General features: G+C 67.8%; 48 protein-coding genes and 1 pseudogene. 29 read left to right on the top strand and 20 right to left on the bottom strand.

The genetic code is table 11. The features are described from left to right. On the bottom strand, window positions 1-838 hold an 838-nt coding region (locus WA944_RS08950), incomplete at its 3' end, for an alanine racemase (RefSeq protein ID WP_526610934.1). Window positions 839-861: 23 nt separating this feature from the next. On the opposite strand from WA944_RS08950, the gene lysS reads away from it, so the two are divergent. The 6 genes from lysS (at window position 862) to WA944_RS08920 (ending at window position 7,534) form a co-directional block, all read left to right on the top strand. Next, entirely contained in the window at window positions 862-2,388 is a 1,527-nt protein-coding gene (lysS, locus tag WA944_RS08945) for a lysine--tRNA ligase (RefSeq protein WP_526371936.1), read from the top strand. A 109-nt stretch (window positions 2,389-2,497) separates the two neighbouring features. Further along, complete coding sequence (gene lsr2, locus WA944_RS08940; protein WP_526371934.1) at window positions 2,498-2,839, top strand: histone-like nucleoid-structuring protein Lsr2; 342 nt, start codon at window positions 2,498-2,500, stop codon at window positions 2,837-2,839. Between the two features lie 292 nt (window positions 2,840-3,131). Then, a complete protein-coding gene (gene clpC1, locus WA944_RS08935; RefSeq protein ID WP_526610930.1) occupies window positions 3,132-5,681 on the top strand; it encodes an ATP-dependent protease ATP-binding subunit ClpC in 2,550 nt (849 codons plus the stop codon). 228 nt (window positions 5,682-5,909) lie between these two features. Continuing rightward, window positions 5,910-6,122 (top strand): CbtB domain-containing protein, encoded by a 213-nt coding sequence (locus WA944_RS08930; protein ID WP_163895203.1) that lies wholly within the window; start codon window positions 5,910-5,912, stop codon window positions 6,120-6,122. Window positions 6,123-6,150: 28 nt separating this feature from the next. Continuing rightward, window positions 6,151-6,960, top strand: a complete 810-nt coding sequence (locus WA944_RS08925) for a CbtA family protein (RefSeq protein ID WP_526368863.1) — start codon at window positions 6,151-6,153, stop codon at window positions 6,958-6,960. A 22-nt stretch (window positions 6,961-6,982) separates the two neighbouring features. Next, window positions 6,983-7,534, top strand: a complete 552-nt coding sequence (locus WA944_RS08920; RefSeq protein ID WP_526368861.1) for a histidine phosphatase family protein — start codon at window positions 6,983-6,985, stop codon at window positions 7,532-7,534. A 1-nt stretch (window position 7,535) separates the two neighbouring features. Here the strand turns inward: WA944_RS08920 and WA944_RS08915 are convergent, their stop codons facing one another. Beyond that, window positions 7,536-8,900, bottom strand: a complete 1,365-nt coding sequence (locus tag WA944_RS08915; RefSeq protein WP_526368876.1) for a serine hydrolase — start codon at window positions 8,898-8,900, stop codon at window positions 7,536-7,538. After that, a complete protein-coding gene (mhuD, locus tag WA944_RS08910) occupies window positions 8,875-9,204 on the bottom strand; it encodes a mycobilin-forming heme oxygenase MhuD (RefSeq protein ID WP_526368859.1) in 330 nt (109 codons plus the stop codon). Before mhuD ends, WA944_RS08915 begins: the two co-directional genes overlap by 26 nt. 38 nt (window positions 9,205-9,242) lie before the next feature. On the opposite strand from mhuD, the gene WA944_RS08905 reads away from it, so the two are divergent. Beyond that, window positions 9,243-10,013 (top strand): alpha/beta fold hydrolase, encoded by a 771-nt coding sequence (locus tag WA944_RS08905; protein WP_526368857.1) that lies wholly within the window; start codon window positions 9,243-9,245, stop codon window positions 10,011-10,013. Here the strand turns inward: WA944_RS08905 and WA944_RS08900 are convergent. Continuing rightward, window positions 9,987-10,232 (bottom strand): hypothetical protein, encoded by a 246-nt coding sequence (locus tag WA944_RS08900; RefSeq protein WP_526368855.1) that lies wholly within the window; start codon window positions 10,230-10,232, stop codon window positions 9,987-9,989. The two genes, WA944_RS08905 and WA944_RS08900, sit on opposite strands and share 27 nt — an antisense overlap. Window positions 10,233-10,304: 72 nt before the next feature. Between WA944_RS08900 and WA944_RS08895 the strand changes: the two genes are divergently transcribed. Then, complete coding sequence (locus WA944_RS08895; protein ID WP_526368853.1) at window positions 10,305-11,279, top strand: GlxA family transcriptional regulator; 975 nt, start codon at window positions 10,305-10,307, stop codon at window positions 11,277-11,279. An 18-nt stretch (window positions 11,280-11,297) separates the two neighbouring features. On the opposite strand, the gene WA944_RS08890 is transcribed toward WA944_RS08895, so the two are convergent. Further along, window positions 11,298-12,197, bottom strand: coding sequence for an iron-sulfur binding domain-containing protein (locus WA944_RS08890; RefSeq protein ID WP_526368851.1), 900 nt, complete (start codon window positions 12,195-12,197; stop codon window positions 11,298-11,300). On the opposite strand from WA944_RS08890, the gene WA944_RS08885 reads away from it, so the two are divergent. Together WA944_RS08885 and WA944_RS08880 are read left to right on the top strand one after the other, a co-directional pair. Further along, window positions 12,196-12,816, top strand: a complete 621-nt coding sequence (locus tag WA944_RS08885) for a carbonic anhydrase (RefSeq protein ID WP_526368849.1) — start codon at window positions 12,196-12,198, stop codon at window positions 12,814-12,816. The genes WA944_RS08890 and WA944_RS08885 overlap by 2 nt on opposite strands. Before the next feature lie 79 nt (window positions 12,817-12,895). Continuing rightward, window positions 12,896-13,672: a hypothetical protein gene (locus tag WA944_RS08880; RefSeq protein WP_526368847.1), complete on the top strand. Its 777-nt coding sequence runs from the start codon at window positions 12,896-12,898 to the stop codon at window positions 13,670-13,672. 10 nt (window positions 13,673-13,682) lie between these two features. Here WA944_RS08880 and disA read toward each other — a convergent pair whose 3' ends face one another. The 3 genes from disA to WA944_RS08865 form a co-directional block, all read right to left on the bottom strand. After that, complete coding sequence (disA, locus tag WA944_RS08875) at window positions 13,683-14,801, bottom strand: DNA integrity scanning diadenylate cyclase DisA (RefSeq protein ID WP_526368845.1); 1,119 nt, start codon at window positions 14,799-14,801, stop codon at window positions 13,683-13,685. 43 nt (window positions 14,802-14,844) lie between these two features. Further along, entirely contained in the window at window positions 14,845-16,233 is a 1,389-nt protein-coding gene (radA, locus tag WA944_RS08870) for a DNA repair protein RadA (protein ID WP_526646748.1), read from the bottom strand. 86 nt (window positions 16,234-16,319) lie between these two features. Next, complete coding sequence (locus WA944_RS08865) at window positions 16,320-16,916, bottom strand: copper chaperone PCu(A)C domain-containing protein (protein WP_526368841.1); 597 nt, start codon at window positions 16,914-16,916, stop codon at window positions 16,320-16,322. Window positions 16,917-17,234: 318 nt separating this feature from the next. Here WA944_RS08865 and carD point away from each other — a divergent pair, with 318 nt between their 5' ends. The 4 genes from carD to rlmB are packed head-to-tail and all read left to right on the top strand — an operon-like array spanning window position 17,235 to window position 20,621. Next, window positions 17,235-17,723, top strand: a complete 489-nt coding sequence (gene carD / locus WA944_RS08860) for an RNA polymerase-binding transcription factor CarD (protein ID WP_043412998.1) — start codon at window positions 17,235-17,237, stop codon at window positions 17,721-17,723. 5 nt (window positions 17,724-17,728) lie between these two features. Next, window positions 17,729-18,241 carry a 2-C-methyl-D-erythritol 2,4-cyclodiphosphate synthase gene (ispF, locus tag WA944_RS08855; RefSeq protein ID WP_526368874.1) on the top strand — a complete coding sequence of 171 codons (513 nt, stop codon included), beginning with the start codon at window positions 17,729-17,731 and terminating at the stop codon, window positions 18,239-18,241. A gap of 35 nt (window positions 18,242-18,276) precedes the next feature. After that, window positions 18,277-19,668, top strand: a complete 1,392-nt coding sequence (cysS, locus tag WA944_RS08850; protein ID WP_526368872.1) for a cysteine--tRNA ligase — start codon at window positions 18,277-18,279, stop codon at window positions 19,666-19,668. Then, entirely contained in the window at window positions 19,668-20,621 is a 954-nt protein-coding gene (gene rlmB / locus WA944_RS08845) for a 23S rRNA (guanosine(2251)-2'-O)-methyltransferase RlmB (protein WP_370332888.1), read from the top strand. The genes cysS and rlmB overlap by 1 nt, the downstream gene beginning before the upstream one ends. Before the next feature lie 22 nt (window positions 20,622-20,643). Here the strand turns inward: rlmB and WA944_RS08840 are convergent, their stop codons facing one another. Further along, a complete protein-coding gene (locus tag WA944_RS08840) occupies window positions 20,644-23,388 on the bottom strand; it encodes a helix-turn-helix transcriptional regulator (RefSeq protein ID WP_526368839.1) in 2,745 nt (914 codons plus the stop codon). 351 nt (window positions 23,389-23,739) lie between these two features. Between WA944_RS08840 and WA944_RS08835 the strand changes: the two genes are divergently transcribed. Continuing rightward, window positions 23,740-24,054 (top strand): hypothetical protein, encoded by a 315-nt coding sequence (locus WA944_RS08835; RefSeq protein ID WP_526610921.1) that lies wholly within the window; start codon window positions 23,740-23,742, stop codon window positions 24,052-24,054. Between the two features lie 7 nt (window positions 24,055-24,061). Here WA944_RS08835 and WA944_RS08830 read toward each other — a convergent pair whose 3' ends face one another. From WA944_RS08830 to WA944_RS08820, 3 genes are read right to left on the bottom strand one after another with little or no spacing between them, the layout of a single operon-like run. After that, window positions 24,062-25,300 (bottom strand): SLC13 family permease, encoded by a 1,239-nt coding sequence (locus tag WA944_RS08830; protein WP_526368835.1) that lies wholly within the window; start codon window positions 25,298-25,300, stop codon window positions 24,062-24,064. Beyond that, window positions 25,291-26,205 carry an MBL fold metallo-hydrolase gene (locus WA944_RS08825; RefSeq protein ID WP_526646745.1) on the bottom strand — a complete coding sequence of 305 codons (915 nt, stop codon included), beginning with the start codon at window positions 26,203-26,205 and terminating at the stop codon, window positions 25,291-25,293. The genes WA944_RS08830 and WA944_RS08825 overlap by 10 nt, the downstream gene beginning before the upstream one ends. A 31-nt stretch (window positions 26,206-26,236) precedes the next feature. Continuing rightward, window positions 26,237-27,001, bottom strand: coding sequence for a LamB/YcsF family protein (locus tag WA944_RS08820; protein ID WP_526368831.1), 765 nt, complete (start codon window positions 26,999-27,001; stop codon window positions 26,237-26,239). A gap of 51 nt (window positions 27,002-27,052) precedes the next feature. Here WA944_RS08820 and WA944_RS08815 point away from each other — a divergent pair, with 51 nt between their 5' ends. The 5 genes from WA944_RS08815 to WA944_RS08795 all read left to right on the top strand — a co-directional run bounded on the left by WA944_RS08815 (window position 27,053) and on the right by WA944_RS08795 (window position 31,089). Next, on the top strand, window positions 27,053-27,268 hold the full coding sequence (locus WA944_RS08815) for a hypothetical protein (RefSeq protein WP_526368829.1): 216 nt from the start codon (window positions 27,053-27,055) through the stop codon (window positions 27,266-27,268). 106 nt (window positions 27,269-27,374) lie between these two features. Then, complete coding sequence (locus tag WA944_RS08810; RefSeq protein ID WP_526368870.1) at window positions 27,375-28,331, top strand: metal ABC transporter solute-binding protein, Zn/Mn family; 957 nt, start codon at window positions 27,375-27,377, stop codon at window positions 28,329-28,331. After that, the gene (locus tag WA944_RS08805; RefSeq protein ID WP_526368827.1) at window positions 28,318-29,100 is read left to right on the top strand and encodes a metal ABC transporter ATP-binding protein; all 783 of its coding nucleotides are present in this window, start codon (window positions 28,318-28,320) and stop codon (window positions 29,098-29,100) included. The genes WA944_RS08810 and WA944_RS08805 overlap by 14 nt, the downstream gene beginning before the upstream one ends. Then, window positions 29,100-30,044, top strand: coding sequence for a metal ABC transporter permease (locus WA944_RS08800; RefSeq protein WP_526646743.1), 945 nt, complete (start codon window positions 29,100-29,102; stop codon window positions 30,042-30,044). The genes WA944_RS08805 and WA944_RS08800 overlap by 1 nt, the downstream gene beginning before the upstream one ends. After that, window positions 29,989-31,089 carry an Rv3575c family transcriptional regulator gene (locus tag WA944_RS08795; RefSeq protein ID WP_526610917.1) on the top strand — a complete coding sequence of 367 codons (1,101 nt, stop codon included), beginning with the start codon at window positions 29,989-29,991 and terminating at the stop codon, window positions 31,087-31,089. Before WA944_RS08800 ends, WA944_RS08795 begins: the two co-directional genes overlap by 56 nt. Here WA944_RS08795 and WA944_RS08790 read toward each other — a convergent pair. From WA944_RS08790 to kstR, 3 genes are read right to left on the bottom strand one after another with little or no spacing between them, the layout of a single operon-like run. Next, entirely contained in the window at window positions 31,072-31,707 is a 636-nt protein-coding gene (locus WA944_RS08790) for a class I SAM-dependent methyltransferase (protein WP_526368821.1), read from the bottom strand. The genes WA944_RS08795 and WA944_RS08790 overlap by 18 nt on opposite strands. A gap of 24 nt (window positions 31,708-31,731) precedes the next feature. Beyond that, window positions 31,732-32,511 carry a trehalose-phosphatase gene (gene otsB, locus WA944_RS08785; RefSeq protein WP_526368819.1) on the bottom strand — a complete coding sequence of 260 codons (780 nt, stop codon included), beginning with the start codon at window positions 32,509-32,511 and terminating at the stop codon, window positions 31,732-31,734. A 3-nt stretch (window positions 32,512-32,514) separates the two neighbouring features. Then, window positions 32,515-33,123 (bottom strand): cholesterol catabolism transcriptional regulator KstR, encoded by a 609-nt coding sequence (gene kstR, locus WA944_RS08780; RefSeq protein ID WP_526368868.1) that lies wholly within the window; start codon window positions 33,121-33,123, stop codon window positions 32,515-32,517. 287 nt (window positions 33,124-33,410) lie between these two features. On the opposite strand from kstR, the gene WA944_RS08775 reads away from it, so the two are divergent. Next, window positions 33,411-35,594, top strand: a complete 2,184-nt coding sequence (locus WA944_RS08775; protein WP_526610915.1) for an acyl-CoA dehydrogenase family protein — start codon at window positions 33,411-33,413, stop codon at window positions 35,592-35,594. A 6-nt stretch (window positions 35,595-35,600) separates the two neighbouring features. Here the strand turns inward: WA944_RS08775 and WA944_RS08770 are convergent, their stop codons facing one another. Further along, entirely contained in the window at window positions 35,601-36,119 is a 519-nt protein-coding gene (locus WA944_RS08770; protein WP_526370821.1) for a hypothetical protein, read from the bottom strand. Between the two features lie 76 nt (window positions 36,120-36,195). Continuing rightward, window positions 36,196-37,299: a 2Fe-2S iron-sulfur cluster-binding protein gene (locus WA944_RS08765; protein ID WP_526370823.1), complete on the bottom strand. Its 1,104-nt coding sequence runs from the start codon at window positions 37,297-37,299 to the stop codon at window positions 36,196-36,198. Between the two features lie 133 nt (window positions 37,300-37,432). Here WA944_RS08765 and hsaA point away from each other — a divergent pair, with 133 nt between their 5' ends. The 4 genes from hsaA to hsaB are packed head-to-tail and all read left to right on the top strand — an operon-like array spanning window position 37,433 to window position 41,020. Further along, entirely contained in the window at window positions 37,433-38,617 is a 1,185-nt protein-coding gene (hsaA, locus tag WA944_RS08760) for a 3-hydroxy-9,10-secoandrosta-1,3,5(10)-triene-9,17-dione monooxygenase oxygenase subunit (protein WP_526610913.1), read from the top strand. Window positions 38,618-38,629: 12 nt separating this feature from the next. Then, window positions 38,630-39,517: a 4,5:9,10-diseco-3-hydroxy-5,9,17-trioxoandrosta-1(10),2-diene-4-oate hydrolase gene (gene hsaD, locus WA944_RS08755; protein WP_526372861.1), complete on the top strand. Its 888-nt coding sequence runs from the start codon at window positions 38,630-38,632 to the stop codon at window positions 39,515-39,517. Window positions 39,518-39,548: 31 nt separating this feature from the next. Continuing rightward, a complete protein-coding gene (gene hsaC / locus WA944_RS08750; RefSeq protein ID WP_526372860.1) occupies window positions 39,549-40,451 on the top strand; it encodes an iron-dependent extradiol dioxygenase HsaC in 903 nt (300 codons plus the stop codon). 2 nt (window positions 40,452-40,453) lie between these two features. Beyond that, on the top strand, window positions 40,454-41,020 hold the full coding sequence (gene hsaB, locus WA944_RS08745) for a 3-hydroxy-9,10-secoandrosta-1,3,5(10)-triene-9,17-dione monooxygenase reductase subunit (protein ID WP_163895125.1): 567 nt from the start codon (window positions 40,454-40,456) through the stop codon (window positions 41,018-41,020). On the opposite strand, the gene WA944_RS08740 is transcribed toward hsaB, so the two are convergent. Further along, window positions 41,015-41,782 carry an alpha/beta hydrolase gene (locus tag WA944_RS08740; RefSeq protein WP_526372858.1) on the bottom strand — a complete coding sequence of 256 codons (768 nt, stop codon included), beginning with the start codon at window positions 41,780-41,782 and terminating at the stop codon, window positions 41,015-41,017. The two genes, hsaB and WA944_RS08740, sit on opposite strands and share 6 nt — an antisense overlap. A gap of 74 nt (window positions 41,783-41,856) precedes the next feature. Between WA944_RS08740 and WA944_RS08735 the strand changes: the two genes are divergently transcribed. Beyond that, window positions 41,857-42,708 (top strand): SDR family oxidoreductase, encoded by an 852-nt coding sequence (locus WA944_RS08735; protein WP_526646751.1) that lies wholly within the window; start codon window positions 41,857-41,859, stop codon window positions 42,706-42,708. Here WA944_RS08735 and WA944_RS08730 read toward each other — a convergent pair. Further along, window positions 42,649-43,626 (bottom strand): LysR family transcriptional regulator, encoded by a 978-nt coding sequence (locus WA944_RS08730; RefSeq protein WP_526372856.1) that lies wholly within the window; start codon window positions 43,624-43,626, stop codon window positions 42,649-42,651. The two genes, WA944_RS08735 and WA944_RS08730, sit on opposite strands and share 60 nt — an antisense overlap. A 108-nt stretch (window positions 43,627-43,734) precedes the next feature. Between WA944_RS08730 and WA944_RS08725 the strand changes: the two genes are divergently transcribed. Genes WA944_RS08725 through WA944_RS08715 form a run of 3 tightly spaced genes read left to right on the top strand, consistent with a single transcriptional unit; the run spans window position 43,735 to window position 47,775 of the window. After that, window positions 43,735-45,105: an MFS transporter gene (locus WA944_RS08725; protein WP_526372855.1), complete on the top strand. Its 1,371-nt coding sequence runs from the start codon at window positions 43,735-43,737 to the stop codon at window positions 45,103-45,105. After that, complete coding sequence (locus tag WA944_RS08720) at window positions 45,102-45,848, top strand: 3-hydroxybutyrate dehydrogenase (protein WP_526372853.1); 747 nt, start codon at window positions 45,102-45,104, stop codon at window positions 45,846-45,848. Before WA944_RS08725 ends, WA944_RS08720 begins: the two co-directional genes overlap by 4 nt. Before the next feature lie 34 nt (window positions 45,849-45,882). Next, window positions 45,883-47,775 carry an acetoacetate--CoA ligase gene (locus tag WA944_RS08715; RefSeq protein ID WP_526372851.1) on the top strand — a complete coding sequence of 631 codons (1,893 nt, stop codon included), beginning with the start codon at window positions 45,883-45,885 and terminating at the stop codon, window positions 47,773-47,775. On the opposite strand, the pseudogene WA944_RS08710 reads toward WA944_RS08715, so the two are convergent. Beyond that, a pseudogene (locus WA944_RS08710) lies at window positions 47,756-48,033 on the bottom strand (HNH endonuclease); the annotation flags it as partial. The gene WA944_RS08715 and the pseudogene WA944_RS08710 sit on opposite strands and share 20 nt — an antisense overlap.

Genomic DNA, 48,033 nt, shown 5'->3' with positions numbered 1-48,033 from the left:
CGGGCCAGCCCGTCAACGCGTCGGCGACGGCGTCGAAGTACGTGCTGCCTCCGGCGCTGACGATCACGCTGTCGGTCTCGAACAGTGCGGCCAGCCGGATCGCCGCCGCACGCACCTCGGCGAGATGGTCCGCCACGGCCGATGTCGCCGCCGGGGCCAGGTCCTGCCCGAGCGCCGCTTCGTATCCGGCCACCCCGACCAGGCGTAGCCGGGGTGCGGCCGCTGCGGCGCGGGCGACGTCGTCGACCTCCTCACGCGAGCGGCAGCCGCTCCGGCCGCCCGGCAGACCGACCTCGACGCAGACATCGACGGGTCGCCGTGCCCCCGCCAGCGCCGTGGTCATCACATCGACACCACGCACCGAGTCCACCCAGCACGTGAAGCCGAACGCGTCATCGCGGTCCAATTCGGCGGCGAGCCACTCCAGCCCGGCCTCGTCGACCAGTTCATTGGCCAGCACCAGATCACGGACCCCGAAGGCGCGGTAGACGGCGGCCTGGCCGATGGTGGCCACCGAAATCGCACAGGCGCCCGCGTCGAGCTGGCGGGCGGCCAGCTGCGGCGACATGTGGGTCTTGCCGTGCGGGGCGAGTTCCACCCCGCGCTCCCGGCACCACGAAGCCATCGCCTCCAGGTTGTGAGCCAGAGCGTCTGCTTCCAGCACACACGCCGGCCCGAAGGCGCCCTCGCGGGACAGCCGCGGCGCGCGCGCGAGGATCTCGGCAGGGGTGTGGCCCCACCACCCGGCCGGAACTCCCTTGTCGCTGAAATCCAGGGGTTGCTCAGCCAGAGCCTGCACCGCCGCCCGGTTGATCGGCGCGTTGAGGGGCCCAGCCATCCGTTCATTTAAGCTGGCACGTCGTGACACCCCCCGACGCGCACCCTGATCACGACCAGACCCGCGACGATGCTCCCGAGCAGTTCCGGATCCGCCAGGCCAAGCGCGAGCGGCTGCTCGCCGAGGGACGTGACCCGTATCCCGTCGAGGTGCCCCGGACGCACAGCCTCGCCGAGGTCCGCCAGGCCTACCCCGACCTGCCCACCGACTCGGCAACCGGTCAGCAGGTGGGGGTGGCCGGCCGGGTCATCTTCGCCCGCAACTCCGGAAAGCTCTGCTTCGCCACGCTGCAGGAAGGTGACGGAGCCCAGCTCCAGGCCATGATCAGCCTCGATCGGGTGGGCCGGGAATCGCTCGACGCATGGAAGGCCGACGTCGACCTCGGTGACATCGTGTTCGTCCAGGGAGAGGTGATCAGCTCCCGTCGCGGTGAACTCTCTGTGCTCGCAGACTCCTGGCAAATCGCCTCCAAGGCGTTGCGGCCGTTGCCGGTCGCGCACAAGGAGCTCAGTGAGGAGGCTCGGGTCCGGCAGCGCTACGTCGATCTGATCGTCCGTCCGGAGGCCAGGACCGTCGCCCGGCAGCGGGTGGCGGTGGTGCGTGCGGTGCGATCGGCGCTCGAGCGCCGGGGATTCCTCGAAGTCGAGACACCGGTCCTGCAGACGCTGGCCGGTGGGGCCGCCGCGCGGCCGTTCGTCACGCATTCCAACGCGCTCGATTCCGACCTCTTCCTGCGGATCGCGCCGGAACTTTTTCTGAAGCGGTGCGTGGTCGGTGGATTCGACAGGGTCTTCGAGCTGAATCGGGTCTTCCGAAACGAAGGAGCCGATTCCACTCATTCGCCGGAATTTGCGATGTTGGAGACATATCAGGCCTACGGCACGTACGACGATTCTGCGAAGACGACGCGGGAACTCATTCAAGAAGTTGCCGATGAGGCCATCGGGACACGTGAGGTTCCTTTGCCTGATGGCGCCGTCTACGATCTCGACGGCGAATGGCAGACCATTCAAATGTATCCGTCATTGTCCGAGGCGCTCGGAGAAGAGATCACGCCGCAGACCGGCGTGGACAGACTTTGGCAGATTGCCGACGGCTTGGGAGTCGAGATTCCCCGGGATCGCGGTTTCGGGCACGGGAAATTGGTCGAAGAACTCTGGGAATTCGCCGTCGGTGACAAGCTTTGGTCGCCGACTTTCGTGCGTGACTTCCCGGTCGAGACGACGCCTTTGACCCGGGAGCACCGCAGCATCGACGGCGTCACCGAGAAGTGGGATCTCTATGTGCGCCACATCGAACTCGCCACCGGTTATTCCGAGCTGATCGACCCTGTTGTGCAGCGCGAGAGGTTCGAGGCACAGGCGCGGGCGGCGGCGGCGGGGGACGACGAGGCAATGGTCCTGGACGAGGATTTCCTCGCCGCGCTGGAGTATGCGATGCCGCCCACTACGGGGACCGGAATGGGCATCGACCGTTTGTTGATGGCACTGACCGGTCTGTCGATTAGGGACACAGTTTTGTTCCCTATTGTTCGTCGCCAGGGCAACTGAACGGCCACGATTCATGCGTTGTTGAATGGGTGGCTCCTTTATGGCACATTGGTGCCGGGGTTTCGCATCGCACCCGAGAAAGTAGTGCGCACGGAAGGGCAGTGGGGAAATGGCCAAGAAGGTCACCGTCACGTTGGTCGACGATTTCGACGGAGAAGGCGCCGCCGACGAGACGGTCGAATTCGGGCTCGACGGTGTGAGCTACGAGATCGACCTCTCTGCCAAGAACGCCGCCAAGCTCCGCAGCGACCTGAAGCAGTGGGTGGATGCCGGCCGGCGGGTCGGTGGCCGGCGGCGTGGCCGCTCGGTCGGCACCGGTCGCGGGCGCGCAGCGATCGACCGGGAACAGAGCGCGGCGATCAGGGAGTGGGCCCGCCGCAACGGCCACAATGTCTCCACCCGCGGCAGAATCCCCGCCGGCGTCATCGACGCATTCCACGCAGCAACCTAGCCGCCGATTGCCGGGCGCATCCGGCAATCGGAGTGGGCGTTCGCTGGTGGCGAACCGGTTGTGACGGCCATCCGGAAACGAATCGGCGGGCCGGTGCGTTACTCCTAGCAGCGCTGGGTACTGGCCCAATTGTTACGTCAGATGTCACTTCCATTGTTTTCTGGAAGGACCTCCAGGCGGGGCACCCGGGGCCGCCGCCCATTACAGTGGACGGCAGGTGCATAGCCACTGCAGTTTTGCAAGCGCTGTCGTGCGATGCACCACCTATGCGATGGAGAGCAGGTAACCACGGATGTTCGAAAGATTCACCGACCGTGCGCGTCGGGTTGTCGTCCTGGCTCAGGAAGAAGCCCGGATGCTCAACCACAACTACATCGGCACCGAGCACATCCTGCTGGGACTCATCCACGAGGGTGAGGGCGTAGCGGCCAAGTCGCTCGAGTCGCTGGGCATTTCCCTGGAGGGAGTGCGCAGCCAGGTCGAGGAGATCATCGGCCAGGGTCAGCAGGCGCCGTCAGGCCACATTCCCTTCACACCGCGTGCCAAGAAGGTGCTGGAGCTGAGCCTGCGCGAGGCGCTGCAGCTCGGCCACAACTACATCGGCACCGAGCACATTCTTCTCGGCCTGATCCGCGAGGGCGAAGGCGTCGCCGCCCAGGTGCTCGTCAAGCTGGGCGCCGAACTCACCCGGGTGCGCCAGCAGGTCATTCAGTTGCTGAGCGGCTACCAGGGCAAGGAGACCGCGGAAGCCGGCACCGGCGGCCGCGGTGGTGAGGCGGGCAACCCGTCGACGTCACTGGTGCTGGATCAATTCGGCCGCAACCTGACCGCCGCGGCGATGGAGGGCAAGCTCGACCCGGTCATCGGCCGCGAGAAGGAAATCGAGCGGGTCATGCAGGTGCTGAGCCGGCGCACCAAGAACAACCCGGTGCTGATCGGCGAGCCCGGCGTCGGCAAGACCGCCGTCGTGGAGGGACTGGCCCAGGCCATCGTGCACGGCGAGGTCCCCGAGACGCTGAAGGACAAGCAGCTCTACACGTTGGACTTGGGTTCGCTGGTGGCGGGCAGCCGCTACCGCGGTGACTTCGAGGAGCGCCTGAAGAAGGTGCTCAAGGAGATCAACACCCGCGGCGACATCATCCTGTTCATCGACGAGCTGCACACGCTCGTCGGCGCGGGTGCCGCCGAGGGCGCGATCGACGCCGCGTCGATCCTGAAGCCCAAGCTGGCCCGCGGTGAGCTGCAGACCATCGGCGCCACCACCCTCGACGAGTACCGCAAGTACATCGAGAAGGATGCTGCCCTGGAGCGCCGGTTCCAGCCGGTGCAGGTGGGCGAGCCGACGGTCGAGCACACCATCGAGATCCTCAAGGGTCTGCGGGACCGTTACGAGGCCCACCACCGCGTCTCGATCACCGACGGTGCGATGGTGGCCGCCGCGACACTGGCCGACCGCTACATCAACGACCGCTTCCTGCCGGACAAGGCGATCGACCTGATCGACGAGGCCGGTGCCCGGATGCGGATCCGCCGGATGACCGCTCCACCGGACCTGCGCGAGTTCGACGAGAAGATCGCCGACGCGCGCCGGGAGAAGGAATCGGCGATCGACGCGCAGGACTTCGAGAAGGCGGCCAATCTTCGTGACCGGGAGAAGACCCTGGTCGCGCAGCGCGCCGAGCGTGAAAAGCAGTGGCGCTCAGGCGATCTCGACGTGGTCGCAGAGGTCGACGACGAGCAGATCGCCGAGGTCCTCGGTAACTGGACCGGCATCCCGGTGTTCAAGCTGACCGAGGAGGAGACCACCCGGCTGCTGCGCATGGAGGACGAGCTGCATAAGCGGATCATCGGCCAGGAGGATGCCGTCAAGGCGGTTTCCAAGGCCATCCGTCGCACCCGTGCCGGGCTGAAGGACCCCAAGCGTCCATCGGGCTCGTTCATCTTCGCCGGCCCGTCCGGTGTCGGTAAGACCGAGCTTTCCAAGGCGCTGGCCAACTTCCTGTTCGGCGACGACGACGCGTTGATCCAGATCGACATGGGCGAGTTCCACGACCGCTTCACCGCTTCGCGGCTGTTCGGCGCCCCTCCGGGCTATGTCGGCTACGAAGAGGGCGGCCAGCTCACCGAGAAGGTGCGTCGTAAGCCGTTCTCCGTCGTTCTCTTCGACGAGATCGAGAAGGCCCATCAGGAGATCTACAACAGCCTCCTGCAGGTCCTCGAGGACGGTCGCCTGACCGACGGTCAGGGCCGCACGGTCGACTTCAAGAACACCGTGCTGATCTTCACGTCGAACCTCGGCACCTCCGACATCTCCAAGGCCGTGGGCCTAGGCTTCACCCAGGGCGGCGGTGAGAACAACTACGAGCGGATGAAGCAGAAGGTCAACGACGAGCTGAAGAAGCACTTCCGTCCCGAGTTCCTCAACCGCATCGACGACATCATCGTCTTCCACCAGCTGACTCAGGAAGAGATCGTCAAGATGGTCGACCTGATGGTGGGCCGGGTGGGCACCCAGCTCAAGGCCAAGGACATGACGATGGAGCTGACGGACAAGGCCAAGTCGCTGCTGGCCAAGCGCGGGTTCGACCCGGTGCTCGGTGCGCGGCCACTGCGCCGGACCATCCAGCGTGAGATCGAGGACCAGCTCTCGGAGAAGATCCTCTTCGAGGAGGTCGGCCCCGGTCAGCTGGTGACCGTCGACGTCGAGAACTGGGACGGCGAGGGCGCAGGCGAGGACGCGGTGTTCACCTTCACCGGCAGTCGTAAGCCTGCCGTGAGCGTCGAACCGGACCTGGCTCAGGCCGGCGCCGCCGGCACGCCGAGTGCGGCCGGCACGGACTGACCGAAACGCAGTAGGCCGGGCGGTCACCCCAAGGGGTGGCCGCCCGTCCGGCTTTCTGCGCGATCTCGCGGTGGCGGCGTGATGACGCCGGGCGTGCCTTACGATGCTCCTGTAATCGATGGACAGCGGAATCTGGTGAAAGCCCAGAACGGTCGCGCCACTGTGACAGTCAGACCCGATGGCCATCGCATCTCTGACTGGGACGCGAAATCCCGGAAAGGAACCAAGATGACTTCTCCAGATGTGAGCAGCAGGGCAGGCGCAATCGACCTGTCGGGAACCAAGGCGGCGGCGTGGCTGTCGCTGACGGCGTTCCTGGCGCTGGTGGTGCTCTACTTCGTGGGCATGGACCAGGGTGCGACCTCGGTGCTGGGCAACAGCACCTACATCCACGAGTTCGTGCACGACGCACGTCACCTGCTCGGATTCCCCTGCCACTGACACCCGGCACGGTAGGAGTCGAAGACAAATGGAGAAGCAGATCATCTGGCGCGGCCTGCTGGCCGGCGCCGCCGCCGGCGTGCTTGCCTTCCTGTTCGCCCGCATCTTCGTCGAGCCGCAGATCGGCCTGGCCATCGGCTACGAAGAAGGTATCGGAGCCGCGCGCGAGGCCATCCAGCACGGCGCCGACCACGGCCATGGCCACTCCCACAGCCACGGCGAAGCGGGCGGTGGCATCACCCGTGCCATCCAGATGAACGTCGGCCTGGGCCTGGGCCTGCTGGCGTTCAGTGTGGCGATCGGCGCGCTGTTCGCCGTCGTGTTCGCCGTCGCATACGGGCGGGTCGGCAACATCTCGGCCCGGCTGCTGTCGCTGTACGTCGCCGGCGCGATGTTGCTCAGCCTCTACGTCGTTCCGGGGTTGAAGTATCCGGCCAGTCCGCCTGCATTGAGCCAGGACGAAACGATCCAACAGCGCACCCTGCTGTACCTGCTGATGGTGGTGCTGTCGGCAGCGCTGTTGGCCGGCGCGGTGTATCTCGGCCGCCGGTTGGTGTCGCGGCTGGGCGGCTGGAACGCGGGCCTGGCAGCGGCGGGCGCCTACGTCGCGTCGATCGCGGTGGTGATGTTGGTGCTGCCGACGGTCGACGAGACCCCGGGGCCGCTGACCGACGACACCGGCGCCATCGTCTACGAGGGGTTCCCGGCCGACGTGCTCTATGAGTTCCGGTTGTACTCACTGGGCACCCAGGTCGTCATGTACGCGACCATCGGGTTGGTCTTCGCCGCGCTGGTGTCGCGGTTGCTGGGCGAGCGCAAACAGACGGTGGCCGTGTGAGTCTGCGCGGCGAGTCTGACGTGTGAGCGAGGTCGTCCGGCTGACGTTGCTGTCACACGCCATGACGGACGCGATGGCAGCCGGACGATTTCCCACCGACGAGACCCTGTCGGCCGTGGGTCGGCGGCAAGTCGACCCGGGCACCGAGCTCGGGACAGTCGACCACGCCTACTGCGCACCGGAGCAACGCACCCGCCAGACCGCGGAACTGCTCGGTGTCGCGGCCACCATCGAGCCGAAGCTGGCGGATCTCGATTGTGGCCGCTGGCGCGGCGATGTGCTCGGCAGGGTCCAGCCGGCCGAGCTGGCGATCTGGCTGACCGAACCTGCCCGGGCGCCACACGGCGGCGAGTCTGTGGTCGAACTGATCGAGCGGGTGGCCGGCTGGATGGATTCGCTGGCAGCGCGGCGGGGCCGGATCCTCGCCGTCACTCACCCCGCGGTGATTCGCGCGGCGATCCTCGTCGTGCTCGACGCGCCGCCGAAGTCGTTCTGGCGGATCGACATCGCACCGGTCAGCCGCACCGTGATGCACTTGCGGGGGCACGCGTGGTCACTGCGGTCGAGCCCGTGAGTCAGCCGTTCGGGATCAGCTCGAACGCCTGCGTCACGATCGACATCAGCCATCCCGCCGCGGTCTGACTGCGGAACTCCGGCCAGTTGGCCTGCAGGCTGACCACCCAGGGCTGCCCGGCGTGATCGACGGCGTACCAGCTGAACGTCAGGTCGCCCGGCAGGTTCCCGGCCTTGGCCCCGATGTAGGGCCACTCCTCGCGATCCAGATCGATACCGGGCACGGCCGACAGGATGTCCTTGACCGGCGCGGCCTCGCCCACGGCCCCCTCCTGCAGCGCTGCGTGCAGGCGGCAGATGTCGGCGGCGCTGCCGTACCACTCAGCGCCGATACCCGAGGCCGGGGTGTGGGTGCGGGTGGGATCCGGTTCGTACGGGCGGGCGTTGGTCTGCTGCAGGAGTCGCGCGCGGCCCTGCGGCGAGGCCTGCTTCCACTGCTCGCGTAGATCGGGCTTGCCCCAGCCGACCGAGAACAGCTCGTGCATCGTCGGAAACGGCGTCATGCTCGCGGGGTCGTGATGCCCGGCGATGGCCAGCGCGCGCTCGATGGCCCCTGGCCCCAGCCGCTCGATCAGCAGATCGGTCGCCATGTTGTCGCTGGCCGAGATCATCTGTTGCGAGGCCTCGCGCACCGTGACCGTCGAGCCGGGCGGCAGGTCGTCGAGCTCGGGGGAGCCGACCGCCTTGGCCTCCTCGGTGATCGTCAGCGCGTCGGACCACTGGACGGTGCCTGCTTTCACCGCTTCCGCGACGGCGAGCAGCACATAGAGCTTGAAGATCGACGCCAGCGGCAGCGACATGTCGGTGTTGGTGCCGGCCACCTTCTCGCAGCGACCGTCGGTGACCTTCGCGATCTGGTACGAGTAGCGCGCCCCGGACTTGGTCAGCTCGTCGTCGATGTCGGCCCACTCTTCGATCACCGGTGGGTCGAGCGACACCCAGAAACGGTCGACCATCCCGGCGTCGTCGGTGTGCAGCTCGATGGTCTGGGCCACCCCGTAGGAGGTGAGCACGTGCAGGGTGGCGGACCCGGCCCCGATGTCGACGTCGGTCACGGTGAACGGCCTGTCCCACCAGATTCTGTCCAGCGTGACGCCGACGTGCTCGACGGCCTCGGGCGCAGCCAGCGTGCGCACCCCGACCGGACCGATCGGCCAGTCACTGTTGAGCATGTCCATGGTCTGCTTGGCGCGCAGCCCCTGGGGGGTGTTGATCTGGATGGGCACGCCGTGTGCGGCGTCGGCAGGCGCCGGACGCGATGTGGCACACCCGCAGGCCAGGGCGGCGACGAGGACGAGTGCGACCGTCAGTTCGGTCACTCGCCGTCGGCCCCGGACTGCCTCACGCCGTGGCGTCAGTCCCCGCAACGTCAAGTACAACTTCGAACTCCAGTAACGACGCTCCGGTGGCCACGGGATTGGCGCGCTCACCGGCATGCGCTTCGACGGCGGGCCCGGTGGCCCACGCCTGGAACGCCTCTTCGGACTCCCACTGGGTCACCACGAAGTAGCGGTCCTCGCCCTTGACCGGGCGCAACAGCTGGAAGCCGAGGAAGCCGGGCTGGTTGTCCACGGCGTGGGCGCGGTGTGCGAACCGCTTCTCCAGTTCCGGACCGGCGTCTGGCGGGACCTCGATTGCGTTGATCTTCACCACGGGGTTCTGGCTGGGCATGCGGTCAGGTTACCGCGACCCCTGGGCAAGATGAGCACATGGACTCACCACTGCTGGTCGGCCGCGGCGGCACCGGGGTTCCCCTGGTGCTGGTACACGGTCTGATGGGTCGGGGCACCACGTGGTCACGCCAGCTGCCGTGGCTGACGCAGTTCGGCTCGGTCTTCACCTACGACGCGCCATGGCACCGCGGCCGTGGCGTGGAGGACGGATTCCCGATCTCCACCGAGCGATTCGTGGCCGACCTCGGTGACGCGGTCACCGAGCTCGGCAGACCGGCGATCATGATCGGACATTCGATGGGGGCGCTGCACTCGTGGTGTCTGGCTGCGACGCGCCCCGAGATGGTCGCTGCCGTCGTCGTCGAGGACATGGCACCGGACTTCCGGGGCCGGACGACCGGGCCGTGGGAACCGTGGTTGCACGCGCTGCCCGCCGAGTTCAGCGCCGCACAACAGATCTACGACGAGTTCGGACCGGTCGCGGGGCAGTACTTCCTGGAGGCGTTCGACCGCACCGAGACTGGCTGGCGCCTGCACGGAGACCCGCGCCGGTGGATCGAGATCGCCGCCGAGTGGGGCACCCGCGATTACTGGGGGCAATGGCGTGCGGTGTCGGCGCCGACGCTGCTGATGGAGGCCGGGAACTCGGTCACCCCGCCGGGTCAGATGGAAGTGATGGCCGAATCGGGGACCCGGACGACGTATCTGAAGGTGCCGGACGCCGGGCATCTCGTCCACGACGATGCGCCCAGGAAATACCGGGACGCCGTTGAGGCGTTCCTATCGACGTTCACCCGTGGCGCCTGAGCTCGGCCACACGGGCTGCTGCTCGAAGCGGGCGCGGATGTCGTCCGGGTCGTGGTGTGTCGGGGTGGCGCCGTCGAACAACCGGCCGCCCATCGGGGCCGCGATCCGAAACTGGTCGCGGTGCAGCCGCAGCGTGCCGGACCGGCGGGCCGCCCAGATGAGCGTGGCGGCGAGCGCGAACGGGGCGAGAAGGATGAGGAAGGTCAGTGCGCTACTCATGGCAGCAATAGTCCGGTCAAGTAACATCGTGCCAACAGTGGCAGAAGCGACACAGTTAGATAAGATGCTGCCATGGCGTTGAGAAGTGTGTCCACTTTGGTGCTCGATGGTCTCGCGGTTTTCGAGTTCGGCGTCATCTGCGAGGTTTTCGGCATCGACCGGTCGGCCGACGGGGTGCCCAACTTCGACTTCAAGGTGTGCGGGCCGGAGGCGGGGAAACCGCTGCGGACAGCCGTTGGGGCGACGATCATCCCCGATTGCGGGCTCGACGATCTGGTCGGCGCCGACCTGGTTGCCATCCCGGCCATCGGCGGCCTCGACTACTCACCCGACGCGCTGGCGACCGTCCGCCGGGCCGCCGAATCGGGGTCGATCATCCTGACCGTGTGTTCGGGCGCATTCGTCGCCGGTGCGGCCGGCTTGCTCGACGGCCGTCCCTGCACCACCCACTGGATGCACGCCGACAAACTGGCGGCCATGTACCCGACCGCGCAGGTCGACCGCAACGTGCTGTTCGTCGACGACGGTGACCTGATCACCAGCGCGGGAACGGCAGCGGGCATCGATGCATGTCTGCACCTGGTGCGTCGCGAACTGGGAAGCGAGGTCACCAACAAGATCGCCCGCCGGATGGTGGTGCCGCCGCAGCGCGACGGCGGTCAGCGTCAGTACATCGACCAACCGATCCCGGTGCGCTGCTCCGAGAGGTTCGCCCCGCATCTGGACTGGATCCTGGTCAACCTGGAAAAGCCGCACACGGTCGGCACGCTCGCCAAGCGTGCGCACATGTCCGCCCGCACCTTCGCGCGCCGGTTCGTCGAGGAGACCGGCCGTACCCCGATGCAGTGGGTGACTGACCAGCGGGTCCTGTTCGCACGCCGACTGCTCGAGGAGTCCACGCTGGACATCGACCACATCGCCGAGCAGTCCGGGTTCGGCAACGCGACGCTGCTGCGCCACCATTTCCGGCGCGTCATCGGCGTGACGCCGTCGGACTACCGGCGGCGCTTTGCCTGCGCCGACTCGGACTGCGCCGCCACTGCCTGACCGTGGGCAGGCACCAGCTCAGGCGCCCTCGCCACATAGGGCGAACCGGCCGTCTGCCGTCTGCTCCACCAGCCCGTCGACCAGCAGCGAGTCCAGTGCGCGGTCCCGCTGGGCGGTGCCGGTCGTCCACGCCAGGTCCAGTTCCGCCCGGCTGACAGGGAAAGCGTTGCCGCGCAACACATCCAGTAGGCGACCCCGTACCTGGCGGTCGGTACCGGCATAGCGCTGCGTCCGCCGGGGCGGCCCGGTGCCGGCCGGGAACCCCCGCGACCGCCATGTGCACCGGCTCAGCGGGCACACGCCGCAGCGCGGTGCCCGCGCCGTGCACACCGTCGCGCCGAGTTCCATCAGCGCGACCGAGAACACCGGTGCCCCTGAGTCTTCGGGCAGCAGTTCGGCGACGTCGTCGAGGTCGCGCGCCGACGGTGAGCCGGCGTCCTTGCGGCCGTGCACAGTCCTGGCCACCACCCGCCTGACGTTCGTGTCGACGACGGGGACCCGGTGCCGGTAGGCGAAGCAGGCGACTGCGCGCGCCGTGTAGGCGCCGACGCCGGGCAGCGAGAGCAGCGTGTCGACGTCGTCGGGCACCACGTCGCCGTGCTCGGCGGCGATCACCGTTGCGCATTCGTGCAGTCGTTTGGCGCGCCGCGGGTAGCCGAGCTTGCCCCACGACCGCAGAACATCGGCCGCACTGGCTTGCGCGGTCGCCGACGGCGTCGGCCAACGCTCCACCCATGCCAGCCAGATCGGTTCCACCCGCGCCACCGGTGTCTGCTGCAGCATGAACTCGCTGACCAGGATCTGCCATGCCGAGACGCCCGGGCGTCGCCACGGCAGGTCGCGCTGGGCGTGCTCGTACCACGCCAGCAGCTCAACCGAATCGATCATCCACGCCTGCTCGGGCACAATGATGGCCATGCCCAACTCGAATCCGTTGACCGCGTGGAAAGCACTCAAAGAGGGTAACGAGCGGTTCGTCGCAGGCAAGGCCGAGCATCCGAGTCAGAGCATCGAGCACCGCGCCAGCCTCGCCGCGGCCCAGAAGCCGACTGCGGTGGTGTTCGGCTGCGCCGACAGCCGGGTGGCCGCCGAGATCATCTTCGACCAGGGTCTGGGTGACATGTTCGTGGTGCGCACCGCCGGCCACGTCGTCGACAGCTCGGTGCTCGGGTCGATCGAGTACGCCGTCACCGTGCTGAACGTTCCCCTGATCGTGGTTCTCGGCCATGACAGCTGCGGCGCTGTCGGGGCGACGCTGTCGGCCCTCGACGACGGACAGGTGCCGGGCGGCTACGTCCGCGACGTGGTGGAGCGAGTCATACCGTCGATCCTGTCGGGCCGCCGCGACGGCCTGACCCGCGTCGACGAGTTCGAGGCCAGGCATGTCACCGAGACCGGCAAGCAGCTGCTCAGCAGGTCGACGGCGATCGCTGAGGCGGTGCAGAGTGGCAACCTGGGCATCGTCGGCCTGACCTACCAGCTCGCCGACGGCCAGGTGGTGTTGCGCGACCACATCGGCGATATCGGCGAAGCCTGACGGCGCGCTTTGCGCCCACATCGGCGACACGCCGAGCAACGTCGGACCAGGTGGCGTGACCTGGGCTTACCGTGATGTTGTGCTGGATCTAGAACCGCAGGGCCCGCTGCCCACCCAGATCTACTGGCGACGCAGGGCGCTGGCGCTCGGCATCGCGGTGCTCGTCATCGGCGTGATCGCCGCCGTGGTCGCTGTGGTCGTGATGAACAGCACCAGCTCCGGACAGCCCACCGCAACCGAATCCGCGGAGTCTGCGGAGGCCGCCGCGCCCACCCCGCTGCCGGGGGACAACCCCGAGGTCAAGACGCCGATCCAGCCGCCGGCTCAGGACGCCCCGCCGCCCACCGCCACCCCGACGGCCGCCGTCGTGCCGCCGCCGATCATGCAGGAGGGAGACGACTGCCCCGACTCCACTCTCGCGGTCAAGGGCATCACCAACGTGCCGCAGTACGTGGTCGGCGATCAGCCGAAGTTCACCATGGTGGTCACCAACATCGGCCTGGTCGCCTGCCAGCGTGACGTCGGCGCCGCCGTGCTGGCCGCGTACGTGTACTCGCTGGACAATCAACGCCTCTGGTCGAACCTGGACTGCGCACCGTCCAACGAGACGCTGATCAAGACCTTCCAGCCCGGCGAGCAGGTGACGACCGAGGTGACGTGGACCGGGATGAGTTCGGCCCCGAACTGCCCGCTGCCACGTCAGCCCATCGGGCCGGGCACCTACAACCTGGTCGTCCAGTTGGGCAACCTGCGTTCGGCCCCCGTGCCGTTCGTCCTCGCCGAGTCCGCCACCCAGCCCGGTCAGGGCACGGTGGACGGTGCCCCGCACATGCCGGTGCCAGGTCCGGTCGGCTGATTCGTCGCCGTCAGGCGAGCCGGTCGGCGATCGTCGACTCGGCCAGCGCGGACAGGCCTTCCCGGATGTGGCGGGCCCACATCGACCCGATACCGTCGACCGACTGCAGGTCGGCGGCGCTGGCCGCCAGCAGGCCCTGCAGTGATCCGAACGATCGGACCAGTAGGTCGACGTGGGCGAACTGCAGCCTGGAGATGCCGGCCATGGCGCGGTAGCCGCGTGAGCTCATCGCGGAATCCTGGGCTTCGGCGGTCGACGGATAACCGAACACCCGAGCCAGCGTGGTGAAGTCGAGAAGTTCGCCGTCCGACAGGCTGTCGAGCTCGTCGAGGGTGGCGCTGACCTGAGCCGTCGACGGTGGATCGGGGTTGGCGTGGTAGTCGCGCACGATCAGCTCGCGGTCGGTGTCGTTGTCCCCGACGAGCTCCTCCAGCTGCAGTTTCAGTTGCCTGCCGTCGGTGCCCAGTTCGACGACGTCGGAGTCGATCTCCAGGCTGATCCGGCGCACCATCTCCAGCCGCTGCACCACCGTCATCACGTCGCGTAGCGTGACGAAGTCCTCGATCTCCGCGGTGGACAACTGCCTGCTGACCTCGTCGAGGCGGGTCTTGTAGCGCTCCAGGGTGTCGATCGTCTGGTTGGCCCGCGACAGGATGGTGGCCGACTCGGGCACCACATGGCGCTCACCGGCGACGTAGACGGTCACGATGCTCATCGAGTGGCTCACCGAGATCACCGGATAGCCGGTCTGGATCGCGGTGCGCTCGGCGGAGCGGTGCCGGGTACCGGACTCCTCGGTGGGGATCGACGGATCCGGCACCAACTGCACGTTGGCGCGCAGGATGCGGCTGCCGTCGGTGGACAGCACCACCGCGCCGTCCATCTTGGACAGCTCACGCAGCCGGGTCGGGGCGTACCGGACGTCGAGGGAGAACCCGCCGTCGCAGATGGTCTCGACGCCGTCGTCGTAGCCGATGACTATCAAGGCACCAGTTCGGCCGCGCAGGATGCGCTCCAGGCCGTCGCGCAGAGCTGTTCCCGGCGCCAGCCGGGCGATGGTCTCCCGCAGTGTGGGGCGCGCCAACGGCACCACGGTGCGGCTGGCCCGACCCGTCGACTTCACGGCCATGTCTTCTCCACGGTTGAGTCGTCGGCTCTGCCCCTGACTGACTTCAGCTTGCGTCATTCTTGCTGATCCGTCGCAGCGCCTGCAATGCCGTGGTGATGTTGTCGGCCGACACCACCTGCAGTCCGGCCGGCGCGGAGGTCACCCCGGCGGGGACCACCGCACAGGTGAAACCGAGCCTGGCGGCTTCGGCCAGCCGGCGATCCATCCCGGTGACCCGCCGCAGATCGCCAGCCAGGCCCACCTCGCCGATGGCAACCGCGGTCGTAGGCATCGCCAGGTCCATGTATGCCGATGCGATCGCCAGGGCCACTGCGAGGTCGGACGACGAGTCGGTCAGCCGCATCCCGCCGACCGTGGACAGGTAGATGTCGTTCATCCCCACGCGGAGCCCGGCCCGTTTCTCGAGCACCGCGGTGATCATCGCCGCGCGCGAGGAATCGATACCGCTGACCGCGCGCCGTGGGCCGCCGCTGGCAGGCGAGCCGATCAACGCCTGCACCTCGCCGATCATCGGGCGCTTGCCGTCGAGTGTGACCGTCACCGCGGTGCCCGACACCGCCTTGGGACGTTGGTCGAGGAACAGGCCGGACGGGTCGGAGACACATTCGATTCCGTTGTCGTGCAACAGGAAGCAACCGACCTCGTCGGCCGCGCCGAACCTGTTCTTGACGCCGCGCACCATCCGCAGCGACGACGAGCGGTCACCTTCGAAGTGCAGCACGACGTCGACGAGGTGCTCCAGCGAGCGAGGCCCGGCAATGGCGCCGTCCTTGGTGACGTGACCGACGAGCAGGATGGCCACACCGGTCGTCTTCGCCGTCATCGTCAGCGCGGTCGTCACGGCGCGGACCTGGGTTACACCACCGCTGACCCCGTCGACCTCGGCGGTGGACATCGTCTGCACCGAGTCCACCACCACCAGCGAGGGCTGCACCGCGTCGATGTGGCCGAGCGCGGTCTGCAGGTCCGATTCGGCGGCGAGGTAGACCTCGTCGTGGGTGCAGCCCGTGCGTTCGGCCCGCAGCCGGATCTGGCCCGTGGACTCCTCACCGGACAGGTACAGCGCCCGGCGCCCGGTCTGCGCCCAACGGTGGACGACCTCCAGCAGCAGCGTCGATTTCCCGACGCCCGGATCACCCGCCAGCAGCGTCACCGAGCCGGGCACCAGGCCGCCGCCCAGCACCCGGTCCAGTTCGCTGACGCCGGTGGTGAAGTGCCGGGTGGTCCCGGGGTCGATGGAACTGATCGGTACGGCCGGGGAGGTGGGGGTGACCGCGCGGGACGTGGCCGACGCGGTGGCCGCCATCAGGGTGACTTCGTCGACCGTGCCCCAGGTGCCGCACTCAGGGCAACGGCCCACCCACTTGGCGGTGAGGTGCCGGCATTCCGAGCAGCGGTACTGCGAACGCGTTTTCGAACTGACCCGGGCCACGCCGTGACGGTAACCGGCGGGACCGACATAACCTCAGCGATTGTCGGCCGTGTCTGCAACCGATCTTTCGGTACGGCCGGGTCTGTCTAGTGGCCGCCGCCCGAATGGCTACCGCCCGATTCGCCGGAGTCGCGAAGAGGCGCCTCGCCGGCCGAGATCGGGACGGCGACGGTGGTCTCACCCGCCTTCTCGAAGGTGAAGGTGAAGTCGTAGGTCAGGCCGTTGGTGACGGGCTTGGACAGCTCCACGGTGGCCTGGGCGGTGTCGGCGGGCTCGACGCTCTCCAGAGGGCTGGGCTGGCCGTCGGGGGTTCCGACCACCAGAACACCGTTGACCGGCACGCTGGTGTCGCCCTGCAACGACACGTCGCCGATGTCGGTGGTGATCGACACGAGCTCGTCGCTGACGTCGGGGGAGGTGTTGGCGGCGACGAACACCAGCTCGACGTCGGTGCCGGGCTCGATGTAGTCGGTCGTCTGGACGGCGTAGATGTGGATGTTGCGCAGGGCGATGGGCCCGGCGAGTCCGCTGGTGCCGTTGATCGCCGCTTCCTGGGTCGCGGTCTGGGCGACCTGACCGGCACTGCAGCCGCTCAGCGCAGCAGCGGCAGCCAGCGCCGCGACGGCGACGGTTACGGGGACGGTCCGCCCGTGTGCACGAGTGCGCCGTTTGAAGGGGTTCACTGGGGCCTCCTGCTCGGCCGGCTGGGCGACGTGGCACGCCGGGTCCACGGTGTTTCCGGCGGTTCGACTATGCAGAGTAGTAGGTGCCGGATGTACGCGGTAGCGCAGGGGCGATGCGTCTCGCGGACAGCCGATTCCAGGCGTTGCCTGCCGCTGGGTGGCGGGCGCCAACGTCCGGTTCTGCGGAGTCCGCCTTGCACGGATTGCCTGGCCTGTCAACCCCTAGTGTTCCCCAACGATGGCCCCTGACCTGCACCGTTGATCCGCACCCGGTAGCGGCCCGTGTTAACATCGAGGGGTGAAAGGGGCTCGAAACTGATGATTTTTAAGGTCGGAGACACCGTTGTCTATCCACACCACGGTGCTGCGTTGATCGAGGCGATCGAAACCCGGACCATCAAGGGCGAACAGAAGGAATACCTCGTCCTCAAGGTCGCTCAGGGAGATCTCACCGTTCGGGTGCCCGCTGACAATGCCGAGTACGTGGGCGTGCGCGATGTCGTCGGACAAGAAGGCTTGGACAAGGTCTTCCAGGTGCTGCGTGCCCCGCATACCGAAGAGCCCACCAACTGGTCACGTCGCTACAAGGCCAATCTGGAGAAGCTGGCTTCCGGTGACGTGAACAAGGTCGCCGAGGTCGTGCGTGACCTGTGGCGTCGTGACCAGGAGCGCGGACTGTCGGCCGGCGAGAAGCGGATGCTGGCCAAGGCGCGGCAGATCCTGGTCGGCGAGCTGGCGCTGGCCGAGAACACCGATGACGAGAAGGCCGCGACCATTCTCGACGAGGCACTCGCCGCCGCCTCCTGACGGCGCTGATGTCGACCCCGAGAGTCGGGCTCGGCACCGACGTACACCCCATCGAAGCCGGGCGCCCGTGCTGGCTGTTGTGCCTGCTGTTCGACGGTCATGACGGCTGCGCGGGGCATTCCGACGGCGACGTCGCGGCGCATGCATTGTGTGATGCGTTGCTCTCGGCGGCGGGCATGGGTGACATCGGTGAAGTGTTCGGGACGGACCGCCCGGAGTGGCGTGGGGTCAGCGGCGCGGACATGCTCCGGCACGTGCATTCACTGCTGACCGAGGCCGGGCTGCGGGTGGGCAATGCCGCGGTACAGGTCATCGGCAATCGCCCGAAGATCGGTCCGCGTCGCGCCGAGGCGCAGCAGTTGCTCGCCGAGCTCCTCGACGCCCCGGTGTCGGTGTCTGCGACCACCACCGACGGCCTCGGTCTGACCGGGCGGGGCGAGGGCCTGGCGGCGATCGCCACCGCGCTCCTGACAGCCGATGTGGTCGGCGATGACGATCAGGCCTGTACTGGCCGGTAAGCTGGCCCGTCGTGACCGAACGCCCCGCATCTGGCATGCGGCTCTATGACACCTTGTCTGGCGGTGTGCGCGATTTCGCGCCACTGCGGCCCGGCCACGTCTCGATCTACCTGTGCGGTGCCACGGTGCAGGGGCTCCCGCACATCGGCCACGTCCGCAGCGGTGTCGCGTTCGACGTGCTGCGCCGGTGGCTCTCCGCCAAGGGTTTCGACGTCGCCTTCATCCGCAACGTCACCGACATCGACGACAAAATCCTGCACAAGGCCGCCGACGCCGGCCGGCCGTGGTGGGAATGGGCGGCGACCTACGAGCGGGCCTTCACCGCGGCATACGACGCTCTGGGGGTGCTCCCGCCGTCGGCGGAGCCACGAGCGACCGGGCACATCACCCAGATGGTCGAGTTGATCGAGTCGCTGATCGCCCGGGGACACGCCTATACCGGTGACGGGGACGTGTACTTCGACGTCGCGACGCTGCCCGAATACGGCAAGCTCTCCGGGCACAAGCCCGACGACGTCCACCAGGGAGAAGGCGTCGCGACCGGCAAACGCGACCAGCGGGACTTCACGTTGTGGAAGGGCGCCAAACCGGGGGAGCCGTCGTGGCCGACGCCCTGGGGGCGCGGCCGGCCCGGTTGGCACACCGAGTGCGTCGCCATGTGTGAGGCGTACCTCGGTCCCGAGTTCGACATCCACGCCGGCGGAATGGATCTGGTGTTCCCGCACCACGAGAACGAGATCGCCCAGGCCGAGGCCGCCGGGAACGGGTTCGCCAATTTCTGGCTGCACAACGGCTGGGTCACCATGGGTGGCGAGAAGATGAGCAAATCGTTGGGCAACGTGCTGGCCATACCCGCAGTGCTGCAACGGGTTCGGGCTGCCGAGCTGCGCTACTACCTGGGCAGCGCGCATTACCGGTCGATGCTGGAGTTCTCCGAGAACGCGCTGCAGGACGCGGCCAGGGCCTACACCGGCATCGAGGACTTTCTTCATCGGGTACGCAGTCGAGTGGGTGCGGTGGTGCCGGGCGAGTGGACTCCCAGGTTCGGCGCGGCCCTCGACGACGATCTCGCGGTTCCTGCGGCGATCGCCGAGGTGCACGCTGCCAGAGCCGAGGGCAACCGGGCACTCGACGCAGGTGATCACGAAACGGCGCTGACCCACGCGATGTCGATCCGGGCGATGATGGGGATCCTCGGCGCCGACCCGCTCGACGAACGTTGGGAGTCTCGCGACGAGACGTCGGCCGCGCTCGCGGCGGTGGACGTCCTCGTGCTCGCCGAGGTGCGTCGCCGGGCAGACGCCAGGGCGCGGCGGGACTGGGCGGAGGCCGACGCGATCCGCGATCGGCTCAAGGAAGCAGGCATCGAGGTCACCGACACCGCTGACGGTCCTCAATGGTCACTATTGGACGGGTCGGACAAGTAATGGCGGGCAATTCCCAGCGCCGCGGCGCGGTACGTAAAACCGGCACCAAGAAGGGTCCGACGGTCGGATCGGGGGGTGTCCGGCGTCGTGGCCTGGAAGGCAAGGGCGCGACACCGCCGGCGAGTGCGCGGCCCCACCACCCGGCGGGTAAGCGCGCCGCGCAGGCCGCCCGCAAGCAACAGGGCAAGCAACAGGGTAGGCACAAGAAAACCGACGACACCGAGATCGTCCTCGGTCGGAACCCGGTACTGGAGTGCCTGCGTGCCGGAGCGCCGGCGACCGCGCTGTACGTGGCGCTGGGCACCGACTCCGACGAACGACTCACCGAGGCCGTGCAACTCGCCGCCGACAAAGGGATCTCCATCCTCGAGGTGCCGCGCCACGACCTGGACCGGATCGCCGCCAACGGCATGCACCAGGGCCTGGCGCTGCAGGTGCCGCCGTATGACTATGCGCACCCCGACGATCTGCTCGCCGAGGCGAAACGTGATGCGGTGCCCCCGCTCCTGGTCGCGTTGGACAACATCTCCGATCCCCGCAACCTCGGTGCGATCATCCGTTCGGTGGCCGCGTTCGGTGGGCACGGCGTGCTGATCCCGCAGCGCAGGTCGGCGTCGGTGACCGCGGTGGCGTGGCGGACCAGTGCCGGTGCCGCCGCGCGGCTGCCGGTGGCGCGGGCGACGAACCTGAACCGCACCCTGAAGCAGTGGGCCGATTCCGGTCTGCAGGTCGTCGGCCTCGACGCCGACGGCGACACCGCGATCGACGAGATCGTCGGCGACGGACCGGTTGTGGTGGTGGTGGGCTCGGAGGGCAAGGGTTTGTCCCGCCTGGTCCGGCAGAACTGCGATGCCGTCGTGTCGATTCCGATGGCCGGGCCGACGGAGTCGCTCAACGCATCGGTCGCAGCAGGGGTGGTGCTCGCCGAGATCGCCCGCCAGCGCCGGGTTTAGCCGACCATCGGTCGACCGGCGCTCAGGAGCGTCCGTGCAGACGAGCGCCGATCTGTGCCCGGGACCGGATACCGAGTTTGCGGTAGATGCGGGTGAGATTGGCCTCGACGGTCTTGAGGCTGATGAACAGTGCCGCAGCGATGTCGCGGTTGTTCATCCCGGACGCGGCCAGTTCCGCGACGCGCTGTTCGGTGGCGGTCAACGCGCCGGGCTGATTCCGGCTCGGCTTGGTACGGCTGAGTTCGGCGTGGGCACGCGCGGCCCACAGCGGTGTGTTCAGCTTCTCGAACGTGTTGAGCGCTTCGGTCAGGGCGGCCGAGGCCGCTTCGCGTCTTCGTTGCCGGCGCTGGAGTTGGCCGAGCACCAGCTGGGTGCGGGCGCGCTCGAACGGCATCGGAAGCCGGTCGTGTTCTTTCAGCGCCTGCGTCGCGGCGCTGATCGCGGCGTTGATGTCGTTGTCGGATGCCAACAGGATGGGGCGGCTGCGGGCGCCGACGGCGAGCATCCACGGGCGGTCGAGGCGGCGGCCATTGCTTTCGAGCCGCTCGATCAGGGTCTGCGCCTCGGCGCGGCGACCCAGCCCGAGGAGGGCCTCGATGGCATCGGGCAAGAACGGTGCGACATTGATCTCGGTGGCTTCGGGAGCACGCTCCAGTCGAGCCAGTACCGGCGCAACGACGGCCTCCGCGGCCGGGAAGTCGGCCACCGAGACTTCCAGGAAAGCGAGGATCGCCACCGGCCACACGTCGATTGCGTCCGAGCCGAAACGGCGGGTGGCGGCGAGCGCCTCTCTGGCGTCGCGGCGGGCCTCGTCGACGCGGCCGGCGAACGCGGCAAGGGCCGCGCTGGTGGTCAGCGCCACGTACAACGGAAAGTCGCCCCCCAGCTGGGAAGCCCGCTCCACGGCATCGTCGGTGATCGTGGTGGCCTCGGCGAGGTTGCCCCGCCACAATTCCAACTGCGCGTGATGGAGAGCGAGGTACACGAGGTCGACCTCGCGGCCACCGGCGATACACCGCCTGCGCAGCGTGGCCATCAGTTCGTGGGCGCGGTCCAGCTGTCCGCTCCACAACGCCAGAAGCGCGGTGTTGGTGCTGGGGCGCAACGCCAGGGGCATGGCGGCGCCGGGATCCTCGAGGTCGACGGCTCGCGCGAGTCCGGCCTCGTCGAGGCCCTGTCCGAGGAGGAACCGCTGTACGGTCCGGATCCCCAGCGCCTGCGCGAGCAGCTGCGGATGAGCGAGCTGCTCGGCGTCGGCCACCGCGTCCTCGAGGGTGCACAGCGCCCCGGCGTGGTAGCCTGCGTTGCCCTGAGCGAACGACAGGTTCACCGAGAGTTGGGCACGTAAGCCCACGTTGTCTCCGGCTTCTGCCACCGCCTGCTCGAGCAGTTCGGCAGCCTCGCCGAAACTGTCGTCGACCATGCGCACCTCGGCGAGCAATCGCAGCGCCTGGATGCGCGCCTTGCCGGTGGCCGGTTCGTCGAGGACTTCTTCGAGCAGGTTTCGGGCCCTGCGGACGTCCCCGGCGTGCAGGAGGTAGCCGGCCATCCGGATACGACGGATCGTGGTGCCGCCCCCGAGTCCGACGGACAGTTCGAGTAGCTCTGCCGCTGCCGCGGGGGCTCCGCGCCGGCGTGCCGACTCGGCTGCGGCGTCGAGTGACTCCCACAGCACCGCATCGCCGTGGACGGATCCCAGGGCCAGGTGTCTGGCCGCCAGCTCGGGCTGTTCGACCACCTCGGCCAACCGTCGATGAATCGCGCGGCGCCGGCCCGCTGCGGCGCCGGTGTAGACGCCGTGGGCGAACAACGGATGGGCGAAGCGCGGATTCTGCCCCTCTATGGTGATCACGCCGTCGACTTCGGCGTCCTCGAGAAGTGCCGCAGCCTGCGGGATTTCGGCACCGATGGCATGAGCGACCAGCGCCACGGTGGGCGTTCCGGCGCAGGCCACCACCAGAAGGGCATCCTGAACAGCGCTGGGCAGGCTACCGATGCGGGTCCGCACCACCTCGGTCAGCGTCGCCGGAAGCGGCACCTGGCCGGCCGCTCCCGCGGTGGGGGCGGCGGCGTCGATTGCCCGTGCCAGTTCCAATGCGTAAAAGGGGTTTCCGCCCGCCGTCTGGTGAATTCGGCGCAGCACCGGACGGGTGAACGAGCGGTTGAGGCGTTCGGCGATCAACGCGCCGACCCCGCCGAGGCTCAGTGGCTGCACCCGAAGCCGGTCGATCGCGTCGGGGCGTGACATCTGTACACGCGCGCTCGCGGCGACGCCGTCGGGATCGTTGCGCGCGGTGACCAGCACCCCCACCGCTCCGGTGACACGGCGGGTGGCGAAGGCCACCACAGCCGTACTGGAGGGATCCAGCCACTGCAGGTCGTCGATGGCGAGCAACACCGGTGCCGTCGCAGCCATTGTGTCCAGAGCCGAAACCAATGCAGCTGACAAGGCGTGCTGGTCGGCGCCGGGGCCGTGCGCTCGGGTGCGGAACAGCACCGTCTCGACTGCGGCACGTTGCGGCGCGGGCAGCTCGGCAACCACGGCGTGGTCGATGCCGCCGAGCAGATCCTCCAACCCGGCATAGGCCAGGATCGACTCGGATTGCGCGCCACGCGCAGAAAGCAGCATGAAGCCGGACTCGGCGGCCTGCGACAACGCTGCCAGCCATAGCGTGGTCTTGCCGATCCCGGGCTCACCCTCGATCACCAGACCCGCCGGAGCCAGGGCCGCCGCGGAAAGGAACCCGTCGACCGCGCGAGCTTCCACCGGTCGGCGCACCGTGGCCTGATAGTCCAGTGGTGGTGCGTTCCCTGCCGGGGACGGCTGCGCTGGAGCACGCGGCCGTTGCGACCGTGACTCCACGTGGGGGAAACCTCCTGGATTGCCAGGTGTGCGGTTGTTGTACGAGCCTATCAGCTCGCCTGGGATGTGCAGGGGGTTCATCGGTTAGCTGACAACCGTCTGCCGGGGGCCGGAGCGGACCCGTTTCGGCCGGCCCGCGGCGGTGACGAAGCTGACGCTGGACGTGCCGACCCTCGCTGTGCGCGCCCAGCGAGCGGGAAAACGTGAGGGAATTCCCTGATTTGCCGACGCGTCGGCACGCCTACGGTTTACGCCGTGTGGACTGAGGAATGCGGGTACTACCTGGCGGAATGGTATCGGCCCGAGGTCACCGCACACGACCTCGACGCGTTCGTGGCCAGCTTGACCCGAGGTGCTGTCGCTAGCCGCGCCGGTTCAGGCCCGGCGACGACGTTGATGGCGGTACTGGCCGCTCCCGCCGACGAGGTGCTCTACGGGCTGTTCGCCGCGGCGTCGCCGGACTCGGTGATCGCGGCGTGCGCACACGTCGGCACGCCCGTCGAGCGGCTCACCAGCGGGGTCGGTGCGCGCATCGTGGCAGACGGGTGCGGTGACGGCCGAGCCGGCTGAGCAACGGTCAGATCTCGAACAGCTGAATCCCGGCCCACAGCCCCAGCACGGCGGCGACGATCACCGCCGGCGTCGTGCACAGGCCGATCCGACTGAACTCGCCGAAACCGACCTCCAGATCGCGCCGCACCACGGACCGCCACAACAGGTTGGCCAGCGAGCCGACATAGGTCAGGTTCGGCCCGATGTTCACCCCGATCAGCACCGCGAGCACTGCGGGTGCGCCGGCCACGGTCACCAGTGGCAGCAGCACCAGCACGGCCGGCAGGTTGTTGACGACGTTGGACAGCACGGCGGCCACCGCGGCGATCGCGAGCAGCGACAGAAGATCGGTGCCATCGGGAATCACCTGGCGCATGGCCGATTCCATCCCGCTGTTCATCACTGCGTCGACCACGACGCCCAGGCACAGCACAAATGCCAGGAACGGCACATCAGCGGCGGCGGCAATCCGCATGATGGAGGTCCGCCTCCGACGGAGACCGCGGACACCCAGCACCACTGCCCCGACAAGCGCGGCCCAGGCGGGGGAGAAGCCGGCCAGGGAGGTCACCGCGAAGCCGACCAGCGTCAGCCCCAGGACGACGAGGGCGAAGACGGGTACCTCGATCGGCTCGCTGACGGTGTCCCGTCGGGGTTTCACGGCCAGCTCCTTGCCGAAAAGCCAACGCAGCAGGACGAACTCCACGGCAATCGCGGCCAGCCAGGGCAACGTCATCACCGCGGCGAAGTGCAGAAAACTCAGTCCCGCCGCGCTGAACGCAAGCAGGTTGGTCAGATTGGACACGGGTAGCAGCAGCGACGCACTGTTGGCCAGGTGTGCGGTCGCATACGCGTGCGGTCGCGCCGAGACGCTCAAGGTGCGCGCGGTGGCGAGGACGACCGGGGTCAGCAGCACCACGGTGGCATCCAGGCTGAGGATCGCGGTGACGGCGGCCGCGATGGCGAAAACCGCTGCCAGCAACCGGTTCTGGCTGCCCGACGTGGTACGGGACATCACCGCGCCGGCGGCCTGGAAGAGCCCCTCGTCGCACAGCCGTGCCAGTACGAGCACTGCTGCCAGGAAGCCCACCACCGGTAGCAGCCTTCCCACTTCGGCCACCGCGTCGTGCCAGGAGATCGCGTCGACACCCAGCACCAACGCGGCGGCGAGAATCGCGACGACGGCCTCGGGCCAGCGGTGTGGCCGGACGAGCGCGAACCCGAGCACGGCGATGAGCGCGGTCAGCGCCAGCGTCAACTCCACGGATCGGCGCGTCGCCACAGCACGGGCAGGTGCAATTCCACGCCGTCGTCGATGGCCAGCCGGCTCAGGATCCGCATCGACACATCCAGGTCGTCCGCGGCATAGGGCAACGCGCGCAACGGTTCGTCGAGGGGCCGGAAGAAGTCGTCCCAGTGGATCAGCACCACCCGGCGTGCTCCGACGGTACGCACGGTCTGCGTCCAGTACTCGGTGAGGTAACTCTGCGGCTGCAGCCCCAACTGGCCGACGCCCAGGTAGGCCACCTCGGCCCGCTGATCGGACAGCGCGCCCGGAAGAAATCCGGCGCTGCCGACGACCAACAGCCGCCGGCCGGTGGGCCGGTGGTGCACGAGCATCGACCACGCCTCGCCGCACCGGTAGGCGGAGGCCTTCACCGGGGGGACGATCGGGGCGGTGATCACGCCAGGGAATCGGTCGGGGGGACAGTGGTCACCTTCGATCAGGGTGATGTCGTAGTTGCCGGCGGTGATCGGGTCGCCGGATGTGACGGTACGGACGTCGTCGAGTCCCCCGCCGCGCCCGATCTGGGCGGCCGAGGCGCCACCGATCAGACCTGCGCCGGTCAGGCCGGCGACCACGGCCGAATCCATCGCGTGGTCATAGTGGGTGTGCACCGGAACCAACCCGTCGAGGCGGCTGACCCCGAGTTGGGAGAGTCCGGCGTGGATTCGCTCATGTGACGGCGCCAGCTTTCGGGTGGCGACGGTGAGAAGGCCGGGCCGGGAGAAGAAACCGTCGGTCATGAGCGCGGAGCTGCCGTCGTCGATGTGCAGTGTCGTGACACCGCCCCAGGCGACCGTGAGCGGGCTCGCCGGCGACGCGGCAGGCACGTCGAAGTGAGCGGAGTAGGAGTTCAGGTCGGGCCGGCCGAACTTCAGGCGCACCACGCCACCCTAGTGGGCGCACCCCCGTCCGCTAGCTGAACGGCTCCAGACGCACGCCGTCGGCAGCGAGTCGATCCCGCACCGCACAGGCGATCGCCACGGCTCCCGGGGAGTCACCGTGCACGCAGATGGATTCGACGGAGATTTGGACGGTCGACCCGTCGACTGCGGTCACTCGTCCTGCCGAGACCATCGACATCACCCGCTCGGCGATCTCATCGGGGTCGCTCAAGACCGCATCGCGCTCACGCCGCGAGACCAGCCGGCCGTCCGGTCGGTAGGCGCGGTCGGCGAACGCCTCGGCAACAGTGCGAAGACCCACCCGCTGCGCCTCGGCGAAGAGCGCTGACCCGGTCAGCCCCAGCACCGCGAGCTCCGGGTCCACCGCGTGTACCGCCTCGACCACGGCGCGCGCCTGATCACGGTGCTCGACGATCGAGTTGTACAGCGCACCATGAGGTTTGACGTAGCTCAACTCGGTTCCCGCGACACGGGCAAGGGCCTGCAGCGCGCCGATCTGGTAGATGACGTCGGCGGTCAGGTCGTCAGGTGGCACGTCGATGAACCGCCGCCCGAAACCTTCGAGGTCTCGGTAGCTAACCTGTGCTCCGATGCGCACGCCCCGCTCAGCGGCGGCCCGGCAGGTGCGCGCCAGGGTGGCAGCGTCGCCGGCGTGGAAACCGCACGCGATGTTGGCGCTGGTGACCAGGTCGAGCATGGCGTCGTCGTCACCGAGGGTCCACACCCCGAAGCTCTCGCCGAGGTCGGCATTGAGGTCGACGGATACGCCAGGCATGTTGTCAAGACTAGTGCTTGCGCCTTTCGTCGAGGTCGATGCGGTGACACGGTGAGGTCCATCCAGGTGACCGAGCCGTGGTCAGAACCCGACGACTGGCAGCAACCCGGCCCGGCTGTGTTCACCCGCGAGAACGCCGTCTACGTCAGCGACCCGGCTGCCAAGCAGATTCACCTGGTCGACCTGCAGGCGGCCGGGGTGACCACCTCGGCGGCGCTCGAGCAGACTCCCAACGAGCTCAGTGGGGCCGTCGGACACGATCACTGACAGCCGCCGATCCACGAGCGATTGTGCGAGATGTACTGGAAACGGTTATCGTTACCGGGTGATCTCCTCGTTGTCCCCGAAACTGCGCCTGCTCACGGCCTCACTCATGCTGGCTGCGCCCTTCGCGCTGTCAGCCTGCGGAACCAGCGAAGAGCCCGCCGAATCGGGTGAGACCACCACAGCGGCGGGCGGTGAGTGCCCGGCAACGCCCGTCGACGTCGTGGTCAGCGTCGACCAGTGGGGCGACGTCGTCTCGCAGCTCGGTGGAGCGTGCGCGAACATCACGACGGTGCTGGCCGGCTCGTCGGTGGATCCTCACGATTACGAGCCCGCACCTTCCGATGCAGCGCTCTTCGATGGAGCCCAGCTCGTCGTGATCAACGGCGGTCACTACGACGAGTGGGCGGCCAAGTTGGCTGCCACGTCCGCACCCGACGCGCCGGTCATCAATGCCGTCGAACTCAGCGGTGCGCACGAGGGCGAGGCCGGCCACGACCACGAAGGCGAAGCCGGGGACGACCACGCGGGTGAAGCCAACCCGCACGTTTGGTACAACCCGTCGGCGGTGGCCGAAGTCGCCGAAGCGGTGACCGCAGAACTCGGCAAGCTGGCGCCTGACGCCGACGCCTACTTCCAGGAGCGTCACACGGCTTTCGAGAACGTGATGACCCCGTACAACGACACCATCGCCGCGATCAAGGCCGGTTCTGCCGGAAAGAGCTTCGCGGCCACCGAGAGCGTCTTCGACGACATGGGCGCGGCCCTGGGGCTACAGAACCGGACACCCGAGGGCTATCAGCTGGCGTCTTCGAACGAGGCCGAGCCGGCTCCCGCCGACCTCGACGCGTTCCTGCGGCTTCTCGGTGATCGTGGGGTCGACGTGCTGATCTACAACACCCAGACCGAAGGATCGGTGCCCGAGCAGATCCGGGCAGCGGCCGAGCAGGCGGGAGTTCCGGTGGTCGAGGTCACCGAGACGGTGCCGCCCAACACCGAGTCCTTCCAGACCTGGCAGGTCGCCCAACTGGACTCCCTCGCAGAGGCGCTCGGTGTCCCTGTATGAGTCCGGAGCCGAACCCGCGCTGACGTTCGACGACGTGAGCGTGGTTCGTGGTGGGCGGACGATATGGTCGGACTCGACGCTGCAGGTCGATGTCGGCCGCTTCGTCGCCGTCATCGGGTCGAACGGTGCCGGTAAGACGACGCTGCTCAAAGTGATCCTCGGGCTGGTCCCCGTCGCCGAGGGAACGGTGCGGGTCTACGGCGAGCGACCCGGTGTGCTGAACAACGAGATCGGCTACGTTCCACAGCATTACGATGCCAACGCGAGTGAAGCGATACGTGGCAGGGATGCGGTGCTGCTCGGGTTGACGGGGCGGCATTGGGGATTCGCCCGGCCCAGCGCCGCCGATCGCCAGCGGGTCGACGAGGCGTTGGGTTGGGTCGATGCCACCGACCTCGCGGATCGCCGACTCTCGGAACTCTCCGGCGGTCAGCGCCAGCGGATCGCCTTGGCCGGCGCGCTGGTCGCGCGCCCGAGGATGCTGATCCTCGACGAGCCGCTGGCGTCACTGGATTTGCGCAATCAGCACGAGATCGTGGTGCTCCTGGGCCGTCTCAAGCGCGAACTGGGGGTGACCGTCCTCGTGGTGGCACACGACCTGAATCCGCTGCTGACGATCCTGGACAGCGCGATCTACCTGTTGGACGGCCACGCGCACCACGCCGCCATCGACCAGGTGGTCGATGGTGAGCTCCTCACCCACATGTACGGCACGCCGATCAAGGTCGCGCATACCCTGCAGGGGGATCTCTACATGCGGAGTGTGTGATGACGCAGACCATCGTGGCGATGGGCTATCAGGACAACTGGGTACAGATTCTGGGCTCGTCCTTCATGCGCAACGCATGGCTGGGCGGCACCATCGTGGCGCTGGCGGCAGGGCTGATGGGCTACTTCATCGTCGTGCGCAACTCGTCGTTCGCCGCGCACGCGCTGGCGCACATCGGTCTGCCGGGGGCCACCGGCGCCGTGCTGCTCGGCTTGCCCGCAGCGGTCGGGCTGGGAGTGTTCTGCGTCGGCGGTGCGCTGGTGATCGGTGCTCTGGGGAAGCGAGCCACCGACCGCGACGCCGCCACCGGTACCGTGCTCGCCTTCGCGACCGGTCTGGGGCTGTTCTTCAATTCGTTGGCCACCCGCAACTCGTCGACCTTGACGAACGTGTTGTTCGGAAATCTGCTGGCGATCACCACCGACCAGTTGTTGGGATTCCTCGGGCTCCTGATGGTGTTGGCCGCAAGCATCGCCTTCATCTACCGGCCGCTGTTGTTCACATCGGTCAACAGCCAGGTCGCCGAGGCCAAAGGTGTTCCGGTACGCGGATTGTCGATCACCTTCATGGTGCTGCTGGGAATCACGATCACGATGGCGGTCCAAGCGGTGGGCACGTTGCTGCTGTTCGCCCTCGTCGTCACACCCGCCGCCACGGCGCTGATCGTGACGGCCCGCCCGATTCGTGCGATGGCGGTGTCGGCGGCCATCGGGTTGGTCTCGGTGTGGCTGGGCCTGACCGCGTCGGCGATGTTCAACCTGCCGCCGAGCTTTGTGATCGTGACGATCGCGTGTGGCATCTGGCTCGTGGTCTGGGCGGGCAGCCGGGTGCCGCGCCGGAGGGCGCGGTCCGCTGCACAATCCCGCGTGTCCACTAACGTCAACGTGCATGTCCAGGAGTCCGGCGCCGCGGCGGCGCGCGACCCTGGCCTCCCTGGCCGCTGAGCTCAAGGTCTCGCGCACCACCGTCTCCAATGCCTACAACCGGCCCGATCAGTTGTCGGCCGAGTTGCGCGAGCGGGTGTTGTCCACCGCCAAGCGGCTCGGCTATCCGGGTCCGGATCCGGTGGCACGGTCGCTGCGCACCCGCAGGGCCGGCGCGGTGGGGCTGGTGATCACCGAGCCGCTGAACTACTCGTTCAGCGACCCGGCGGCGCTGGATTTTGTTGCGGGCCTGGCCGAATCCTGCGAGGCGGTCGGCCAGGGCCTGCTACTGGTCGCGGTCGGCCCGAACCGTAGCGTCGCCGAGGGCTCGGCGGCGGTGTTGTCCGCCGGGGTCGACGGCTTCGTCGTGTACTCGGCCTCCGACGACGACCCCTATGTGCCCGCGGTGCTGCAGCGACAGCTGCCCGTCGTCGTGGTCGACCAGCCCAAGGACGTCCCCGGCGCCTCCCAGGTGGGCATCGACGACCGCGCCGGGATGCGCGGACTGGCCGAACATGTCATCGAGCTCGGCCACCGCGAGATCGGACTGCTGACGATGCGGTTGGGCCGCGACTGGCCCCACGGCGGACCGGGTCCGGCGCCGGCCGATCCCGAGCGGGTTCAGACGCCGCATTTCCACGTCCAGAGCGAACGCATCCGGGGCGTCTTCGACGCGATGTCCGCGGCCGGGCTGGATCCGGAGTCGTTGACAGTGGTCGAGAGCTATGAGCACCTGACCACCTCGGGTGGCGCCGGCGCCGAGGTCGCGCTGGAGGCCAACCCGCGGATCACGGCGCTGATCTGCACGGCCGACGTGCTTGCTTTGTCCGCGATGGATCACCTGCGCGCCCGCGGGATCTACGTGCCCGGCCAGATGACGGTCACCGGTTTCGACGGGGTACCCGACGCGCTGCAACGCGGCCTGACGACCGTCGTGCAGCCCGGCGTCGAAAAGGGACGCCGCGCAGGTGAGCTGCTGCACAACCCGCCCAGGTCTGGGCTGCCCGTCATCGAGGTGCTGGAGACCCAGTTGGTCCGTGGCCGGACGTCAGGTCCGCCTGCGTAGCGCCCGCACCACGTCGTTATGGGTGTGTTGACCGTCCAGACCGGCGGGTTCGTCGCGCGGCCGTCGTCTTTCGACATGGACGTCCCAGTCGTCGCCGAGCAACTCGACGACGTCGTCGTGACTGAGATAGTCGGCTGGGTCGAAGCCATAGGATTTGGCCTTTGCCACATCGACATCGGCGTGGTGCACGACCAGTAGCGTGCCGCCGGGCGCCATGGCCGCCAACAGCGCCCTCTGGGCGTCGCTCCCCGGCGAATGCCGCAGGGCTGGATAGTGCGCTGTCACCAAGTCGAAACCGGCATCGGTGAGCTCGGCGTCCTCGAGACGGGCGCACATCCACTCCACACGGACACCGGCCTGTCGACCCCTGGCTCGAGCGCGTTCCAGCGCCACTCGGGACAGTTCCAGCGCTGTCACCTCCCAGCCCTGGCCGGCGAGCCAGACGGCGTCGGCGCCTACGCCGCAGCCGATTTCGAGTGCACGTCCTGGCGCGAGCTCGCGCGCCACGTCCATCAACACGGCACTGGGAGCGCCGTCGGGAATCTCTGCCGCGAGTGAGGTGTACCGCTCATCCCATTCGGTCGCAAGGGCGTTCGCGGAGCCCGGAGAATCTGTCATGCAGACAAGATTGGACCGAACTCGTCAGAACGCCAAGGGGGATTGCTGATCTGACAAACGACGCCGGGTGTCGACCAGCTGCCGCAGCGCCGTCGCGACGTCCTCGGGTGAGCCGATGCGGAACCGGGCCAACGTCTCTCCCGGCCCGACCTTCACCCCGACGTCGGCGTCGCGGAGCCGCCGGAACGCCTTCTCGTCGGTGACGTCGTCGCCGAAGAACACCACAGCCGTCGCCTCATACTGCTCGCGCAGGATGTCGATCGCCTCGCCTTTGTCGGTGGAGATCACGGCGAACTCCAGCACCGCTTTGCCCGCGGTCGCGTGCGCCTCCCAGCTCTCGGACGCCGCGCGCGCCTCACGCAGCGCGTCGTCGCCGTCGGATTCGGAGGCGTTGCGGACGTGCAGCGCGACGCTGGCCGGCTTCGTCTCGACCGTCACGCCGGGTCTGCCCGACGCGATCGAGGTCAACGCGTCGGTGATCTGCTGTAACAGGTCCTGGTCGATGTCGTGGGAGAACCCCGAGTCGAACTCCGCGCCGTGGCTGCCGACCAGTTGCACCGTCGGCGGCATCGACGACAACGTCCGCAGGTCGCGAAGCGCCCTTCCGGAGATCAGCGCGGCGGCGGTCGCGGGCAGTTCGGCGAGTTCGATGAGGGCCTGGCCGGCGTGCGGGAGCGGCCGCGCGTCAGACGGATTGTTGACGATCGGCGACAGGGTCCCGTCGAAGTCGGAGGTGACCAGCAGCCGCACAGCCGACGCCGCTTCGTCGAGGGCGGTCGTCACGTCGGGCGGGAGGTCGCTCACCCGCTAGATCTTAGGCTGGTCGCCGTCCCCGATGAGCAGCCGCACGGCGAGGTCCAGTCGCTTGCTGACGTCGGTGGCCGACGCTCGCCGCGTCAGCCAGGCCAGCAGGTTGGACAGCCACACGTCCGAGATCACCCGGGCGATGTGGTACTGGTCCTCGGTAGGCTCACCGTCGCTCATGGCACGCGCGAACATCGAGTCCATGAGCTTGCCGACGTGGTCGACCTCGCCGGCTGCGGAGGCGTCGGCGAAGACGAATGCCCGCGTCATGGCCTCGGTGAGCAGCGGGTTGCGCTGCATGGCCCGGTTGAGCTTGCCGACCATGATGTTCAGCCGCTGGTAGGCGGTGACGCCCGCGGACAGCGCCGCCCGGTCGGTCTTGGCGTCGATACGCTCGAACTCCCGGCCCAGCGCGGACACCAGCAGATGGACCTTCGACGGGAAGTACCGGTACAGGGTTCCGACGGCGACGTCAGCGCGTTCGGCCACGGCCCGCATCTGGACGGCTTCGTAGCCACCCTTGGACGCGATCGCCAAGGTGGCGTCCAGAATGCGCTTGCGGCGCTCGCGCTGTGCTTCGGATCCCAGCTCGGACTCCGCCAGCACCGCCACGTTCAGGACCTGGCGCGGTCGGGAGTCGAATCCGGCGGCACGCCCAGGGGTCGGCGAGGCGCCGGCTGACAACTCAGACGTCCCAGACATGCGACGAGCGTCTCCTTCGTGATGCGGTCTCGCGGAAAACGATACGCATACCGGCCCCCAACTTCTCACCTCAGTGCCATGTAGACGCCGTCCTGCCTGCTGCGATGGCGGTCGACTTGACGGTCGAACGCTGGCACTATTAGAACACGTTCTAGTGGGAAGCACCGTCTTCTCCCCCCAAACGCTTAGGAGTCCCGGTGTCGGCTGGATCTTTGAAGAACTCGACGACCAGCTCCGATGAGCAGTCGGACGCCCGCGAGCTGGTGCGCAGCTGGGCGGCAGGATCGGCCGTCGTGGGCGCCGCGCGGGACGTCGAACAAGGTGATCCGGGGGCGTGGCGGGCACCCTACGGCGCCCTGGCGCAGTTGGGGATCTTCGGGGTGGCGCTGCCGGAGGAGCACGGCGGCGCCGACGGCACGGTCGCGGACCTCTGCGCGATGGTCGACGAGGCGGCCGCAGCCATGGTGCCCGGCCCGGTGGCCACCACCGCGCTGGCCACGCTGGTCCTGGACGGCGCGCACGCCGGTCTGCTCGAGGCCATGGCCTGCGGTGAGCGCACCGCCGGGGTGGCGTTGACAGCAGAGCTGTCCTACGCCGACGGGCGGGTCTCGGGAACGGCGCCGCATGTGCTCGGTGCCGGCGAGGACGCCGCCGGCGGGGTGCTGCTGCTGCCCGCGGGTGAGCGCTGGCTACTCGTCGACGCCGCGGCCGACGGGGTGACGGTGGAGCCGCTGAAAGCCACCGACTTCTCCCGGCCGCTGGCGCGGGTGCTGCTCGACGACGCGGTTGCCGAGGAGCTCGAGGTGTCCGGGCAGCGAGTCGTCGATCTGGCGGCGACGGTGCTGGCAGCCGAGGCGGCGGGTCTGGCCCGGTGGCTGCTGGAGACCGCGACCGACTACGCCAAGGTGCGGGAGCAGTTCGGCAAGCCGATCGGAAGCTTCCAGGCGATCAAGCATATGTGCGCCGAGATGCTGCTGCGCTCCGAGCAGGCGTCGGTGGCCGCCGCCGACGCGGCGCGCGCTGCCGGTGAAAACGACGGTGCCGGTGAAAACGACGGTGCCGGTGAAAACGACGAGCAACTCTCCATTGCGGCTGCCTTGGCGGCCTCGGTCGGCATCGAGGCCGCCAAGGCCAACGCCAAGGATTGCATCCAGGTACTGGGCGGCATCGGGATCACCTGGGAGCACGATGCGCACCTGTATCTACGGCGCGCCTACGGCATCGCCCAGTTCCTGGGTGGACGGTCGCGCTGGCTCCGGCGGGTGGCGGCGTTGACCCAGCAGGGGGTGCGCCGGGAACTGCACATCGACCTGGCGTCGGTGGCCGACCTGCGGCCCGAGATCGCGTCGGCGGTAGCCGAAGTCGCGGCAGTCACCGAGGAGAAACGACAGGTCGTGCTGGCCGAGACCGGTCTGCTCGCCCCCCACTGGCCGCGACCCTACGGGCGGGCGGCGGGTCCTGCCGAGCAGTTGCTGATCGACCAGGAGTTGGCGGCAGCCGGAATCGTCCGGCCCGACCTGGTGATCGGCTGGTGGGCGGTGCCGACGATTCTCGAACACGGCAGCCCCGAGCAGATCGAGCAGTTCGTTCCCGCGACGTTGCGCGGAGACCTGCAGTGGTGCCAGCTGTTCAGTGAGCCAGGTGCGGGATCGGATTTGGCGGCACTGCGGACCAAAGCCGTCCGCGCTGATTCCGGCTGGAAGCTCACCGGCCAGAAGGTGTGGACCTCTGCTGCGCAGACCGCGCACTGGGGCGTCTGCCTGGCCCGCACCAACCCCGATGCTCCCAAGCACAAGGGCATCACCTATTTCCTGATCGACATGAAGTCGCCGGGCATCGTGATCCGGCCACTGCGTGAGATCACCGGCGACGAGCTGTTCAACGAGGTGTTCTTCGACGACGTTTTCGTGCCCGACGAGATGGTGGTCGGCGAGGTCGACAACGGCTGGCGGTTGGCGCGCACCACGCTGGCCAACGAGCGCGTCGCGATGGCCCAGGGCACCGCGTTGGGGAACCCGATGGAAGAGCTGCTGCGGGTCGTCCGGGAAGATCCAGCGCTCGAAGCCGATGGTGCGCAACAGGATCGGCTCGGTGCGTTGATCGTCACCGCACAGATGGGGTCGTTGCTCGACCAGCGCATCGCGCAGCTCGCCGTAGGTGGTGGAGATCCTGGGCCGCAGGCCAGTGCACGCAAGCTCATCGGTGTGCGGTACCGCCAGGCGCTCGCCGAGTTCCGGATGGACCTGGCCGACGGGGCCGGTGCGGTGGAGAACAGCCAGGTGCGCGACTTCCTCAACACCCGCTGCCTGACCATCGCAGGCGGCACCGAACAGATCCTGCTGACGATGGCGGGGGAGCGGTTGCTGGGCCTGCCGCGCTGACGGTGTCTAGTCGAAAGTGGTCTGCGAGCAGGCGTCCGGGGTGGTGAGGTTCACGCCGGCGTACACCACCTGGATGTGTGAGCACACGATGTAGTCCGCGTCGAGCTTCGGCTGGCCGGTCGACCAGTCGGTGGGCCAGGTGTTGCCCTGGAGTCGGTACTTCTCCACCGGTCCGCTACCGAAGTAGATCGTGGTGAACTCGACCGGGCCGATCGACTTGAACATCCGGGTGTTCTCTGCCTGGAAGGCGGTGTCGAGATAGACGATGCGGTCCATCGATCGCAGCGTGGTGGTCTGACGGGCCCACAGATCGCTGGGGAAACCGATCGCGCCCGCAGGAGTGCGGAGATTGGCGCTCGCGGTGAAGAAGCACTGGTTCACGGCGCGCACGCAGTCCGCTGTGGTGTGCACTTCGATCGAGGTCACGGGATCGACGGGGATCGACGCATCGGCGGTGTCCACCGCGGCGTGTGCCCCGGCCGCGGGCGCGAACAACGCCAGCACGACCGAGGTCGCCGCGGCCATCGAAATCCTGGAGAACGCGGACTTCTGGGCAAATCGTTTCACGTGTGCCTCCCGTGGCGGAATGGTAGTCCGCGGCTCATTCGTCGTAGGTGACTTCAACCGAATCGGAGCGCGGGTGCGCCTGGCAGGCCAGGATCAGGCCCTCGTCGAGATCCTGCTGTTCGAGGACATCGTTGACCTCCATCTCGACGTCGCCGGACTTGGTCAGCACCGCGCATGCGCCACAGTGACCTTCGCGGCAGGAGAACGGCGCGTCCAGTCCCTTGGCGAGCAGCACGTCCAGCAGCTTCGCGCTCCGCGGCCAGGACACCTCGTGGGTGTCTCCGTCGAGCGTCACGGTTGCCGTCGCGGGACCTTCGTCGCTGTCGTCCTCCTCGACCACCACCGCAGCGAACGGGTCGGACTCCAAGGACTTGAACACCTCGATGTGGACGCGCTCGCCCGGGACACCCGCCGACTTCAGCGCCTCCTCGGCGGCGGCCATGAACGGGCCCGGGCCGCAGATGAACGCCTCGCGTGCGGTGTACGGGGCCACCAGGCCGGACAGGTCGGTGGCACTGGGCAGCCCCTGCACCGATTCCAGCCAGTGGACTGCGTTGAGCCGATCCGGATACTTGGCGGCCAGTTCGCGCAGTGCGGTGGCGAAGATGACGGAACTCTCGTCGCGATTGGCGTAGACCAGCGTCACTTTGCCGCTGCCCTCGGTGAGCGCGGACTTCAGGATCGCCATCATCGGGGTGATGCCGCTGCCGGCGGCGAGCAGCAGGAAATCGGTGTCGAGGTCGTCGGGCACGAAGGTCCCCGACGGTGCCAGCACGTGCATCTTCATGCCCGGTGCAGCGTGGTCGCACAACCAGTTCGACGCATAGCCGTCGGCGGTGCGCTTGACCGTCACGGTCAACGGGTCGCCGCTGAAGGGTGAGCTGCACAGCGAATAGCAGCGGGCCACCGAACCCGTGCGGTCGCTGGGCACCCGCAGCGTCAGGAACTGGCCAGGGGCGTAATGGAGTTTGTCGGCCGGGATCCCCGGGTCGTCGGGGACCTTGAACACCAGCGACCGGGCGTCGGCGGTCTCGTCGACGACGTCGGCCACCTCCAGCTCGAGCACGTGGCTGCCGAGCGGCTCATCCGTCACTGCTGTGCCCTCCTCGCATCGATAACTAGAACAGGTTACAGAAATGCATGTCCGCAGGTCCAGCCGCCACAGCAATGCGCTGCTCGACACAAATCGTAACGTGTTCTAATCTTTCCGTTAAGCGATCTGCTCTTCGTGCAAGCGCTCATCGCAAGCCCTAGCTCCCGGGAGGCAATCCGTGACGTCCATTCAACAGCGTGACGTGCAGGCGGTTCTAGCCGGCATCGACGATCTACTGCCGCTGATCGCCAAGCGTGCCCAGTCCGCCGAAGAGCTGCGCCGCCTCCCCGATGAGACGGTCAACGAACTCGACGCGGTCGGCTTCTTCAAGCTGCTCCAGCCCGAGCAGTGGGGCGGTCTGCAGTGTGACCCCACCGTCTTCTACGAGGCCGTGCGGCGCATCGCCAGCGCGTGCGGTTCCACCGGGTGGGTGTCGTCCATCATCGGTGTGCACAACTGGCACCTGGCCCTGTTCGACCAGCAGGCACAGGACGAGGTGTGGGGCAGTGACCCCACGGTGCGTGTGTCGTCCTCGTACGCGCCGATGGGCGCCGGCACCGTCGTCGACGGCGGCTACCTGGTCAGCGGCGCGTGGCAGTGGTCCTCGGGCTGTGACCACGCGACATGGGCGTTCCTCGGCGGCCCGGTCATCAAGGACGGTAAGCCGGTCGACTTCGGCAGCTTCCTGATCCCGCGCAGTGAATACCGCATCGACGACGTCTGGCACGTCGTCGGGTTGAAGGGGACCGGCAGCAACACCGTCGTCGTCAAGGACGTGTTCGTGCCGCGGCACCGGTTCCTGTCCTACAAGGCGATGAACGACCGGACCGCCGGCGGCCTGGAGAACAACACCGCGCCGGTGTACAAGATGCCTTGGGGGACGATGCATCCCACCACCATCTCGGCCCCCATCATGGGAATGGCATACGGCGCGTACGACGCCCACGTCGAACACCAGGGCAAGCGGGTGCGTGCCGCCTTCGCCGGTGAGAAGTCCAAGGACGACCCGTTCGCCAAGGTGCGCATCGCCGAGGCTGCCAGCGACATCGATGCCGGCTGGCGACAGCTGATCGGCAACGTCCGCGAGGAGTACGAACTTCTCAAGGCCGATGAAGAGATTCCGTTCGAGCTGCGTGCCCGAGCCCGGCGCGACCAGGTGCGCGCCACCGCCCGCGCGATCGCGTCGATCGACCTGCTGTTCGAGAGCGCCGGCGCGACCGCGCTGCAGACCGACGCTCCCGTGCAGCGGTTCTGGCGGGACGCGCACGCCGGTCGTGTGCACGCGGCGAACGAGCCGGAGCGGGCCTACCTGATCTTCGGAAACAACGAGTTCGGCCTGCCACCGCAGGACACGATGGTTTGATCGGTCGGCCTGATGACATCCTTCGCAGCAGAAGCCGCTCAACAGCAAGAAATCACCTTCGAGTCGACCTCCCGGTACGCGCAGGTCCGCGATGACATGCGGCTGCACTACCACGAGGCCGGTGTCGGCCATCCCGAGAAGGTGGTGTTACTGCACGGTGGCGGCCCCGGTGCGTCCAGCTGGTCGAACTTCGGCCGCAACATCGCGGTGCTGGCCCAGCACTTCCACGTGTTGGCTGTCGACCAGCCCGGCTACGGTCATTCGGACAAGCACGCCGAACACGAGCAGTACAACCGCTACAGCTCGACGGCGCTGCTGAACCTGTTCGACCATCTGGGCATCGAACGCGCAGCGCTGGTGGGCAACTCACTCGGCGGCGGCACCGCGGTGCGGTTCGCGCTGGACAACCCGAAGCGTGCCGGTCGGCTCGTGCTGATGGGCCCGGGCGGCTTGAGCGTCAACCTCTTCTCACCCGACCCGACCGAAGGCGTGAAGCTGTTGGGCCGGTTCGCGGCGGACCCGACGCGCGAGAACATCGAGAAGTTCCTGCGCATCATGGTTTTCGATCAGACCCTGATCACTCCCGAGCTGGTCGAGGAGCGGTTCCAGATCGCCAGCACCCCGGAGTCGCTCGCCGCCACCAAGGCGATGGGTAAGTCCTTCGCCGGAGCGGATTTCGAGCTCGGCATGATGTGGCGTGACGTGTACAAGCTCCGTCAGCGGGTGCTGCTGATCTGGGGACGCGAGGACCGGGTCAACCCGCTCGACGGGGCGCTGGTGGCGCTCAAGCAGATTCCCCGCGTTTCGCTGCATGTGTTCGGGCAGTGCGGGCACTGGGCGCAGCTGGAGAAGTTCGACGAATTCAACAAGCTGACCATCGATTTCCTCGGGGGCTTGTGATGAGCGCTTGCGCGAAGAACGGAGGCACCAGATGAGCATCCGATCGCTGGGATATCTACGCATCGAGACCACCGACATCGCAGCCTGGCGCGAGTACGGGCTCAAAGTGCTCGGCATGGTCGAAGGTTCCGGCAGCACCGAGGGCGCCCTCTATCTGCGCATGGACGAGTTCCCCGCCCGGCTGGTCATCGTGCCGGGCGAGCACGAACGGTTGCTCGAATCCGGCTGGGAGACCGCGAACGCAGCTTCCCTACAGGAGATTCGCAACCGCCTCGAGGTGGAGGGCACGCCCTACAAAGAGGCCACCGCCACCCAGTTGGCCGACCGCCGTGTCGACGAGATGATCGTCTTCGACGATCCCTCGGGCAACACGCTGGAGGTGTTCCACGGCGTCGCGCTGGAGCATCGGCGCGTGGTGAGCCCGTACGGGCACAAGTTCGTCACCGAGGAGCAGGGCCTCGGACACGTGGTGCTGACCACCCGCGATGACGCGGACACACTGCACTTCTACCGGGACGTGCTCGGGTTCCATCTGCGTGACTCGATGCGGTTGCCACCCCAGCTGGTCGGCCGGCCGGCCGACGGCGCTCCCGCCTGGTTGCGGTTCCTGGGCGTCAACCCCCGGCACCACAGCTTGGCCTTCATGCCGGGCGAGACGCCCAGCGGGATCGTGCATCTCATGGTGGAGGTGGAAAACGCCGACGACGTCGGGCTGTGTCTGGACCGGGCGCTACGCCGCAAGGTCAAGATGTCGGCGACGCTGGGTCGGCACGTCAACGACAAGATGTTGTCCTTCTACATGAAGACGCCCGGCGGCTTCGACATCGAGTTCGGTTGTGAGGGGCTCGAAGTCGAGGACGACGACAAGTGGGTTGCCCGGGAGAGCACCGCAGTGTCACTGTGGGGCCACGACTTCAGCGTGGGCTTCAAATAGCGGTGAGTAATCCTCCCATCGACCCGCGCACCTTCCGCAGTGTGCTCGGCCAGTTCTGCACGGGAATCACGGTGATCACCACGGTGCACGAAGGTGTCCCCGTCGGCTTCGCCTGCCAGTCGTTTGCGGCGCTGTCCCTGGATCCGCCGCTGGTGCTGTTCTGTCCTACGAAGGTCTCGCGGTCCTGGCAGGCGATCGAGGCCAGTGGCAATTTCTGCGTCAACATTCTGCACGAGAACCAGAAGGACGTCTCGGCGCGCTTCGGCTCCCGGGAGCCGGACAAGTTCGCCGGAATCGACTGGGCACCGTCGAAACTGGGCTCGCCGATCATCGAGGGCTCACTGGCCCACATCGACTGCGCGGTGAACTCGGTGCACGACGGTGGGGACCATTTTGTGGTCTTCGGTGCGGTGCACTCGCTGTCCGACGTCCCGAAGAAGAAGCCCCGGCCGCTGCTGTTCTACCAGGGCGGGTACACCGGCATCGAGCCCGAGAAGAACACCCCGGCGGATTGGCGCAACGACCTCGAGGCGTTCCTGACCGCGACGACCGAAGACACCTGGCTATGACGCCGAGTGCACGAACTCGACGATCGCCGAGGCGACGTCACGGTGGACGGTCTCGTTGAGGATGTCGTGGCGAGCGCCCGCGAACTCCACCAGTCTCAGCGCCTCGATCTGCTCGGCGTAGGCGCGTACCGCACCGATCGGCGCGATCGGGTCGTTGACCCCGTGCACCGCAAGGGTGGGCACCGACAGCGACGGCAAGTCCAGGCCGAAGCGGTCCCACCCCCGGTCCAGTTCCCTGGCCAGGGTTGCGCCGTCGGCGTCGACGAACGCCAGGGGATCATTGACCAGCGAGTCCACATAGAACGGATCCGAGGACAGCAGGCCCGGATCGAGTTCGAAAGAGGTGTCGGCGTCGAGCAGTTCGGGGATCGGGACCAGCGGTGCGCCGGAGATGACGGCGCGCCGATACCGGTCCTTGCGGTCCAGTAGCCGAAACAGCGTCACGATCGCACCGAACGAATGCCCTTGCGCGAGAAGCGGAATTCCCGGTCGCCGGTCCTCGGACAGTGCGGTCAGGCTGTCGGCCAGCGCCGAACTGTCCTCGATGGACCCGAAGTCGCCCCGCTGTCCCGGGCTCAGGCCGTGGCCGAACTGGTCGACTGCCCACAGGTCGATGCCTGCGGCGTTCAGGGCGAATCCGTACCGGTGGTACAAGCCCGTGTGCTCGCCGAACCCGTGCAGGAAGATGACGGCGGCCCGTGGCTCGGCGGCGGCCCAGTGCCGGTAGTACGCGCGGCCACGTTCGTGTTCGATGAAGGGCATGCCATGACTGCACCAGGTTTGGTGTGCCGGGTGCAAGCCCCCCGCGGTCGAGACAATACCGAAAGGTGAGAGCACTGGGTACCTATGTGGTCACCGGATCAGCATCCGGAATGGGTCATCAGGCGGCGCAGCGGCTCCGCGCCGACGGGCACGTGGTGATCGGCGTGGATCTGCGGGACGCCGAGGTGGTGGCCGACCTGTCCACCGCATCGGGGCGGACCACTGCGGCGACACGCGTGCTGCAGCTCGCCGAGCGCCTCGACGGCGCGGTGCTGGCGGCGGGTATCGGTCCGACGCCGGGGGCGGACCGTGCCGGCCTGATCTATCAGGTCAACTTCTTCGGGGTGGTCGATCTGCTCAACGCCTGGCGCCCCCGGCTGGCAGCCGCGCACAGAGCGAAGGTCGTTGTGGCGGCCAGCAATTCGACCACGACAACGCCGGCGGTGCCCCGACGGGCCGTGCGCGCCCTGCTCGCCGGCGACCCGCACAAAGCCCAGCGCGCCGTGCGGCTGCTCGGCCCGGCCGCACCGGCGATGGCCTACGCAGCGTCGAAGATCGCGGTAGCACGGTGGGTGCGGCGACAGGCCGTTACCTCCGACTGGGCGGGCGAAGGTATCCGACTGAACGCGCTGGCGCCCGGTGCGATCCTCACCCCGCTGTTGGAGAAGCAGCTGGCAACTCCGAGGGAAGCAAACACCGTCAACGCGTTCCCGGTGCCGGTGGGTGGGTTCGGGGACCCGGGCAGCCTGGCCGACTGGATGCTGTTCATGCTGACTGATGCCGCCGACTTACTCTGCGGCAGTGTGATATTCGTCGACGGCGGCTCCGACGCCTACTTCCGGGCGGACGCCTGGCCGAAGGCGCTTTCAGCGTTCGGCCTGCCCCGTTATCTGTGGCGTTTCGCCGCTTTCGGCCGTCGACGGTGACCCGGCCCTACGCCGGCCGAGAAGCATGTCACGCTGGTCGTCCATGCGCGCGGTGATCGCGTCGACCACCGCGGCGACCTCGGCCCGCCGCAGTGTCTCGGCACGGGTGACGAGCCAGTAGGTCAGACGGATCGACACCGCATCGGTCAGCACGCGGATCAGGTCATCGTGGCGGTCGGCCATGAAGCACGGCAGCAGACCGAGGCCGGCGGCGGCCCTGGTGGCTTCGACGTGGACGAACACGTTCGTCGACGTCACCGACTCCCGCATCGCCGGCGCAAAACTCGTCGCCAGGTCGAGGTCGTCGACCTGGAGCATCGAATCGATGAAGTAGACCAGCGGGTAGCGCTGCAGATCGGCGATGCTCGACGGTGCGCCGTGCTCGTCGAGGTAGTGCCGGGAGCCGTAGAGGCCCAGGCAGTAGTCGCCGAGTCGCAGTGCCTTGGCGCGGTGCACGGTCGGTTCGCCGACCACCACCTCGACATCCAGTCCCGAGCGCTGTTGGGTGGCGCGCCGGGTGGCGGCGACGATCTCCACCGCCACCTTGGGGTGATTGCGCTGCACCGCGGCGGCCGCGGGAGCGGCGATGTAGGCGGAGAAGCCGTCGGTCGCCGAGATCCGGACCACCCCTTCCAGCGCGCGGCGCCCTCCGGCGTCGACGGCCAGCGAACGGACCGCCGACTCGACCACCTCTGCCGCTGCCAGCGCCTCGCGTCCGAGATCGGTGAGCTCCCAGCCGCCGCCCACGCGGGCCAGCACCCTCCCGCCCATCGCCTGTTCGAGGGCGGCGATGCGGCGACTGATCGTGGTGTGGTTGAGGCCGAGTTCATCGGCCGCCGTCGTGTACCGGCCGGTCCGCCCCACCGCCAGCAGGACCAACAGATCGTCGGGGCTTGGGTGGTGATCCAGCGGCGGCATATCTGCATGTTTGCAGAAGGTTCCTGCAGTTTTGGTCATTGCCGCCGGTAGGCAGCTGCATGAATACTCACATTGAACTGTGGTCGGCGTCACAAAGAAGGGATTCCCATGAGCACACACCATGAGCCGGGGACCGAAGAACCACGGTCGGCGACCGCCGGCCTCAAACGCGTCGTGGTGGCCTCGATGGCGGGGACGGTCGTCGAGTGGTACGAGTTCTTTCTCTACGCCACCGCTGCCACGCTGGTGTTCAACAAGATCTTCTTCGCCCAGAGCACGAGCGAGGCCAACGCGCTGATCGCGGCGCTGCTGACCTACGCAGTCGGCTTCGTGGCGCGTCCGCTGGGCGGCATCGTCTTCGGGCACTTCGGCGACAAGTACGGCCGCAAGAAGCTGTTGCAGTTCGCGATTCTGCTCGTCGGCGCCGTGACCTTCCTGATGGGTTGCCTGCCGACCTACGGACAGATCGGCATCTGGGCACCGATACTGCTCGTCCTGCTGAGATTCCTCCAAGGTTTCGCAGTGGGCGGCGAATGGGGTGGAGCGGTCCTGCTGGTCGCCGAGCACAGCCCGGACAAGCAACGCGCCTTCTGGGCCAGTTGGCCGCAGGCCGCGGTGCCCGTGGGCAACCTGCTTGCCACCGTGGTGCTGCTGGTGCTCACCGGTGTGCTGTCGGACGAGGCGTTCCTGTCCTGGGGTTGGCGGGTCGCGTTCTGGCTGTCTGCCGTGGTGGTGGTGATCGGTTACTACATCCGCACAAAGGTCACCGATGCGCCGATCTTCCTGGAAGCGCAGGAGGAGGTCGAACGGACCAAGGCCGTGTCCTACGGTGTGTTCGAGGTGCTGAAGCGTCATCCGCGTGGGGTTTTCACCGCCATGGGGCTCCGCTTCGCGGAGAACATCATGTACTACCTGGTCGTCACGTTCTCGATCGTCTACCTGTCGACCCATGTCGGCGCGGACACCGGCGACATCCTGTGGTACCTGTTGGCTGCGCATGCGGTGCACTTCCTGGTGATCCCGCAGGTCGGCCGGCTGTCGGATCGGTACGGGCGCCGGCCGGTGTACATCGTGGGTGCCATTCTCGCGGGTACCTGGGGGTTCTTCGCGTTTCCGATGATGAACACGGCGAACTACCTGCTGATCATGACGGCCGTCATCGTCGGTCTGATGATCCATGCGCTGATGTACGCGCCACAGCCGGCCATCATGGCGGAGATGTTCCCCACCCGGATGCGGTATTCCGGTGTCTCCCTTGGTTACCAGGTGACATCGATCGTCGCGGGCTCGCTGGCGCCGGCCATCGCCACATGGTTGCTCGACCGATTCGACTCGTGGGTGCCGATCGCCCTGTATCTCGCCGGCGCCGCGGCGATCACCTTGGTGGCTGCCCTGTTCAACCGGGAGACCAATGGTCTGGACCTGAAAACCCTCGACGAGGCCGACCGCGAGCAACTCGCGAAGGCCGGCGTTCTGTGAGCGAGCTCAGCGGTCGCACCGCGCTGGTGACCGGCGGTGCGAGCGGCATCGGTGCGGCGTGCGCGCGGGAGTTGGCTGGCCGCGGGGCGTCGGTCACGGTCGCCGACATCGACGACGTCGGAGCCAAGTCCCTGGCGAAGGAGATCGGCGGAACTGCCTGGGCGGTGGATCTTCTTGATGTCGAGGCGTTGGAGGGCCTGCAGCTGAGCACCGACATCCTGGTCAACAACGCCGGTGTGCAGAGCATCAGTGAGATCGCCGAGTTCCCACCGGAGCGGTTCCGGATGATGATGGCTTTGATGGTGGAGTCGCCGTTCCTGCTGATCCGCGCGGCGTTGCCGCACATGTACCGCAGCGGTTTCGGCCGCGTCATCAACATCTCTTCGGTACACGGTCTTCGCGCGTCGCCGTTCAAGGTCGCCTATGTCACCGCAAAGCACGGCCTCGAGGGGCTGTCGAAGGTGACGGCCCTGGAGGGCGGTCCGCACGGCGTCACGAGCAACTGCATCAACCCCGGCTATGTCCGCACCCCGCTGGTGACCAAGCAGATCACCGACCAGGCCAAGACGCACGGCATCCCGGAGAACCAGGTGATCGCCGAGATCCTGCTCAAGGAGAGCGCGGTCAAACGTCTCGTCGAGCCCGAGGAGGTCGGCGCCCTGGCGGGTTGGCTGGCATCACCGGCTGCTGGCATGGTTACGGGAGCTTCGTACACGATGGACGGCGGATGGAGTGCGCGTTGACAGCGACGGTAGTGCCGCGGGCGGCGGGTCGCCCATGACACCCCAGTGGGTTCCCACCGACCGAGATGTCGCCGACGCCCGAGTCACCGACTTCGCACGGTTCGCCGAGCAGCGCACGGGTTCCGTGTTCCCGGACTACCACGCGCTGTGGCGCTGGTCGGTCGCGGACATCGACGCCTTCTGGGCGACGTTGTGGGACTACTTCGAGGTCGGTGAGCGCGGGCCGACGGTTCTCGACAGCGATGACATGCCCGGTGCCCGGTGGTTCCCCGACACCCAGCTGAACTACGTCGACCAGATCGTGCGCAACGCGCGCACGGACCGGCCCGCGATCATCTACGTCAACGAGGCGGGACCGGACCGCGAGATGTCGTGGGAGGAACTGCTCGGACGCACCGCCGCATTCGCCGATGCGCTGCGCGCGGCCGGTGTCGGCCCCGGTGATCGTGTCGCCGGGTACCTGCCCAACATCCCGGAAGCGGTGATCGCGTTCCTGGCCACCGCCGCCATCGGCGCGGTCTGGAGCGCCTGCGGACAGGACTACTCGGCGAAAGCCGCCCTCGACCGGCTCGGCCAGCTCGAGCCCAAGGCGCTGGTGACCGCGGACGGATACACGTTCGGCGGGAAGTACCGGCACAAGACCGACGAGGTCGCCGCGCTGCGAGACGGGTTGCCCACTCTGGCAGCGACGTTCACCGTCGACGACCTCGCCGCACGCAGCGACGGCCCGATCAACACCGTCGCGGTTCCGTTCGAGCACCCGCTGTGGATCCTGTTCTCGTCGGGAACCACCGGACTGCCCAAGGGGATCGTGCACGGTCATGGCGGGGTGGTGCTGGAACACCTGAAAGCGGTCGCGCTGCAGTCCGACATCGGCGGCGACGACACCTTCTTCTGGTTCACCAGCCCCAGCTGGATGATGTGGAACTTCCAGGTCGCGGGACTCCTCGTCGGTGCCACGATCGTCTGCTATGACGGCAGCCCGTCGGCGGGCCGGCCGGACGCACTGTGGGAGATCGCGTCCCGGGTCGGCGCGACGGTGCTCGGCACCAGCCCCGGCTACGTGCTGGGCTGCATGAAGGGTGAGGCGCAGCCGAAAAGCACCCATGACCTGTCGACACTTCGGACGGTGGGGATCACCGGGTCGTCGCTGCCGCCCGCATCGTCTCTGTGGTTGCGAGACAACGTCGGTGACCACGTCCAGGTGGCGTCGATCAGCGGCGGCACCGATGTGGTGTCGGCGTTCATCGGCGGTGTCCGCACGGTGCCGGTCTGGCCCGGTGAGTTGTCCGCGCCGTTCCTCGGCGTCGCGTTGGACGCGTGGGACGAAGACGGTAAGCCGGTGCGAGGAGAGGTCGGCGAACTCGTCGTCACCAAGCCGATGCCCTCGATGCCGGTCTGCTTCTGGAACGACCCGGACGGACAGCGTTACCGCGCCGCGTATTTCGAGATGTTCCCGGGGGTGTGGCGTCATGGCGACTGGATCACCATCACCGACCACGACAGCGTCATCGTGCACGGACGCTCGGATTCCACGCTCAACCGGCACGGCATCCGGATGGGCAGCGCCGACATCTATCAGGCCGTCGAAAGCCTGCCGGAGGTCGTCGAAGCACTGGCGATCGGCGCCGAACAAGCCGACGGCGACTACTGGATGCCCTTGTTCGTGGTCCTCGCCGAAGGCGTCGAACTCGACGACCCATTGCGCGACCGCATCAACGGCATCGTCCGGTCCGAGGTGTCGCCGCGCCACGTCCCCGACGAGATCATCGTCGCCCCAGGCGTTCCGCACACCCGCACGGGCAAGAAACTCGAGGTGCCCATCAAGAAGCTGTTCCAGGGCGGCGACCCGGCCAAGGTCGTCGAGCGCAGCGCCGTCGACGATCCGGACCTGCTCGATTGGTACGTCACGCAGCGTCGAAGGTGACGAGGTCGATGCTGAGTTGGCCTTCGACGAGGCTGATCCTGCGTCGGCGCGGTGGTCCGGGTAGTGGTGGGGCGGTGGAGTGGTAGACCGCTCCGGTGGGGGTGCGGTACTCGGCGCGGTGTTCCCCATCGGCCTCGGTGGTGCTCACCTGCCAGCCGGGGGCTTCTTTGGCGTAGTTGCAGGCTTCGCAGTCACCGAGGCCGTTGCGGGCGCTGGTCGGTCCGCCGTCGCGGGCTGGGGTGGCGTGGTCGCAGTGCC

The sequence above is a fragment of the Mycobacterium sp. genome, assembly GCF_049683355.1.
Taxonomy (GTDB): Bacteria; Actinomycetota; Actinomycetes; order Mycobacteriales; family Mycobacteriaceae; genus Mycobacterium.
The sequence above is the reverse complement of the archived record's forward strand: the minus strand, read 5'-3'. Positions and strand labels throughout refer to the sequence as shown.

Coding starts and splice junctions, on each gene's coding strand:
- WA944_RS08885 (WP_526368849.1), top strand. CDS start 12,196: ATGCCCAACTCGAATCCGTTGACCGCGTGGAAAGCACTCAAAGAGGGT.
- WA944_RS08925 (WP_526368863.1), top strand. CDS start 6,151: ATGGAGAAGCAGATCATCTGGCGCGGCCTGCTGGCCGGCGCCGCCGCC.
- WA944_RS08715 (WP_526372851.1), top strand. CDS start 45,883: ATGACACCCCAGTGGGTTCCCACCGACCGAGATGTCGCCGACGCCCGA.
- WA944_RS08905 (WP_526368857.1), top strand. CDS start 9,243: ATGGACTCACCACTGCTGGTCGGCCGCGGCGGCACCGGGGTTCCCCTG.
- WA944_RS08930 (WP_163895203.1), top strand. CDS start 5,910: ATGACTTCTCCAGATGTGAGCAGCAGGGCAGGCGCAATCGACCTGTCG.
- lsr2 (WP_526371934.1), top strand. CDS start 2,498: ATGGCCAAGAAGGTCACCGTCACGTTGGTCGACGATTTCGACGGAGAA.
- WA944_RS08725 (WP_526372855.1), top strand. CDS start 43,735: ATGAGCACACACCATGAGCCGGGGACCGAAGAACCACGGTCGGCGACC.
- WA944_RS08900 (WP_526368855.1), bottom strand. CDS start 10,232: ATGAGTAGCGCACTGACCTTCCTCATCCTTCTCGCCCCGTTCGCGCTC.
- WA944_RS08890 (WP_526368851.1), bottom strand. CDS start 12,197: ATGGCCATCATTGTGCCCGAGCAGGCGTGGATGATCGATTCGGTTGAG.
- hsaC (WP_526372860.1), top strand. CDS start 39,549: ATGAGCATCCGATCGCTGGGATATCTACGCATCGAGACCACCGACATC.
- cysS (WP_526368872.1), top strand. CDS start 18,277: ATGCGGCTCTATGACACCTTGTCTGGCGGTGTGCGCGATTTCGCGCCA.
- hsaD (WP_526372861.1), top strand. CDS start 38,630: ATGACATCCTTCGCAGCAGAAGCCGCTCAACAGCAAGAAATCACCTTC.
- rlmB (WP_370332888.1), top strand. CDS start 19,668: ATGGCGGGCAATTCCCAGCGCCGCGGCGCGGTACGTAAAACCGGCACC.
- WA944_RS08895 (WP_526368853.1), top strand. CDS start 10,305: ATGGCGTTGAGAAGTGTGTCCACTTTGGTGCTCGATGGTCTCGCGGTT.
- WA944_RS08820 (WP_526368831.1), bottom strand. CDS start 27,001: ATGCCTGGCGTATCCGTCGACCTCAATGCCGACCTCGGCGAGAGCTTC.
- WA944_RS08740 (WP_526372858.1), bottom strand. CDS start 41,782: ATGCCCTTCATCGAACACGAACGTGGCCGCGCGTACTACCGGCACTGG.
- clpC1 (WP_526610930.1), top strand. CDS start 3,132: ATGTTCGAAAGATTCACCGACCGTGCGCGTCGGGTTGTCGTCCTGGCT.
- disA (WP_526368845.1), bottom strand. CDS start 14,801: ATGGCCGTGAAGTCGACGGGTCGGGCCAGCCGCACCGTGGTGCCGTTG.
- WA944_RS08770 (WP_526370821.1), bottom strand. CDS start 36,119: ATGGCCGCGGCGACCTCGGTCGTGCTGGCGTTGTTCGCGCCCGCGGCC.
- WA944_RS08800 (WP_526646743.1), top strand. CDS start 29,100: ATGACGCAGACCATCGTGGCGATGGGCTATCAGGACAACTGGGTACAG.
- WA944_RS08810 (WP_526368870.1), top strand. CDS start 27,375: ATGCTGGCTGCGCCCTTCGCGCTGTCAGCCTGCGGAACCAGCGAAGAG.
- WA944_RS08730 (WP_526372856.1), bottom strand. CDS start 43,626: ATGCCGCCGCTGGATCACCACCCAAGCCCCGACGATCTGTTGGTCCTG.
- WA944_RS08790 (WP_526368821.1), bottom strand. CDS start 31,707: ATGACAGATTCTCCGGGCTCCGCGAACGCCCTTGCGACCGAATGGGAT.
- mhuD (WP_526368859.1), bottom strand. CDS start 9,204: ATGCCCAGCCAGAACCCCGTGGTGAAGATCAACGCAATCGAGGTCCCG.
- WA944_RS08795 (WP_526610917.1), top strand. CDS start 29,989: ATGTCCAGGAGTCCGGCGCCGCGGCGGCGCGCGACCCTGGCCTCCCTG.
- carD (WP_043412998.1), top strand. CDS start 17,235: ATGATTTTTAAGGTCGGAGACACCGTTGTCTATCCACACCACGGTGCT.